At 59.7% G+C, this 57,671-nt stretch carries 52 protein-coding genes (1 of these 52 cut by a window edge); 27 read left to right on the top strand and 25 right to left on the bottom strand.

Annotated features, from left to right (window positions below; translation table 11 throughout):
* From KVG85_RS20055 to KVG85_RS20085, 7 genes are all read right to left on the bottom strand, one after another.
* A protein-coding gene (locus KVG85_RS20055; RefSeq protein WP_217864760.1) for an ABC transporter permease crosses the window boundary here: on the bottom strand, positions 1–1,027 show its 5' portion. The gene continues 122 nt to the left of window position 1, outside the view; only the first 1,027 of its 1,149 coding nucleotides appear in the window; its start codon is at positions 1,025–1,027; the stop codon falls past the left edge of the window.
* A gap of 54 nt (positions 1,028–1,081) precedes the next feature.
* Positions 1,082–2,110 (bottom strand): DUF5924 family protein, encoded by a 1,029-nt coding sequence (locus tag KVG85_RS20060; protein ID WP_024014974.1) that lies wholly within the window; start codon positions 2,108–2,110, stop codon positions 1,082–1,084.
* Between the two features lie 212 nt (positions 2,111–2,322).
* Positions 2,323–3,717 (bottom strand): M16 family metallopeptidase, encoded by a 1,395-nt coding sequence (locus KVG85_RS20065; protein WP_217864761.1) that lies wholly within the window; start codon positions 3,715–3,717, stop codon positions 2,323–2,325.
* Positions 3,718–3,892: 175 nt separating this feature from the next.
* Positions 3,893–5,551: a Na/Pi cotransporter family protein gene (locus KVG85_RS20070; protein ID WP_217864762.1), complete on the bottom strand. Its 1,659-nt coding sequence runs from the start codon at positions 5,549–5,551 to the stop codon at positions 3,893–3,895.
* Positions 5,552–5,877: 326 nt separating this feature from the next.
* Positions 5,878–6,645, bottom strand: a complete 768-nt coding sequence (locus KVG85_RS20075; protein ID WP_071173939.1) for a TerC family protein — start codon at positions 6,643–6,645, stop codon at positions 5,878–5,880.
* Positions 6,646–6,729: 84 nt separating this feature from the next.
* Positions 6,730–8,037, bottom strand: a complete 1,308-nt coding sequence (locus KVG85_RS20080) for a CitMHS family transporter (RefSeq protein ID WP_016772365.1) — start codon at positions 8,035–8,037, stop codon at positions 6,730–6,732.
* Positions 8,038–8,440: 403 nt separating this feature from the next.
* Positions 8,441–8,767: a DOPA 4,5-dioxygenase family protein gene (locus KVG85_RS20085; RefSeq protein WP_217864763.1), complete on the bottom strand. Its 327-nt coding sequence runs from the start codon at positions 8,765–8,767 to the stop codon at positions 8,441–8,443.
* 81 nt (positions 8,768–8,848) lie between these two features.
* Between KVG85_RS20085 and KVG85_RS20090 the strand changes: the two genes are divergently transcribed.
* Complete coding sequence (locus KVG85_RS20090) at positions 8,849–9,514, top strand: NAD(P)-dependent oxidoreductase (RefSeq protein WP_217864764.1); 666 nt, start codon at positions 8,849–8,851, stop codon at positions 9,512–9,514.
* A gap of 45 nt (positions 9,515–9,559) precedes the next feature.
* Here KVG85_RS20090 and KVG85_RS20095 read toward each other — a convergent pair whose 3' ends face one another.
* The gene (locus KVG85_RS20095; RefSeq protein WP_122603554.1) at positions 9,560–10,510 is read right to left on the bottom strand and encodes a choline sulfate utilization transcriptional regulator; all 951 of its coding nucleotides are present in this window, start codon (positions 10,508–10,510) and stop codon (positions 9,560–9,562) included.
* 114 nt (positions 10,511–10,624) lie between these two features.
* Between KVG85_RS20095 and betC the strand changes: the two genes are divergently transcribed.
* The 3 genes from betC to KVG85_RS20110 all read left to right on the top strand — a co-directional run bounded on the left by betC (position 10,625) and on the right by KVG85_RS20110 (position 14,913).
* Positions 10,625–12,139: a choline-sulfatase gene (gene betC, locus KVG85_RS20100; protein WP_217864765.1), complete on the top strand. Its 1,515-nt coding sequence runs from the start codon at positions 10,625–10,627 to the stop codon at positions 12,137–12,139.
* 16 nt (positions 12,140–12,155) lie between these two features.
* Complete coding sequence (choX, locus tag KVG85_RS20105; protein WP_076564769.1) at positions 12,156–13,076, top strand: choline ABC transporter substrate-binding protein; 921 nt, start codon at positions 12,156–12,158, stop codon at positions 13,074–13,076.
* A 268-nt stretch (positions 13,077–13,344) separates the two neighbouring features.
* Positions 13,345–14,913 carry a SulP family inorganic anion transporter gene (locus KVG85_RS20110; protein WP_217864766.1) on the top strand — a complete coding sequence of 523 codons (1,569 nt, stop codon included), beginning with the start codon at positions 13,345–13,347 and terminating at the stop codon, positions 14,911–14,913.
* Between the two features lie 75 nt (positions 14,914–14,988).
* On the opposite strand, the gene aroE is transcribed toward KVG85_RS20110, so the two are convergent.
* Positions 14,989–15,810: a shikimate dehydrogenase gene (aroE, locus tag KVG85_RS20115; RefSeq protein ID WP_217864767.1), complete on the bottom strand. Its 822-nt coding sequence runs from the start codon at positions 15,808–15,810 to the stop codon at positions 14,989–14,991.
* Positions 15,811–15,819: 9 nt separating this feature from the next.
* A complete protein-coding gene (gene hemF, locus KVG85_RS20120; protein WP_217864768.1) occupies positions 15,820–16,734 on the bottom strand; it encodes an oxygen-dependent coproporphyrinogen oxidase in 915 nt (304 codons plus the stop codon).
* Between the two features lie 150 nt (positions 16,735–16,884).
* On the opposite strand from hemF, the gene KVG85_RS20125 reads away from it, so the two are divergent.
* A complete protein-coding gene (locus KVG85_RS20125) occupies positions 16,885–17,862 on the top strand; it encodes a quinone oxidoreductase family protein (protein WP_217864769.1) in 978 nt (325 codons plus the stop codon).
* 179 nt (positions 17,863–18,041) lie between these two features.
* Here the strand turns inward: KVG85_RS20125 and KVG85_RS20130 are convergent, their stop codons facing one another.
* From KVG85_RS20130 to KVG85_RS20145, 4 genes are all read right to left on the bottom strand, one after another.
* Positions 18,042–18,749 carry a GNAT family N-acetyltransferase gene (locus KVG85_RS20130; RefSeq protein ID WP_225926696.1) on the bottom strand — a complete coding sequence of 236 codons (708 nt, stop codon included), beginning with the start codon at positions 18,747–18,749 and terminating at the stop codon, positions 18,042–18,044.
* Between the two features lie 221 nt (positions 18,750–18,970).
* Positions 18,971–19,528, bottom strand: coding sequence for an L-threonylcarbamoyladenylate synthase type 1 TsaC (tsaC, locus tag KVG85_RS20135; RefSeq protein WP_039757175.1), 558 nt, complete (start codon positions 19,526–19,528; stop codon positions 18,971–18,973).
* Between the two features lie 55 nt (positions 19,529–19,583).
* On the bottom strand, positions 19,584–20,681 hold the full coding sequence (gene dprA, locus KVG85_RS20140) for a DNA-processing protein DprA (RefSeq protein ID WP_217864770.1): 1,098 nt from the start codon (positions 20,679–20,681) through the stop codon (positions 19,584–19,586).
* Positions 20,682–20,765: 84 nt separating this feature from the next.
* Entirely contained in the window at positions 20,766–21,791 is a 1,026-nt protein-coding gene (locus KVG85_RS20145) for a LysM peptidoglycan-binding domain-containing protein (RefSeq protein WP_217864771.1), read from the bottom strand.
* A gap of 159 nt (positions 21,792–21,950) precedes the next feature.
* On the opposite strand from KVG85_RS20145, the gene def reads away from it, so the two are divergent.
* The 5 genes from def (at position 21,951) to KVG85_RS20170 (ending at position 26,626) form a co-directional block, all read left to right on the top strand.
* Positions 21,951–22,457, top strand: a complete 507-nt coding sequence (gene def / locus KVG85_RS20150) for a peptide deformylase (RefSeq protein ID WP_016772378.1) — start codon at positions 21,951–21,953, stop codon at positions 22,455–22,457.
* A 57-nt stretch (positions 22,458–22,514) separates the two neighbouring features.
* Positions 22,515–23,474, top strand: a complete 960-nt coding sequence (fmt, locus tag KVG85_RS20155; RefSeq protein WP_217864772.1) for a methionyl-tRNA formyltransferase — start codon at positions 22,515–22,517, stop codon at positions 23,472–23,474.
* Complete coding sequence (rsmB, locus tag KVG85_RS20160; protein WP_217864773.1) at positions 23,471–24,781, top strand: 16S rRNA (cytosine(967)-C(5))-methyltransferase RsmB; 1,311 nt, start codon at positions 23,471–23,473, stop codon at positions 24,779–24,781. The genes fmt and rsmB overlap by 4 nt, the downstream gene beginning before the upstream one ends.
* A gap of 21 nt (positions 24,782–24,802) precedes the next feature.
* Positions 24,803–26,179, top strand: coding sequence for a Trk system potassium transporter TrkA (gene trkA / locus KVG85_RS20165; protein WP_016772381.1), 1,377 nt, complete (start codon positions 24,803–24,805; stop codon positions 26,177–26,179).
* A 132-nt stretch (positions 26,180–26,311) separates the two neighbouring features.
* Positions 26,312–26,626 carry a tetratricopeptide repeat protein gene (locus tag KVG85_RS20170; protein WP_217864774.1) on the top strand — a complete coding sequence of 105 codons (315 nt, stop codon included), beginning with the start codon at positions 26,312–26,314 and terminating at the stop codon, positions 26,624–26,626.
* 57 nt (positions 26,627–26,683) lie between these two features.
* Here the strand turns inward: KVG85_RS20170 and KVG85_RS20175 are convergent, their stop codons facing one another.
* Both KVG85_RS20175 and KVG85_RS20180 read right to left on the bottom strand, forming a co-directional pair.
* The gene (locus KVG85_RS20175) at positions 26,684–27,571 is read right to left on the bottom strand and encodes a lysophospholipid acyltransferase (RefSeq protein ID WP_024014955.1); all 888 of its coding nucleotides are present in this window, start codon (positions 27,569–27,571) and stop codon (positions 26,684–26,686) included.
* A 41-nt stretch (positions 27,572–27,612) separates the two neighbouring features.
* Positions 27,613–28,170: a DNA-3-methyladenine glycosylase I gene (locus tag KVG85_RS20180; protein WP_217864775.1), complete on the bottom strand. Its 558-nt coding sequence runs from the start codon at positions 28,168–28,170 to the stop codon at positions 27,613–27,615.
* An 81-nt stretch (positions 28,171–28,251) separates the two neighbouring features.
* On the opposite strand from KVG85_RS20180, the gene glyQ reads away from it, so the two are divergent.
* The 4 genes from glyQ (at position 28,252) to KVG85_RS20200 (ending at position 32,663) form a co-directional block, all read left to right on the top strand.
* Positions 28,252–29,205 (top strand): glycine--tRNA ligase subunit alpha, encoded by a 954-nt coding sequence (gene glyQ / locus KVG85_RS20185; RefSeq protein ID WP_003187265.1) that lies wholly within the window; start codon positions 28,252–28,254, stop codon positions 29,203–29,205.
* Positions 29,202–31,256, top strand: coding sequence for a glycine--tRNA ligase subunit beta (gene glyS / locus KVG85_RS20190; RefSeq protein ID WP_217864776.1), 2,055 nt, complete (start codon positions 29,202–29,204; stop codon positions 31,254–31,256). The genes glyQ and glyS overlap by 4 nt, the downstream gene beginning before the upstream one ends.
* 4 nt (positions 31,257–31,260) lie before the next feature.
* On the top strand, positions 31,261–31,800 hold the full coding sequence (gmhB, locus tag KVG85_RS20195; protein WP_164488352.1) for a D-glycero-beta-D-manno-heptose 1,7-bisphosphate 7-phosphatase: 540 nt from the start codon (positions 31,261–31,263) through the stop codon (positions 31,798–31,800).
* A gap of 83 nt (positions 31,801–31,883) precedes the next feature.
* Complete coding sequence (locus tag KVG85_RS20200; protein ID WP_217864777.1) at positions 31,884–32,663, top strand: lysophospholipid acyltransferase family protein; 780 nt, start codon at positions 31,884–31,886, stop codon at positions 32,661–32,663.
* A 165-nt stretch (positions 32,664–32,828) separates the two neighbouring features.
* Here the strand turns inward: KVG85_RS20200 and KVG85_RS20205 are convergent, their stop codons facing one another.
* Positions 32,829–34,364 carry a sensor histidine kinase gene (locus tag KVG85_RS20205; protein WP_217864778.1) on the bottom strand — a complete coding sequence of 512 codons (1,536 nt, stop codon included), beginning with the start codon at positions 34,362–34,364 and terminating at the stop codon, positions 32,829–32,831.
* 164 nt (positions 34,365–34,528) lie between these two features.
* Here KVG85_RS20205 and KVG85_RS20210 point away from each other — a divergent pair, with 164 nt between their 5' ends.
* Positions 34,529–35,248, top strand: coding sequence for a response regulator transcription factor (locus KVG85_RS20210; protein ID WP_064365207.1), 720 nt, complete (start codon positions 34,529–34,531; stop codon positions 35,246–35,248).
* Between the two features lie 46 nt (positions 35,249–35,294).
* Positions 35,295–36,485, top strand: coding sequence for a CgeB family protein (locus tag KVG85_RS20215; protein WP_225926697.1), 1,191 nt, complete (start codon positions 35,295–35,297; stop codon positions 36,483–36,485).
* 69 nt (positions 36,486–36,554) lie between these two features.
* Here KVG85_RS20215 and gyrB read toward each other — a convergent pair whose 3' ends face one another.
* The 4 genes from gyrB to dnaA are packed head-to-tail and all read right to left on the bottom strand — an operon-like array spanning position 36,555 to position 42,762.
* Positions 36,555–38,972 carry a DNA topoisomerase (ATP-hydrolyzing) subunit B gene (gyrB, locus tag KVG85_RS20220; RefSeq protein WP_024014948.1) on the bottom strand — a complete coding sequence of 806 codons (2,418 nt, stop codon included), beginning with the start codon at positions 38,970–38,972 and terminating at the stop codon, positions 36,555–36,557.
* Positions 38,973–38,977: 5 nt separating this feature from the next.
* The gene (recF, locus tag KVG85_RS20225; RefSeq protein ID WP_016772389.1) at positions 38,978–40,081 is read right to left on the bottom strand and encodes a DNA replication/repair protein RecF; all 1,104 of its coding nucleotides are present in this window, start codon (positions 40,079–40,081) and stop codon (positions 38,978–38,980) included.
* Positions 40,082–40,095: 14 nt separating this feature from the next.
* Positions 40,096–41,199: a DNA polymerase III subunit beta gene (gene dnaN, locus KVG85_RS20230; RefSeq protein WP_016772390.1), complete on the bottom strand. Its 1,104-nt coding sequence runs from the start codon at positions 41,197–41,199 to the stop codon at positions 40,096–40,098.
* Positions 41,200–41,238: 39 nt separating this feature from the next.
* Positions 41,239–42,762, bottom strand: a complete 1,524-nt coding sequence (gene dnaA / locus KVG85_RS20235) for a chromosomal replication initiator protein DnaA (RefSeq protein WP_217864779.1) — start codon at positions 42,760–42,762, stop codon at positions 41,239–41,241.
* 566 nt (positions 42,763–43,328) lie between these two features.
* On the opposite strand from dnaA, the gene rpmH reads away from it, so the two are divergent.
* The 5 genes from rpmH to mnmE all read left to right on the top strand — a co-directional run bounded on the left by rpmH (position 43,329) and on the right by mnmE (position 47,253).
* Positions 43,329–43,463, top strand: coding sequence for a 50S ribosomal protein L34 (rpmH, locus tag KVG85_RS20240; RefSeq protein ID WP_003213577.1), 135 nt, complete (start codon positions 43,329–43,331; stop codon positions 43,461–43,463).
* Between the two features lie 16 nt (positions 43,464–43,479).
* Positions 43,480–43,881: a ribonuclease P protein component gene (rnpA, locus tag KVG85_RS20245; RefSeq protein WP_024014946.1), complete on the top strand. Its 402-nt coding sequence runs from the start codon at positions 43,480–43,482 to the stop codon at positions 43,879–43,881.
* Complete coding sequence (yidD, locus tag KVG85_RS20250; protein WP_027901580.1) at positions 43,874–44,119, top strand: membrane protein insertion efficiency factor YidD; 246 nt, start codon at positions 43,874–43,876, stop codon at positions 44,117–44,119. The genes rnpA and yidD overlap by 8 nt, the downstream gene beginning before the upstream one ends.
* Before the next feature lie 2 nt (positions 44,120–44,121).
* Entirely contained in the window at positions 44,122–45,804 is a 1,683-nt protein-coding gene (yidC, locus tag KVG85_RS20255) for a membrane protein insertase YidC (protein WP_212617533.1), read from the top strand.
* An 81-nt stretch (positions 45,805–45,885) separates the two neighbouring features.
* Complete coding sequence (mnmE, locus tag KVG85_RS20260) at positions 45,886–47,253, top strand: tRNA uridine-5-carboxymethylaminomethyl(34) synthesis GTPase MnmE (RefSeq protein WP_186568696.1); 1,368 nt, start codon at positions 45,886–45,888, stop codon at positions 47,251–47,253.
* Positions 47,254–47,295: 42 nt separating this feature from the next.
* On the opposite strand, the gene KVG85_RS20265 is transcribed toward mnmE, so the two are convergent.
* From KVG85_RS20265 to KVG85_RS20280, 4 genes are all read right to left on the bottom strand, one after another.
* A complete protein-coding gene (locus KVG85_RS20265) occupies positions 47,296–49,731 on the bottom strand; it encodes a TonB-dependent siderophore receptor (RefSeq protein WP_217864780.1) in 2,436 nt (811 codons plus the stop codon).
* A 117-nt stretch (positions 49,732–49,848) separates the two neighbouring features.
* Positions 49,849–50,793 (bottom strand): FecR domain-containing protein, encoded by a 945-nt coding sequence (locus tag KVG85_RS20270; RefSeq protein ID WP_217865006.1) that lies wholly within the window; start codon positions 50,791–50,793, stop codon positions 49,849–49,851.
* Positions 50,793–51,299, bottom strand: a complete 507-nt coding sequence (locus KVG85_RS20275) for a sigma-70 family RNA polymerase sigma factor (protein WP_217864781.1) — start codon at positions 51,297–51,299, stop codon at positions 50,793–50,795. The genes KVG85_RS20270 and KVG85_RS20275 overlap by 1 nt, the downstream gene beginning before the upstream one ends.
* A 68-nt stretch (positions 51,300–51,367) precedes the next feature.
* Positions 51,368–51,544: a hypothetical protein gene (locus KVG85_RS20280; protein WP_217864782.1), complete on the bottom strand. Its 177-nt coding sequence runs from the start codon at positions 51,542–51,544 to the stop codon at positions 51,368–51,370.
* Between the two features lie 327 nt (positions 51,545–51,871).
* On the opposite strand from KVG85_RS20280, the gene mnmG reads away from it, so the two are divergent.
* The 6 genes from mnmG (at position 51,872) to atpB (ending at position 57,551) form a co-directional block, all read left to right on the top strand.
* The gene (gene mnmG / locus KVG85_RS20285) at positions 51,872–53,770 is read left to right on the top strand and encodes a tRNA uridine-5-carboxymethylaminomethyl(34) synthesis enzyme MnmG (RefSeq protein WP_217864783.1); all 1,899 of its coding nucleotides are present in this window, start codon (positions 51,872–51,874) and stop codon (positions 53,768–53,770) included.
* Positions 53,767–54,411, top strand: coding sequence for a 16S rRNA (guanine(527)-N(7))-methyltransferase RsmG (rsmG, locus tag KVG85_RS20290; RefSeq protein ID WP_217864784.1), 645 nt, complete (start codon positions 53,767–53,769; stop codon positions 54,409–54,411). The genes mnmG and rsmG overlap by 4 nt, the downstream gene beginning before the upstream one ends.
* 18 nt (positions 54,412–54,429) lie before the next feature.
* A complete protein-coding gene (locus tag KVG85_RS20295) occupies positions 54,430–55,227 on the top strand; it encodes a ParA family protein (RefSeq protein ID WP_016772400.1) in 798 nt (265 codons plus the stop codon).
* A 9-nt stretch (positions 55,228–55,236) separates the two neighbouring features.
* Positions 55,237–56,109, top strand: a complete 873-nt coding sequence (locus KVG85_RS20300; RefSeq protein WP_217864785.1) for a ParB/RepB/Spo0J family partition protein — start codon at positions 55,237–55,239, stop codon at positions 56,107–56,109.
* Positions 56,110–56,257: 148 nt separating this feature from the next.
* Positions 56,258–56,665, top strand: coding sequence for a F0F1 ATP synthase subunit I (locus tag KVG85_RS20305; protein ID WP_016772401.1), 408 nt, complete (start codon positions 56,258–56,260; stop codon positions 56,663–56,665).
* 16 nt (positions 56,666–56,681) lie between these two features.
* The gene (gene atpB / locus KVG85_RS20310) at positions 56,682–57,551 is read left to right on the top strand and encodes a F0F1 ATP synthase subunit A (RefSeq protein ID WP_016772402.1); all 870 of its coding nucleotides are present in this window, start codon (positions 56,682–56,684) and stop codon (positions 57,549–57,551) included.
* The last annotated feature ends 120 nt before the right edge of the window (positions 57,552–57,671 follow it).

A 57,671-nucleotide genomic window follows, 5' to 3' on the forward strand; every position in this document is an offset into this window, starting at 1 on the left:
TGAAGCCTTCCAGGCAACCGATCGCCGCGATCAGGAAAGCGAAGATTGGCGCCTTCACCAAGCCGACCAGAAAATGCTGAATGCCGATGTCCGATTGCAGCAGCGAGAGGAACATCGCCGGCGAGATGTCCAGCGACACCGCGCAGACCACACCGCCGCCGACAATCCCCGAAAGCATCGCCAGAAACGTCAGCATCGGCAGCGCCACCAGCAGCGCCAGCACGCGCGGCACCACCAGCAATTCGATCGGGTCGAGACCGAGAGTACGGATCGCGTCGATTTCTTCGTTGGCCTTCATCGAGCCGATCTGTGCGGTAAAAGCACTGGCGGTGCGCCCGGCCATCAGGATCGCCGTGAGCAGCACGCCGAATTCGCGCAGGAACGAGAAGCCGACCAGGTCCACGGTAAAAATCGTCGCGCCGAAACTGGCCAGCACTGTGGCGCCGAGAAACGCCACCACCGCGCCGACCAGAAACGTCAGCAGGGCCACGATCGGCGCGGCGTCGAGGCCGGTCTGCTCGATGTGCGCGATCATCGGCGTGATGCGCCAGCGCTTGGGCCGAAACAGACCACGGGCGATGACTTCGAGAATCAGGCCGACGAAGCCGAGCAGTTGCAGCGTGTCGGTCCAGACCTTGTCCACCGCGCGGCCAATGCGCGTCAGCAGTTGCACGCTGACGCTGATTTCCGGCTCCTTGATCGGTACGCAGAAATCACTCAGCGAGCAGTACACGGTTTGCAGCAAGGCGCGGTCGGCAGTTGAAAGGGTGCAATCGGGGTGTTCGGCGGTTTTGCCCAAGCGCTCGGAACCGAGCAGCTCGACCAGCAACGAGGCGCCGGCGGTGTCGAGGGCACCGAGGCCGTTCAGATCGATGGAAGTGTTGGCGTCATACTGGCCGCGGAGCTTTTCGCTCAGGTGCTTGAGCGCGGTGTAGTGGGCGAGCGTCCAGTCGCCGCTGACCCGCAGGCGGGCAGGGCTGAACGCGGTGTCCAGGTGGGCACTGCCGGGGGTTGGGCTGCTGGTCATAAGCTCCGTGCTTGTACGGCCGTTACGAGATCCTACGTAATAGCACGAACCGGATTACTTTTCTTTGGCCGGTGTGCTGTCGGTGATTGCGAAACGCAGCACGCCGATCAACTGCCCGTCCTCGGTCAACACCCGCACCTGCCATTTGCCCGCCGGGTTGCCGGGGAAGTTCTGCTTGTGCGTCCACGCCCGGTAGCCTTCCTTGCGCCCGCCATGGATGTCGAGGGCGATGCGGTCGACCTCTTTGCCGTTGAAGGTCCACACGTGATAAATCCGCTCGTCGAGACCGCGCGGCGCGTTGATCGCAGTGTAGGCGTAGAGCCCGCCGCTGCGGATCTGCTCGGCGCTGACGGTATCGAGGCTGGCGCCGGGGGTGCGATCCTGCAACTGCGTGCTGATCGCTACGTCGGTCATCCACAGCGTTGCCGGCGGCACCCACGAACGCAGCGCCCAACCGACGCCGCCGATGCCGACTGTGATGAACAGAATCGCCAGGGCATTGCGCACCGTGCGGATCGGGAAGATCGACGCCAGGCTCGGGAACGACAGCAGCACGGCAATCCCCAGCGCCCATTTGAAACTCTGCGCGGTGGTCAGGTGCATGATCACTGGCAGCGCGGTGAGCAGGGCGGCGAACAGGGTCAGGGTGTGCAGCGCGAGAAACGCCCAGCGCCGTGGCGCCAGCCATTTGTAGTACAGCGGATCGACGATAGAGATCAGTGCAGCAACGCTGAGCAACCCCGTGAAGACAAATTGGCCGCTGTTCCACGTGGTGGTGATGAAGAAGAATGGCAGAACGAAAAACAGGCTTTCCTGATGGATCATCTGCGTCGCGTAGCGCAGCAGCGGCTGGGGAATTTCGCGCTTGAAAATCCGTGTAAACAGCCCGGTCAGGGTGTTCTCTAGCATCAGCCAGATCCAGCTGAGCAGCATGATCACCGTGATCCAGCTGGCCAGCCCCTGTTGGCGATCGACGAGGATGAAACTGCCGACCCCGGAAATGAAACCACCCGCCGCGATCAACCCGGGGTAGCGCTTCATCAGCTCGAGAAGGCGCTGGATAAGGAGGGTCAGTTTTGGCATTTTGGCGGTTCACGACGATATGGGGAAAATCCCGGAAAGGTTAACGCCGCATGCCCCCTGTGGCGAGGGGATTTATCCCCCGATCGGCGGCGCAGCCGTCGTAGATCCTGCGAGCGAATTTTGTCTGGATCTACCGAGTTGCTCTTATTGGGGCTGCTGCGCAGCCCATCGGGGATAAATCCCCTCGCCACAAGTGCTCACTCACCACAGGATTAATGGCTTCCAGCAATTTTGTGGCGGCGATGCAGGCGCCAGCCGATCACGATCAGCAGCAACAACCCGATTCCACCAGCGACCAGCCACAACACCTGATCATCACTGATCAAAGGCTTCTCGATCCGGATATACCCCGGCTGCAGCAACAGCTCGCGCATCGCCTTGTTCGCCGCTTCCAGCGTCACCCCATGCAGCTCCCGCGCGGGATTGGCAAAGCGGCCATCCTGATAGTCGGCCAGCGCGCTCCAGTAATAGTCCGCCAGCGCGCTGTTGCCCTGCACGGCCCAGGCTTGGTGAGCAATGGCGGCTTGTTTGATGCGGGCGAAAGTGCTCGGGTCGAGGCCGTTTTTCAGCAGGTCGGCCTTGAGGTCTTCCAGCACTTGAATGGCTTCGTCGACGTCATCGCGATCCAGGTCCGCGTTGAGGCTCATGAAGCCGACACCGCCGAACACTTCGCGCTCGGCCCAGGGCCCGTACGACAAGCCATGGTTGAGACGAATCTGCCGGTACAGCGCCCAGTCGAGGTAATCCTTGAGAATGTCGAACGTCTGATCGTACTGATCGTCGAGCACCGGTTCCGGCACCAGCCAGTGCAGCTTGGCGCTGTCGCCAATGAAGCCACGGGTGAGGGTGCGCTCATGGGCGGCGCTGGTGCGGATGTCCGGCAGCGCCCGGTGTTCGGTGGGCTCGACCGGCTCCAGCTCGCCCCAGGTACGCTCGAGATAGGCCGGCAGCAGTTTGTCGAGTTCGCCGACGACGATCAGGGTCATGTTGTTCGGCGCGTACCAGGCCTTGCGCACCTTCTCCAATTGCTCTTGGGTCAGATGGCCGACTTCGGCACGCTGCGGGCATTTCAGTCCCAGCTCGACAGCCAGTTGATTGCTCGCGGTATGACCGAGGTCCTGACGGTCGAGGAAACGTTGCAGCCTGGTGTAATGCCCGCCGTCCTCACGCTCGACCACTCGTTTCGCCGCGTTGATTGCGTTGTCGTCGATGCGTGTCTGGGTCAGCAGCGCGAGCAGCAGGTCGAGCACCTTGCGCTGGTTTTTCGCCGGGGCCTCGATGACGAACGTGGTGTCGGCGTTGCTGGTGAACGCATTCCAGTCCCCGCCCAGCGCCTGCATGCGTTCTTCCAGACCGCCTTCGCCGGTGGCGTCGATACCGCTGAACAGCAGGTGTTCGAGCAAATGCGGCAGCTCTTTTTCGTCGCAGTCGAAGTCATCGAGGCCAACGCCGACCACCAGCCGGATCGCCACATGCCCGCGTTCGGTACCGGGCTTGAGCATCAGTTGCAAACCGTTGGGCAGCGCATAGCCTTCGACCTGAAAGCGATCCAGGGCAAAGGCGGGCAGGGAACCGAGCAACAGACAGGCGAACAACAGGCAACGCATAACAGGCTTCCATACGGCTGATTTGGAGATCCGTGTCGTCAGTCAGGGCCCCATCGCTGGCAAGCCCGCTCCCACAAGGATCTGCGGCGCTCACAAACCCTGTGGGAGCTGGCTTGCCAGCGATGGCGGTCTCAAGGCTGAACCACTGTAACTGACTGGCCCCAGCCCCAGACGTTCAAGGCGAATGCGTAATGTCGGCCATGTCATCCACCGCCAGCGCGCCGGTGTCCGCCGTTTCCAGCACGACATAGGCGCTGCTGCAGAACAGCGAATTGAGCCGTTTCATGTCGGCGATCAATTCCAGATGCAGCGAGCTGGTCTCCAGACTCTGCACGATCTTGCGCTGCAAACGGCTGACATGTGCGTGGGCCAGACGCCGTTCCTGGGCGCGAAAGCGGCGTTTCTCGCGCAGCAACTGCCTCGCGCTTTCGCGGTCGCCGCTGAGAAACACCGACAGACCCAGGCGCAGGTTGGCGATCAGTTGCTGTTGCAGCCCGGCAAGATCTTCCAGGCCTTCTTCGGAAAACGAACGGCGCTGCGAAGTCTTCTGCTGCTGGATCTTGCGCAGCATGCGCTCGATCAGGTCGGCGGCGAGTTTCAGGTTGATCGCCAGTTCGATGATCTCGGCCCAGCGCCGACTGTCGTGCTCGCCGAGATCCTCGCGGGGCATCTGCGCCAGATACAGCTTGATCGCGCTGTACAGGGCCTCGACGTCATCGGTCAGGCGGCGCATTTCCTGAGTGACGGCAGTCTGCTTGCCGCGCAGCACATCAAGGGAGGCATCGAGCATGTTGTCGAGCAGATCGCCCATGCGCAGGGTTTCCCGCGCGGCGTTGGCCAGCGCCAGGCTCGGCGTGACCAGCGCGGTCGGGTCGAGATGGCGCGGTTTGGCGGCGCCGTTGACCTCCGGCCGCTCCGGCAACAGCCAAGCACAGAGCCGCGCCATCGGCCCGACGCTGGGCAGCAGGATCAGGCAGCGCGCGGTGTTGTAGAGCAGGTGGAAGCCGATGACCATTTCCTGCGGGCTGAAATCAAGGCTGTCGATCCAGTGCACCAGCGGGTCGAGCACCGGGATGATCAGCAGCAAACCGATCAATTTGTACAACAGACTGCCCAGCGCAACCTGGCGGCCGGCGGCGTTCTGCATGGTGGTGCTCATGAAGGCAAGGATGCCGCTGCCGATGTTGGCGCCGATCACCAGACCGATCGCCACCGGCAGGCTGATCACCGCAGCCCCGGCCAGCGTGGCGGTGAGCAGCACGGCGGCGAGGCTGGAGTAGGAAATCATTGCAAACAGGGCGCCGACCAGGGCATCGAGGAGGATGTCGCCGGTCAGCGAGGCGAAAATCACTTTCACCCCTTGCGCGTGAGTGATCGGCGCAGCGGCCTCGACGATCAATTGCAGGGCGAGAATGATCAGCCCCAGCCCGATCGACACCCGCCCCATCTGCCCGAGCCGTGTCTGTTTGCGCGACAAAAAGAAAATCACCCCGAGGAAAATCAGCAGCGGCGACAGCCACGACAGATCGAGGGTCAGCACCCGCGCCATCAGTGCGGTGCCGACATCGGCGCCCAGCATGGTCGCCAGCGCCGGCGTCAGCGCCATCAGGCCCTGACCGACAAACGAAGTGACCAGCATCGCCGTGGCGTTGCTGCTCTGCACCATCGCCGTGACGAGAATACCGGCGATGAATGCCAGCCATTTCTTCGACATGTTCTGGCCGATGACATGTCGCAGATTGGTGCCATAAACCCGCAGGATGCCGGTTCGGACGATGTGCGTGCCCCAGATCAACAGGGCGACGGCGGACAACAGATTGAGCAGGGTGAGCATGCAGACCCCCTGTAGTAGCAGCGCCCCAGAGGGGCAAGTGGACGGCACCGCGCGGTTTCTACGTTCTTGATACTTAAGCTGTAGTCGGCGAACGGTCTCGGCGCCAGCATTGCACAGCTAAAGCGTGGATTGAAACAAAAGTGTCATGAGAACAGGTGCATCCACCCACCGAATCCGACACGTTTCCCCTCTGCTGCCCAAAACAACTGTGGGAGCGAGCCTGCTCGCGAAAGCGGTGGGCCAGCCAACATTGTTGTCGACTGGCGCTCCGTCTTCGCGAGCAGGCTCGCTCCCACAGGGGGTATCGCTTGCGATGGACTACCGGGTTACTGCCCCGGCACATCCTTGCGCAGTTTCACCGGATCCTGCTGCTGTCTCTTCTTGGCCATCGCGCCGCGCAGTTTGATGTTGATAGCCTCAACCGCCAGCGAGAACGCCATGGCGAAGTAGACGTAGCCTTTTGGCACGTGCACGTCGAACGATTCGGCGATCAGCACGGTACCGACCACCAGCAGGAAGGACAGCGCGAGCATTTTCAGCGACGGGTGCTTGTCGATGAATTCGCTGATCTTGCCCGACGCCAGCATCATCACCAGCACTGCCACGACGATCGCCGCGACCATGACCGGAACGTGGGAGACCATGCCGACGGCAGTGATCACCGAGTCCAGCGAGAAGACGATATCGATGATCGCGATCTGGATGATGGTGTAGAGGAAATTGCCGCCCTTGCCCGACGGCGCGTCGTCGCTTTCGTCTTCGCCTTCCAGCGCGTGGTACATCTCCTGCGAGCTTTTCCACAGCAGGAACAGGCCACCGAAGAACAGGATCAGGTCGCGACCGGAGATGCCCTGGCCGAACACTTCGAAAAGATCGGCAGTGAGGCGCATGACCCAGGTGATCGACAGCAGCAACAGGATCCGGGTGATCATGGCCAGGCCAAGACCGAAGATCCGCGTGCGCTGCTGCATGTGTTTCGGCATGCGGCTGACCAGGATCGAAATCATGATGATGTTATCGATACCGAGGACGATTTCCAGGGCGGTCAGGGTAAAGAAGGCAACCCAGATTTCGGGGTTGGTCAGCCAATCCATGTGTATTCCTTTGAGCAATTGTTGAACCGAAAAAGGTCCGGGCTTCAAACCGCGAAGCCGGACCCGTAACGGTGAGTCTTGGGCTTATAGAGTGCTGAACATCGGGAAAGTCCCCAACAGCAGTGCAGCAATCAGAATGCAGATGCACACCAGGATCGCCCATTTCAGGGTGAAACGCTGGTGATCACCGAAATCGATGCCGGCCAGCGCCACCAACAGATAGGTCGACGGCACCAACGGGCTCAGCAAGTGGACGGGCTGGCCGACGATCGAGGCACGGGCCATTTCCACCGCAGTGATCCCATAGTGGCTGGCCGCTTCGGTCAGCACCGGCAATACACCGTAATAGAACGCGTCGTTGGACATGAAGAAAGTGAACGGCATGCTCACCAGCGCCGTGATCACCGCCAGGTACGGGCCGAGGAAATCCGGAATCACCGCCAACAGGCTCTTCGACATCGCATCGACCATGCCGGTGCCCGACAGGATACCGGTGAAGATACCCGCCGCAAAGATCAGCCCGACCACTGCCAGCACGCTGCCGGAATGCGCGGCGACACGATCTTTCTGCATTTGCAGGCATGGGTAGTTGACGATCATGGCGATACTGAACGCCACCATGAACAGCACCGGCAGCGGCAACAGGCCGCCGATCAGCGTGCACATCAGGCCGAAAGTCAGTGCGGCGTTGAACCAGATCAGCTTCGGACGGCGTGCGTCGGGGAATTGCGAGACGCTGATTTCGCTGTGATCGATCTCGTCGCCGACCAAGTGCAGTTCACCGAGGCGGGCGCGTTCACGCTTGCCGTAGAAGTAGGCAATCACCAGGATCGCCAAGACACCGGCGGCCATGGCCGGGATCATCGGTACGAAAATGTCCGACGGGTCGACATGCAGGGCACTCGCCGCGCGGGCGGTCGGGCCGCCCCATGGGGTCATGTTCATCACGCCACCGGCGAGGATGATCAGACCGGCCATGATCCGCGGGCTCATGCCGATGCGGCTGTACAGCGGCAGCATCGCGGCCACACAGATCATGTAAGTGGTCGCGCCGTCACCATCGAGGGAAACGACGAGCGCCAGAACGGCGGTACCGACCGAAACTTTCAACGGGTCGCCCTTGACCAGTTTGAGGATCTTGCGCACGGCCGGGTCGAACAGGCCGGAGTCGATCATCAGGGCGAAATACAGAATGGCGAACATCAACATCACGCCGGTCGGCGCCAGTTTGGTGATGCCTTCAAGCATCATCGGGCCGATCTTCGGCGCGAAACCACCGAACAGGGCGAACAGGATCGGGATGATGATCAGGGCGATCAGCGCGGACAGGCGCTTGGTCATGATCAGGAACATGAACGTGATGACCATGGCGAAGCCAAGGAAAGTCAGCATGGGAATACTCCAGGCGTAGCGCGGCTAATGGAATGAGCGGATCGGGCGGGATCAGCGCAGAACGGCAGGCGCGAGGCGTACGGACGGAGTGACCAGCAGGAAAGGGGAGAAACGGCGGGTTGCAGAAGACATCAGAATCACCATTGTTGTTGTTAATTGGGCCGGGCCTGCGGAAAAAACACAGGGCTTGGGCCAACCGGTCTGTTGCCGGGAGTGGGGCGATCCTAATCGGGGAAGCTTTCAGCTACCTTTCGGGCGCGAAAGCGATGAATGAATGGTCAACCGGCGGTCGGATGCAACGACAGCCAATGAATACGGGGTTGGTAGCGATGCGGATAAACGGACAGTCAGCGCTGGCTGGCAGTCTGGACACATCCGCTATCAGTCCAGCGCAAGTAACTGGTTAAAAAATCGACAGATCCAGCGGTCGCACCGCGCCCATCCAGATCGCGTGTTCGGTGTGGTCGCGCAAGTCATCGCCCGTCTCCGGATGCAGGAACACCACCAGGCCTTTGCGGTTGAGCGCCAGCCATGGCAGCACCTCGCCAATCAGCTCGGGACCGAAAGCCAGTTGGCAGCTCCAGTCGGGATGGGGCCCCACCGGGCGTTCGTGCACGCGGCCCATTTTCAGCGCAAACAACTGCGCGGCCTGTTCGCACAAGGCCCGCGCCTGGTCGATGGTTTGCGCGTCGAAATAGACATGGGCGTGATAGCCCTTGATCCCTTGCATCGTGTCGTCTCTCAATCGGTTCGAACCCTTGGCTGTTTCCACCGTCACAGGTCATATAGGACAACTATAAGGAAAACAGCCATGAAAAATGCCGAGACCCCAGTGGTCAAAGTGGTGCTTTATGGTGCCATGGCCAGCCTGGGCGGTGCATTGATGGCTGAATTGCTGCGTCGCCAACATGAAGTCATCGCCATTCTCGACGATCTCACCGCACTCGCGCCGCGTCCGGGGTTGCGCACCAAGACCGGCGATCTGTTCGATGCCGAGCGGGTCAATCAGAGCGTCGCCGGCAGTTCAGCGGTGATCTGCCTGCTGGACGCTCCGGGGTTGCCGTTCAGCAGCGACCACGTTGAGCGCTCGGTGACGCTGGGGCCGGTGGAACAAGTGCTGGCAGTCGACGCGCTGGTCGAAGGTTTGCAACTGGCCAGCGTGCCGCGCCTGTTTCTGGTCTGCAACTTCGGTGTGCTCGACGAGCCTGACAATGACGAGCGTCTGCAACGTCACGCTGCCGAAGAAATCCTCGAGGCGGTACAAAGCAGCTCACTGCGCTGGACCTTGGTCAATGCGCCGCATGGCGTGGCCGGGTTGACCATCGAGCACTTCAGTCAGGTCGGCGGCAATCTCGAACCGGGACTGGCCGAACCGCTGGAGCGATTGAACCGCGTGGCGGTGGGCATCGCCGATGAGCTGCGGTTGAATCTGCATGTGGGGCAGCATGTGAATTTTGTGGCGGCTTCTGATTCGTAAAAGATCGTCCGAAGGCTCGGGCCGCGATCGACGACCTTTTGCTCTTCACACCGCAATCGAGGGCAGGGCCAGACCGTTAAGCGATTCGGCACTGCTCGCCTGTTCCGCCATTAACCAATCAACAAATTCCTGAATCAACGCACCCCGACGTTTGCGCTGCGGCAACACCACGTAATACCCCAGCCGCGACAGCGTGGTTTGCGCCAGCGGCCGGCACAGCAAACCCTGCACCAGCAAGTTATCCACAAGGTGCCGCCATCCGATCGCCACGCCTTGTCCGCCAATCGCCGCTTGAATCAGCAAGGTGTAATTATCAAAGCGCAATTGCCCCGGCGCTGGCGGTGTAGTCAGGCCCAACTGACGAAACAAGCCACTCCAGTCGAACCAGTTGCTGCTGTTTTCCCCACGCAGATGCAACAGCGGAAATTCCAGCAGTGCCTGCGCGGGCAACGGCAATGAACGCTCCTTGAGCAGCAGCGGACTGCACACTGGGAACACCTCTTCGCTGAACAGCCAGTGGCTCTCGCCCTGCTTGAATCGACCATCGCCAAACAGGATCGCCACGTCGATGTCGGTGCGCAGCATGTTGTGGTTGCGCTCGCTGGTGACCAGGCTGACATCGATATGCGGATTGGCCTCATGGAAGCGATGCAGGCGCGGCATCAGCCAATAAGCGGCGAAAGCGAAATCCGTGGCCACTTGCAGCACTTCATGTTGCTGCTGAGTGCTGATTGCGCTCAATCCTGCGTCGATATTCTGCAAACCGAGGGTAACTTGCTCGAACAGCAGGGCGCCAACCTCTGTCAACTCGATACCCCGGTAAATCCGATCGAACAGCCGCGTACCGAGCTGCTCTTCCAGACGTTTCATTTGCTGGCTGATCGCCGGCTGCGTGGTGCCAAGCTCCACCGCAGCAGCGGTAAAACTGCGATGGCGGGCCGCCGCTTCAAAAGCGCGCAGCAGATCGAGGGAGAGGTCACCGAGGGCGTCATACATAAGGTGTACTTATCCTAGTCATTGTCCGGCGCGGGCTTTACCGGAACAGGCATGGAATCCATGCTCAATCGCAGCACTCTCGCATAAATATTCAACATGGAATGCCGCGATCACATGAAGCGCAAGAACATTCTTTTCATCATGGCCGATCAAATGGCCGCGCCAATGTTGCCGTTCTACGGCCCATCGCCGATCAAACTGCCGAATCTGTCCCTCCTCGCCGCCCAGGGCGTGGTGTTCGATGCTGCTTACTGCAACAGCCCGCTGTGCGCGCCGTCGCGCTTCACCCTGGTCAGTGGCCAGTTGCCGAGCAAGATCGGCGCCTACGACAACGCCGCTGATTTCCCCGCCGACATTCCGACTTACGCGCATTACCTACGGCGTCTCGGCTACCGCACCGCGCTGTCGGGCAAGATGCATTTCTGCGGGCCGGACCAGTTGCACGGTTATGAAGAACGCCTGACCAGCGACATCTACCCGGCCGATTACGGTTGGGCGGTGAACTGGGACGAGCCGGACGTACGGCCGAGCTGGTATCACAATATGTCTTCGGTGCTGCAAGCCGGGCCGTGCGTACGCACCAATCAGCTGGATTTCGACGAAGAGGTGGTGTTCAAGGCGCAGCAATATCTGTTCGATCACATCCGCGAGGACGGCGACCAGCCATTCTGCCTGACTGTGTCGATGACCCACCCGCACGATCCGTACACGATTCCCAAGGCTTTCTGGGATCTGTATGACGATGCTGATATTCCCATGCCTACAGCCTTGAACCAGGACGAACTCGATCCGCACTCGCAACGTCTGCTCAAGGTTTACGACCTGTGGGACAAGCCGCTGCCTGTGGATAAAATCCGCGATGCCCGTCGCGCCTATTTCGGCGCTTGCAGCTATATCGACGCCAATGTCGGCAAACTGCTGCAAACCCTTGAAGAAACCGGGCTGATCGACAACACCGTCATCGTCTTCTCCGGTGACCATGGCGACATGCTCGGCGAGAAGGGCCTCTGGTACAAAATGCACTGGTTCGAGATGGCCGCGCGAGTGCCGCTGCTGATCAGCGCACCGGGACAATTCGAGGCGGGCCGGGTCAGCGCCGCAGTTTCCACCGCAGACTTGCTGCCGACGTTCGTGGATCTGGCCGGTGGCACGCTTGAGCCGGGCTTGCCACTGGACGGCCGTTCCTTGCTGCCGCACCTGCAAGGGCAGGGCGGGCATGACGAGGTGTTCGGCGAATACATGGCCGAAGGCACTGTCAGCCCGCTGATGATGATTCGCCGCGGCGCCTACAAATTTATCTACAGCGAAAGCGACCCGTGCCTACTCTTCGATGTGGATAACGATCCGCGCGAAGAAGAGGAACTGAGCCAATCGCCGCAACATCGTCAGCTGTTCGACGATTTTCTCGCTGAAGCGCGGGCCAAGTGGGACATTCCGGCGATCCACCGGGACGTACTGGCCAGCCAGCGCCGACGCCGTTTCGTCGCCGATGCGTTAACCATCGGCAAGCTGAAGAGCTGGGACCACCAGCCGCTGGTCGATGCCAGTCAGCAGTACATGCGCAACCACATCGACCTTGATGATCTGGAGCGCAAGGCCCGTTATCCACAACCCTGCCAAAACCAATAACGTTAAGGGGAAGTCCATGCGCAAGTTATCCACAGCTGTCACCGTTGGCCTGATCGCATTGAGCAGCACCTCGGCCTTCGCCGAGCAAAGTTGCGAAACCGTGAAGATGGCCGATCCGGGCTGGAGCGACATCGCCGCAACCAATGCCATCACCGGATTTCTGCTGGACGGCATGGGCTACAAGGCCAAGGTCGACACCCTCGCGGTGCCGATCACCTTCGGCGGCTTGAAGGATGGCCAGGTGGACGTGTTCCTCGGCAACTGGATGCCGGCGCAGCAGGGCTTCTATGACAAGTTCGTCGCCACCGGTGATGTGACGCAATTGGCCAAAAACCTCGAAGGCACCGAATTCACCCTCGCCGTCCCCGACTATGTCTGGGAGGCGGGTGTGCATGATTTTGCCGACCTGAACAAATTCGCCGACAAGTTCGACAAGAAGATCTACGGCATCGGATCAGGCGCGCCAGCGAACATTTCGTTGCAGGAGATCATCAAGAAGAATGACTTCAACATGGGCCAGTGGAAGCTGATCGAGTCCAGCGAACAGGCGATGCTCGCCGAAGTGTCGCGGGCGGTGAAGAAACAGAAATTCGTCACCTTCCTCGGCTGGACGCCACACCCGATGAACGTGCAGCTGAAAATGCGCTATCTGAAGGGCGGCGAAAAATACTTCGGCGACACTGGCAACGTCTTCACCCTGACCCGTAAGGGCTACGCCGAGGCCTGCCCGAATGTAGGCAAGTTGCTGACCAATCTTGCGTTTACCCAGGACATGGAGAACAGCATCATGGCCGAGGTGGTGAACAAGAAGATCAGCAATGCCGAAGCGGCGAAGGCGTGGATCAAGGCGAATCCGGCGGTGCTGGACAAGTGGCTGGATGGGGTGAAGACCGTGGATGGCAAGGATGCGTTGGTGGCGGTGAAAGCCAAACTTTGATCTCAGGGTTGCTGGAATAGCGTTCGGCTGGAGATTTTTGCCCCCTCACCCCAGCCCTCTCCCCCAAGGGGGCGAGGGGGAAAGGGAGCCGATCGCTGTTGGATCAAGACTTGCGTTCAACGCCGAAATCGCAGGTCGGTGAATCTTCAACAAACAGCTCGGTCAGTCCCCTCTCCCTCAGGGAGAGGGCCAGGCGGGCGGCGTTCCGATGAGGGCCCTTTCTCTGACACCCTGATAACCTTGAACAAAACCCCAACCGCGAGGACCCATGGCCTTACCCAGCCGCCATTCACTGTTTCCTTTCCTGAACTGGTTGCCACGGCAAACCCGTGCCAGCGTCGGGCGGGACCTGATCGTCGGCCTCAGCGGTGCAATTCTCGCCTTGCCCCAGTCGATTGCCTACGCACTGATTGCCGGGCTGCCACCGGAATACGGACTCTATGCGGCGATCATCCCGGTATTGATCGCGTGCCTGTGGGGTTCGTCATGGCATCTGATCTGCGGCCCGACGGCGGCGATTTCCATCGTGCTGTACGCCAGCGTCAGCCCGCTCGCGGTGCCGGCTTCCGAGGATTACATCACTCTGATCCTGCTGCTGACGTTTCTCGCCGGGATTTTCCAGTGGTTGCTCGGTTTGCTGCGCTTCGGCGCACTGGTGAATTTCGTTTCGCATTCGGTAGTGCTCGGCTTCACCCTCGGTGCCGCCGTGGTGATCGCCATCGGGCAATTGCCCAATCTGCTCGGGCTGGAGTTGCCGGCCAACACCACGGCGCTCGCCAGCCTGATGGACCTGCTGCGACATCTGGTGGCTGTGGATAAGCCTTCGCTGATGCTCGGCGTCGCCACAGTGATCGTCGGCGTGGCCCTGAAAAAACTTCTGCCGCGCTGGCCGACGCTGTTGATCACGCTGGTGCTGGCCAGCCTGCTGGTGTGGATCTGGCCGGCGATGTTCGGCCATGTGCATCTGGTCAGCGCTTTCGTCGGGCGCTTGCCGCCGCTAAGCGCCTTGCCGCTGGATCTGGAGTTGATCCTGCGCCTGCTGCCAAGCGCGGTGGCGGTGGGCATGCTCGGGCTGGTCACCAGTCTCTCGATCGCCCGTTCGATATCGGCGCGCTCGCAACAGTTGCTCGACGCCAATCAGGAAGTTCGCGCACAGGGTCTGTCGAATATCGTCGGTGCGTTCTTTTCCGGGTCGCTGTCCGCCGGATCGTTTACCCGCTCGGGATTGAGTTATGAAGCGGGTGCCTGCTCGCCACTGGCCGGAGTGTTCTCGGCAATCTGGGTGGCGCTGTTCGCGGTGTTCGGCGCGGGGCTGATCGCGCATATTCCGATCCCGGCCATGGCCGGCAGCATCCTGTTGATTGCCTGGGGTCTGGTCGATCACCGGGGCATTCGCGCTTTGCTGCGAGTCAGCCGCGCCGAGTTCGTGGTGATGGCCCTGACCTGCCTTGCGACTCTGCTGCTGGAATTGCAGACGGCGATCTACGCCGGGGTGCTGGCGTCGCTGTTTTTCTACCTCAAGCGCACCTCGCAACCACGGGTGCAGCATTGGCGCGACGGTGACGACGATGTGCTGCGTGTGGGCGGTTCGATCTTTTTCGGCGCCAGCCATTACCTGCAAGTGCGCCTGCAACGCCTGCATGGCGCGCGGGTGGTGATCGAGGCGCAGCAGATCAACTTCATCGATTATTCAGGGGTAGAGATGCTGCATCAGGAAGCGCGACGGCTGCTGGGGCAGGGTCGCAGCCTGACCTTGCGCCGGGCGCGGCCGCCAGTGGTGGAGGAACTGAGGAAGCTGGAGGGGGCGGAGAAGTGCCCGATCAGGTTTGAGGATTGAGCTGATATTGGTGGTGATGCGATTCGCGAACAGTCTCGCTCCCACATTGATCGTATTTCAATGTGGGAGCAAAGCTTAAAGGGCTAGCTGGCGGCGCAGCTCGGCGAGTACCGGCGCGGTATCCGGGCGTACGCCGCGCCACAGCAGGAACGCCTCGGCCGCCTGTTCGGCGAGCATGCCCAGACCGTCCATCGCCAGCGCCGCGCCGTGCTCAGTGGCCCAGCGGCAGAACGCGGTCGGTTCCTTGCCGTACATCATGTCGTAGCACAGGGTCTGGCCCGGCTCGATCAGGCTTGGCGCAATCGGCGGCACGTCACCGGTCAGGCTCGCGGAGGTGGCGTTGATGATCACGTCCACCGGCTCGCGCAGCCAGTCGAAACCACTGGCCGACACCGGCCCCAGATCGCCGAACAATTCCGCCAGCAGCTCAGCCTTGTCCACCGTGCGATTGGCGATGATCACCGAGGCCGGTTTCTCCGCCAGCAACGGCTCCAGCGCACCGCGCACTGCGCCGCCGGCGCCGAGCAAAAGGATGCGCTTGCCGGTCAGGCTGAACCCGGCATTCACCGTCAGATCGCGGACCAGGCCTGCGCCATCGGTGTTGTCGCCGAGCAGTGAACCGTCGTCCAGTTTGCTCAAGGTGTTCACCGCACCGGCGCGCTGCGCGCGGGCGGTCAGGCTGTTGGCCAGACGGTAGGCGTCTTCCTTGAACGGCACTGTCACGTTGGCGCCGCGGCCTTCGCGAAAGAACGCCGTGGCGCAGCCGGCAAAATCATCCAGCGGCGCGAGCAGCGTAGTGTAATCAAGACGCTGGCCGGTCTGTTCGGCGAACAACTGGTGAATCATCGGCGACTTGCTGTGGCCAATCGGATTACCGAAAACAACGTAACGATCCATCACCCGTCCTCAGGCCTCGGCCAGCCAGTCGCGATCCTGCAGGAAATACTCGGTCAGACGCGCTTCTGCGCTGCCAGGTTCGGCCTTCCAGTCATAACCCCAGCGCACTTGCGGCGGCAGCGACATCAGAATCGATTCGGTACGGCCACCCGATTGCAGACCGAACAGCGTGCCACGGTCGTAAACCAGGTTGAATTCGACGTAGCGGCCTCGGCGGAATTCCTGGAATTCGCGCTGCTGTGCAGTGAAGGCGTCGTTCTTGCGTCGCTGTACGATCGGCAAGTAGGCCTCGATGTAGGCATCGCCGATGGCGCGCATGAAGGCGAAACTGGTGTCGAAATCCCACTCGTTCAGATCATCGAAGAACAGACCGCCAATGCCGCGCGGCTCATGGCGATGCTTGATGTGGAAGTAGGTGTCGCACCAGGCCTTGTAGCGCGGATAGACGTCCGCACCAAACGGCGCACAGGCTTGCTCGGCGACGCGGTGCCAGTGAATGCAATCTTCCTCAACGCCGTAATACGGGGTCAGGTCGAAACCGCCGCCGAACCACCAGACCGGTTCTTCGCCTTCTTTTTCAGCGATGAAAAAGCGCACGTTGGCGTGGGAGGTCGGCACATGCGGGTTGTGCGGGTGAATGACCAGCGACACGCCGAGCGCCTCGAAACCGCGCCCGGCCAGTTCTGGCCGATGGGCACTGGCCGAGGGCGGCAGGCCGCTGCCGAACACGTGGGAAAAGTTGACCCCGCCCTTTTCGATCAGCATGCCGTTTTCCAGCACGCGGGTGCGCCCGCCACCGCCCGCCGGCCGGGTCCAGGCGTCTTCGACGAAGCATTTGCCGCCGTCTTCGGTTTCCAGTGCAGCGCAGATGCGGTCTTGCAGATCGAGCAGATAGGCCTTTACGGCGTCGGTGCGGGTCGTCATGGCTTCACCTTGAATCGGGCGGCGCCCCGGCAGGCGGGCGGCGCAAATGGGCGCGTAGCATACCATCGCAGACCGGCGCGCCGCAGTTGACGAAGATCAAGCAGGAGAGTTGGATAGAGGGCTTAGCAACGACCCAAGGAGAGCAGGCAGATGGCAAAGCGTATCCAGTTCCGCGCCCACGGCGGTCCCGAAGTGCTCGAATATGTTGACTACGAACCCGCTGCGCCCGGGCCGAATCAGGTGCGCGTGGCCAACCAGGCGATCGGCCTGAACTTCATCGACACCTATTACCGCAGCGGCCTCTATGCGCCACCCGCGTTGCCGTCCGGCCTGGGTTCGGAAGGCGCCGGCACGGTCGAAGCGGTGGGCAGCGAAGTCACCCGGTTCAAGGTCGGCGATCGCGTGGCATACGGCAGCGGCCCGCTCGGCGCCTACAGCCAGCTGCATGTGCTGCCGCAGGACAATCTGGTGCACCTGCCCGATGAAATCAGTTTCGAAACCGCCGCCGGGGTCATGCTCAAGGGCCTGACCGTGCAATACCTGCTGCGCCAGACCTACCAACTGCAGGGCGGCGAAACCATTCTGTTCCATGCCGCAGCCGGTGGCGTCGGCTCGCTGGCCTGCCAATGGGCCAAAGCGCTGGGCGTGAAGCTGATCGGCACCGTCAGCTCGAAGGAGAAAGCCGAGCTGGCGAAAGCCAACGGCGCCTGGGCGACCATTGACTACAGCCATGAAAACGTTGCCGAGCGCGTGATGGCACTGACTGACGGCAAGAAAGTCCCGGTGGTGTATGACGGCGTCGGCAAGGACACTTGGCTCACGTCTCTGGACAGCGTGGCACCACGTGGCCTGGTGGTGAGTTTCGGCAATGCTTCGGGCGCAGTCGACGGCGTCAATCTGGGCATTCTCGCCGCAAAGGGTTCGCTCTACGTCACCCGGCCTACGCTGGCGACCTACGCCAACAACGCCGAGAACCTGCAACGCATGGCCGACGAGCTGTTCGAGATGATCATCAGCGGCAAACTGAAGGTCGACATCAGCCAGCGCCATGCATTGGCGGATGCGGCGAAAGCACAAACCGAACTGTCGGCACGGCGCACGACCGGTTCCACCATTCTGCTGCCATAACGCCTCAAGTTGATACTCGGCGAACTCGTCCATGAGTTCGCCGAGTATCTTGCAGCTATATCAAGTACATCTTGCGGTGAAGTTTCTTCGCCGCTGGTCTACGACCGGCAAACTTCCTGCGCAACTTCTTCGACTCGTATACAAGCCATTTCTCTGCCCACTCTTCAATCACTGGCGGATCAATACTGACGGTTAAAAACATCACGATACTCCGGCTGATGCGCGTTCATGTTCACAGGCTGATCCAGGGCCATCAGGATTTGCCGCCATTCGGCAGACAACAGCCAATAATCGCCACGGGCACGTTGCTCGATATGCATTGCCTGTGAAGCGATCGGTGTCAGGCCGAAACGCTGATACAGTTGCCGCTGTGGCGATCTGCACAAGGCCGTCACACCCTGATATCCGCGATCAATCGCCCATTCCGCAGCGGTAGCAAGCAGACCATTGACCGACACCGGCCGGTGCTGCTGGGAATGGGTGATCAGACGGCTGAACTCGACATGGCGCGCCAATGCCACAGTGGGAGACACATGATGCTGGGCGAGTGAGGCCCATTCGAAGGGCGCCGGGGTTGCCCGCAGCACCGCAATGAGTTGGTCACGCTGGTAGAGCAAAAAGTGCGTACTGCGTGAGGTAATCGCCAATCGGGTCTCCAGTGCACGGGCTCTGGAGGTGAGCATGTAATGCTGCAATCGCAGGCGAAACTGCCGATTGATGAAGCGTTCAAATTCCCCGGCATCCGACCCCGCCTCAAGAATGGCCACACGATACTCGGCCTGTTGATTCTTGAGTGTTTCCTGAAAGCCCTGCAGATAATCCTTGAGGTGTAAATCCGTAATATCCATTACTTCTCCGCAGCCATTAACATTTCGAAGTTGCTTCAAGCACACTGAAGAATGGTTGCTTTTGAAAATCTCGCCACTACACGCGTTCTGATAATCACGTGGGAAAACTTACAGATATTTCAGACTCAAAGATTCGTCTGACGCATGAAAGAACAATGGCAACGGCCAAGTTTTAACAAATGCGGGAATAAACTGCGGGCATGCACAGAACTCCTCGTCGATGGCGCCGAGGAGTCCGCAAAAAAATAAAAAGAATGGCGTCAGTCAGGACGAACGACGTTACCGGTGGCGAGGTCGCGGATCACGCTGGGATTCTTGCGCCCGCCAAGGCTGCCGCCCAGCACGAGATCGACCTGACCACGGAAATACTGCTCGATGCGCAAACGCGTGCGCGCCGGCGGTCGCCCCTGGGGGTTGGCCGATGTGGAAATCAATGGCCCGACCAGCGAGCACAGGTCGCGCACCTGCGGGTGATCGCTGACCCGCAGCGCCACGGTGTCATGCACGCCTGTGACCCATTCCGGCAACAGGTTCTGGTGCGGCACCAGCCAGGTGTTCGGACCCGGCCAGGTACTGGCCATGCGGTCGATCCAGTCCTGCGGGAAGTCCTCGAACAGGAAATCGAACTGGCGGATGTTGTCGGCGACCAGGATCAGCCCTTTGCTCACCGAGCGATTCTTGATCGCCAGCAAGCGGTCCACCGCGTCTTCATTCCACGGGTCGCAACCCAGCCCCCAGACGGCTTCGGTTGGATAGGCAATCACCGCGCCGGCGCGAACTTCACGCGCGGCTTGTTGCACACGCCAACTGTTGACCATGAAAAAACTCTCCACAAACAGGTTTCGCGCAGTTTACCGATCTTCCTCGTAAAACCTAGCTCGACCGCGCCAGCCAGCGACCGTTTTCGCATACCGCACGGCCTTCGATTTCCAGCTCGGTCAACGTTGCCAGCACTTTCGGCAACGCCCAGCCACAACTCGCGGCCAAGGCCTCGCTGGTGTGCGGCGCCGCGTGCAGCAGCGCCAGCAACGGGTGTTCGGCCTTCGCCGCCGCCGTGGATAACAGTGGCTGCTGCCAGCCGCGCAGCGCTTCGAGGATATGTTCGATAGTCTCCACCAACACCGCCCCGTCGCGAATCAACTGGTGACAACCGCGCGCGCCGGGGTGATGGATCGAGCCCGGAATGGCATAAACCTCGCGGCCCTGTTCGGCTGCCAGCCGCGCGGTGATCAACGAACCGCTGGCAACGCTGGCCTCGACCACCAGCACGCCGAGGGACAACCCGCTGATGATGCGGTTGCGCCGGGGGAAGTTGCTCGGGCTCGGCCCGGCGTCCAGCGGAAACTCGGAAAGCACCGCGCTGCCCGAGGCAATCATCGCCTCGGCCAGGCGTTTATTGCGTTGTGGATAAAAATTTTCCAGCCCCGTGCCGAGCACACCCACGGTCAAGCCGCCAACATCGAGAGCAGCCTGGTGGGCAGCGGCATCGATGCCCAGCGCCAGACCACTGTTGATGACAAAACCGGCCCCGGCCAGACTGCGGGAAAACGCCGCCGCCGTGTCCATACCCGGACGCGAAGCGCGGCGGCTGCCAACCATTGCCAATTGCGGTTTTTCCAGAATCGACGGATCGCCCGCGACGAATAACAGCGGCGGCGGATCGGCAATTTGTGCCAGCAACGCTGGATAATCCGCTTGATCCCACATCAGCAAATGTTGATCGGGACGCTCTAGCCAGCGCATTGCGTGGCTGGCGCCGTCGCGCACCGTCGGACAACGCCGTGCCTCGGCACACGCCGCCGGCAACCCCAGCGAGCGCCAGGCACTGGCCGGCGCACTGATGGCTTTCGATGCCGAGCCGAAGGCTTCGAGCAGTTTGGCAAAACGCTTGGGGCCGATATCCGGCATGCGGTGCAGACGCAGACGCGCCTCCAGTTCCGCCGGGGAAATGGCCGTACTGACAGACAACATGAATGGATCATCCTTGATCGTTCGATGCTCCGAACCATTCGGAACAAGCTGTGGATAACTCTGTTGGTAACTTGTTAAGCAAGCTTACGGATTTCGCACCTTGTCGAGCACCGCCAGCGAGCGAGACGCGTTGAGCACCAAGCCGTAACTGAGCTTGTCGTAGGTGCGGAACACCATCAGCAGGCCGGCACGTTCGTCGGGAATCTTCAGCGGCTGGCCGGTGATCCGGTCACGCACGGTTTCGCCGGTTTTCATCACCGCAAGTACGTTCCCCTCGGCCAGACCGTCGCGTTTGCCCTTGTTCAGGGTGACCACATCCATCACACCGATCTGCGTTACGCCGCGCGGCACGTCGATGATCACGCCGTCGATGGAACGCTTCGGCGCGCTGGGCATGAACGTCGAATTGATCGAACGTTCTTCACCGCCGAACAACCGGTCACCGAGCCGTACCTCCTGAGTGGTGCGCTGCAGGGCCAGGGTGGCGACGTCGCCCTCGGTGGCAACAATCTCGCCGCCGCCGATATCGTCGGCGTTGATGCCGAGAAACTCCTTGGTCTGCGGGTCGGTGTAGACCTTGCCCTGGCGGAAGATGCCGTAGACCGGTTGCTCCGGATCGAAATGGCCGCGGGCGAAAATGCGATCACCGGTACCGCTGAGCACCCGTTCGGCATCGCCGGCGACGATGTACGGCGCCTTGTCGAAGTCTTCGGCCTTGTCGACGATGCGGTTGCTCAGCAGAAAGCTGTTGATCGATTTCAGCGGAATGCTCGGAATCGCCTCGGCCACCGGGCTGGTGCGAATTCGTGGCGAAAGTTTGATGGTGCCGCGCGACTCGCCACGCTGGACGGTCAGTTGCGGCTGGCCGTTGACGTAGCTGAGGGTCAGCGTGTCGCCGGGATAGATCAGGTTGGGGTTTTCGATATGCGGGTTGGCCCGCCACAGTTGTGGCCACTGCCAGGGCTCGCGCAGGTATTTGCCGGAGATATCCCAGAGCGTGTCCCCGGAAACCACCGTGTATTGCTGTGGAAAACCATCCCTGAGTTGCACTTGCCCTTGCGCGGCGCCGGCCGAAGCCAGAAGCAGCAGGGCGAGTAGTGTTTTCCTCATGCAGTGAATCCCTTTATCATGTGCATTCGCGTGAATCGTCAGAGCCCCCGTGGCTCGCTTCTGTTTTTCAGAAGCTACGCTTCACAACGGTAGCCTGCATCTTCGGACCCGCCAGGCCATCGACCCGACTTTACTCAACGTGTGCAGTAATCGAAGCCTATGGCCATTTTAAACATCCTCGAATTTCCGGACCCGCGTCTGCGCACTATCGCCAAACCAGTGGCTGTAGTGGACGACGAAGTGCGTCAGTTGGTCGACGACATGTTTGAAACAATGTATGAAGCGCCGGGCATCGGCCTCGCCGCGACCCAGGTCAACGTGCACAAACGTATCGTCGTGATGGACCTGTCCGAAGACCGTACCGAGCCACGGGTGTTCATCAACCCCGAGTTCGAACCGCTGACCGACGAGATGGACCAGTACCAGGAAGGCTGCCTCTCGGTACCGGGCTTCTACGAAAACGTCGACCGCCCGCAGAAGGTCAAAATCAAGGCGCTGGACCGCGACGGCAAGCCTTATGAGCTGATCGCCGAAGGTCTGCTCGCGGTGTGCATCCAGCACGAATGCGACCACCTCAACGGCAAATTGTTCGTCGATTACCTGTCCACGCTCAAACGCGACCGGATCAAGAAGAAGCTGGAAAAGCTGCACCGCCAGAACGCTTGATGCCCCTCTTCAAAGGCTTGCTGCGGCAAGCCTTTTTCTTTTTATGAGACGCCTTTCATGACTGAGCCACTGCGCATTGTTTTTGCCGGTACCCCGGAATTCGCCGCCGAACACCTCAAGGCCCTGCTGAGCAGCCCGTACGAGATCGTCGCGGTCTACACCCAGCCGGATCGCCCGGCCGGCCGTGGGCAAAAACTGATGCCGAGCCCGGTCAAACAACTGGCCCTGGAAAATAATATCCAGGTATTGCAGCCGCCGACCTTGCGCAATGCCGACGCTCAGGCGGAGCTGGCCGCGCTGAAGCCGGATTTGATGGTGGTGGTCGCCTACGGTTTGATCCTGCCGCAAGCGGTGCTGGATATTCCGCGTCTGGGTTGCATCAACAGCCATGCATCGCTGCTGCCACGCTGGCGCGGTGCGGCGCCGATCCAGCGCGCGGTCGAACACGGCGATGCCGAAAGCGGTGTGACCGTGATGCGCATGGAAGCCGGCCTCGACACCGGGCCGATGCTGCTCAAAGTCGTCACCCCGATCAGCGCTGAAGACACTGGCGGCACCCTGCATGATCGCCTCGCCGAGATGGGTCCGCCCGCTGTGGTGCAGGCGATTGCCGGTCTGGCTGCCGGCACCCTGCAAGGTGAGGTGCAGAATGACGAACTCGCCACCTACGCACACAAACTGAACAAAGACGAAGCACGCATCGACTGGAGCCGTCCGGCGGTGGAGCTGGAACGTCTGGTCCGCGCCTTCAACCCATGGCCCATTACCCACAGCACGCTCAATGGCGAAGCGTTGAAAGTGCTGGCCGCGACCGTGGCCGAAGGCACTGGCGCTCCGGGTGAAATCCTCAGCGCCAGCAAGGACGGCCTGATTGTCGCCTGCGGTGCACAAGCGCTGTGCCTGACCCGCCTGCAATTGCCCGGCGGCAAGGCGCTGAACTTCAGCGACCTGTTCAACAGCCGCCGCGAGAAATTCGCCGTCGGCAGCATGCTCAGCGCTGCGGTGGAAGCGCAATGAATCCGCGTCTGGCCGCCGCCAAGGCCCTCGCTGCCGTACTCAGCGGCAAGGCTTCGCTGAACAGCTCCCTGCCGACGCAACTGGACAAGGTCGAGGATCGCGATCGCGGTTTCACTCAGGACCTGGCCTTCGGCACCGCACGCTGGCAGCCACGCCTGGCGGCATTGGCGGAAAAACTGCTGCAGAAACCGTTTAAATCCGCCGACGCTGATGTCGAGGCGTTGCTGCTGGTTGGTCTGTATCAACTGCTCTACACCCGCGTACCGGCCCATGCCGCGATCGGCGAAACCGTCGGCTGCGCAGACAAGCTGAAAAAGCCTTGGGCCAAAGGTCTGCTCAACGCCGTGCTGCGCAATGCCCAGCGCGAAAGCGAGACGATCTTCGCCGAACTGGAACGCGACCCGGTGGTGCGCACGGCTCACCCGCGCTGGCTGCAAAAATCCCTGAAGGCATTTTGGCCCGAGCAGTGGGAAGCCATCTGCGCAGCGAATAACGCGCATCCGCCGATGATCCTGCGGGTCAACCGTCGCCATCACAGTCGCGATGCTTATCTCGCGCTGCTGGGCGAAGCCGGGATCGCCGCGACGCCGTGCGTTTACAGCCGCGACGGCATCGTCCTCGAAGCCGCTGCCGACGTGCGCAGCCTGCCGGGTTTCGCCGAAGGCTGGATCAGCGTGCAGGACGAAGCCGCGCAACTGGCTGCCGACCTGCTTGATCTGGCGCCGGGGCAGCGGGTGCTCGACGCCTGCTGCGCCCCCGGCGGCAAGACCTGCCACATCCTCGAAGCCGAGCCGGCGCTGGCCGGCGTGGTGGCGGTGGATCTGGAAGCCAAGCGTCTGGTGCGGGTGAAGGAAAACCTCGAGCGCCTCGGCCTCGACGCTGAACTGATCGCTGCCGACGGTCGCGATATCGACAAATGGTGGGACGGCAAACCGTTCCAGCGCATCCTCCTCGATGCGCCATGCTCGGCCACCGGCGTGATCCGCCGCCATCCGGACATCAAGCTGACCCGCCAGCCCGACGACATCGTCGCGCTCGCGCAACTGCAAGGCGAACTGCTTGATGCGATGTGGAAAGCCCTCGAGGTCGGCGGCATCCTGCTCTACGCCACCTGCTCGACGCTGCCGACCGAGAACACCGAAGTCATCGCTGCGTTTCTCGAACGCACGCCCGGCGCGCGGGAACTCGATCTGGCCACCGCGGCCGGCATCAAGCAGCCCCATGGTCGCCAGTTGCTGGCCCAGCAGGGCGGGCATGACGGCTTCTACTACGCCAAGCTGATCAAGATCGCCGCCGCGCGCGGCTAAACGGATTCATGGAGTGACTGGATGAAAATCATCATCCTCGGTGCGGGACAGGTCGGCGGTTCGCTGGCCGAACATCTGGCCAGCGAGGCCAACGACATCACTGTGGTCGACACCGATGGCGAGCGCCTGCGCGACCTCGGCGACCGCCTCGACATCCGCACCGTGCAGGGCCGGGGCTCGCTGCCGTCGGTGCTGCGTCAGGCCGGTGCCGACGACGCCGACATGCTGGTCGCCGTGACCAACAGCGACGAAACCAACATGGTCGCCTGCCAGGTCGCCCACACGCTGTTCCACACGCCGACCAAAATCGCCCGGGTGCGCGAAGCGTCGTACCTCAATCGCGAGGAACAGCTGTTCCAGAACGAAGCGATTCCGGTCGACGTGCTGATCAGTCCCGAGCAGGTCGTGACCAATTACATCAAGCGCCTGATCCAGCACCCCGGCGCGTTGCAGGTGATCGACTTCGCCGAAGGCGCGGCGCAACTGGTAGCGGTGCGCGCCTACTACGGCGGGCCGCTGGTGGGCCAGCAACTGCGCCAGTTGCGCGAGCACATGCCGAACGTCGAAACCCGCGTGGCGGCGATCTTCCGCCGTGACCGGCCGATCCTGCCCCAGGGCGACACGGTGATCGAGGCCGATGACGAGGTGTTTTTCATCGCCGCTCGCGAGGACATTCGCGCGGTGATGAGCGAAATGCGCCGCCTCGACGAAACCTACAAACGCATTGTCATCGCCGGCGGCGGGCAGATCGGCGAGCGTCTGGCCGAGGCCATCGAAAGCCGTTATCAGGTGAAGATCATCGAGATGAGCCCGGCGCGTTGCCGCTACCTCTCCGACACCCTCGACAGCACCGTAGTGTTGCAGGGCAGCGCCTCGGACCGCGATCTGCTGCTGGAAGAGAACATCGCCGACGCCGATATCTTCCTCGCCCTGACCAACGATGACGAAGCCAACATCATGTCGTCGCTGCTGGCCAAACGGCTGGGGGCGAAGAAGGTCATGACGATCATCAACAACCCGGCCTACGTCGATCTGATCCAGGGCGGCGACATCGATATCGCCATCAGCCCGCAACTGGCGACCATCGGCACCTTGCTCGCCCATGTGCGCCGCGGCGATATCGTCAGCGTGCACTCACTGCGGCGCGGCGCGGCGGAAGCGATCGAGGCGATTGCCCACGGTGATGCGAAATCGAGCAAGGTCATCGGCAAGCCGATCGAGAAGATCGGCCTGCCGCCCGGCACCACCATCGGCGCGGTGATCCGCAACGAGAAAGTGATCATCGCCCACGACGACACGGTGATCGAAGCGGGCGACCACGTGATTCTGTTCCTTGTGGATAAAAAGCATATTCGCGATGTGGAGAAGCTGTTCCATGTGGGGTTGAGCTTTTTCTGAGGTTGATCGTTCCCACGCTCCGCGTGGGAACGCAGCCCGGGACGCTCTGCGTCCCATAAGCGGACGCAAAGCGTCCATTGAGGCATTCCCACGCAGAGCGTGGGAACGATCACTCAAACGAGGTTGAATAAAATGCTCGAATCCCTGGAAAAAATGCTCGCCAAGGGTGTGGATAACGCTCTGTTGCGCTTCGGTCTGGGCAAGGGTTATCTGGACTTGGGTGAAAACGCCAAGGCTGCCGAGCATTTTCAGCGTTGTGTCGCTTTCGATCCGAAATACTCGGCAGCGTGGAAACTGCTGGGCAAGGCGCAGCTGGCGCTAGGCGATCACGCCGCTGCGCGTCAGGCCTGGGAACAAGGCCTGGAAGCGGCCCGCGCCCACGGTGACAAACAGGCCGAAAAGGAGATGACGGTGTTCCTGAAGAAGCTCGAGCGGCAGGCGTCTTGAGCTATCGATAGCGCAAGGCGAGGCCGTCTGCACTGACCGTCCCCCAAGCGATGTTGTTCAGTACCAGCGCGCCTCGCCCGGCGGACGCTTCTTGAAGCGTTTCATGCTCCACATGTACTGGCTCGGATACGCCGCGACGTAACGCTCGACCACTTTGCTCATCGCCGCGCAGGACTCGGCGGTATCGGTGCTGTACATGGCTTCTGGCGCGGCTTCGAGGATCACTTTGTAGCCCGAGCCGTCAGGCAGGCGCAGGGCATGCAGGAACACACCGACCGCTTTGCCGCCGGCCAGCATGTTCGGCACGAATTTGCTGGTCAGTGCCTGAGTGGCAAAGAACGGCACGAAAATCCCGGCGGATTCGGCCGGTTCCGGGTCGGCGGGGATGCCCACGGCACCGCCCTTGCGCACTTCCTTGATGACGCTGAGAATGCCTTCCTTGGTCGACGCCGCGACCTTGTTGCCCAGCTGCACACGCTGTTTGCGCAGCAATTCATCCACTGCCTTGAGCTTCGGCGGACGGTAGAAAATGATCGGTTTGCACTGGCTGCAATAGAAGTGGTTGAGCACTTCCCAGTTGCCGAGGTGGCTGGTGATGCCGACCACGCCTTTGCCCGAGGCCAGCGCGTCTTTCAACACATCGAGGCCTTCGACTTCGCGAACCAGATCGATCGAGCGCTGCGCCGGCCAGATCCACGCGCAGGCGCTTTCGGTCAGCGACTTGCCGATGTCTTTCAGACTCTGCCCGACCAGACGCTCACGTTCGGCCGCATCCATCTGGGGAAAACACTTGGCGAGGTTGATCCGCACCACGTCGCGGGAACGGTTTGGGGTTTTCCACATGATCCAGCCGATCGCCGAACCCACGGCCTGCACGGCCCGCCATGGCAGCAGGGCAAACAGCCGCAGAGCGCCTACCAGCAAGGCGCCTTTAAACTTTTCCACAGGTCACTCCTGATCTTTGTGCTGTGCGCGAGCCGGGCATTCTAACCGGCGTTGGCGAGCTGCGCGTAGCGGTCGCAATCCTGGGTGTGGTCCATGACCATGCCCGAGGCCTGCATCAGCGCGTAGCAAATGGTCGGACCGACGAAGGTGAAGCCGGCTTTCTTTAGCGCCTTGCTCATCGCCAGCGCTTCGGGGGTGATCGCCGGAACTTCGCTGCGATCCTTGAAATGATTGATGATCGGTTGCTCGCCAACAAACGACCATAGAAATGCCACCGGATCCTCCAGCGCCAGCCACGCCTGGGCGTTGCGCCGGGCGGCGTTGAGTTTCAGGCGATTGCGGATGATGCCCGGGTCGAGCATGAGTTCGTCGATTTCGGCATCGCTCATCTGCGCCACGCGCTGCACGTCAAAGCCGAACAGCACCTCGCGATAGCGCTCACGTTTGCGCAACACGGTGATCCACGACAGTCCGGCCTGGAACCCTTCGAGCAAAAGCAACTCGAACAAACCCTGCGCATCGCGCAGCGGCGTGCCCCACTCCTGATCGTGATAAGCCATGTACAGCGGATCTTCGGTACACCAAAAGCAGCGTGGCATAAGGCTCCAGGGGGCGTGCGCAGCAACGAATCGGGTATACTCCCGCTCTTTAAATCGCAGCCCAAGAAACAGGTGAATTTCGTGAGCCAGCCTACGCCAGCCGTGCGTACCTTCCAAGACTTGATCCTCGCGCTCCAGCAATACTGGGCCGAGCAAGGTTGTGTGGTACTTCAGCCCTACGATATGGAAGTAGGCGCCGGCACTTTCCACACCGCGACCTTCCTGCGCGCCATCGGCCCGGAAACCTGGAACGCCGCGTACGTTCAGCCAAGCCGCCGTCCGACTGACGGCCGTTACGGCGAAAACCCGAACCGTCTGCAGCACTACTATCAGTTCCAGGTAGTCCTGAAGCCGAACCCGGACAACTTCCAGGAGCTGTACCTGGGCTCGCTCAAGCATGTCGGCCTCGACCCGCTGGTGCACGACATCCGCTTCGTCGAAGACAACTGGGAATCGCCGACCCTCGGCGCCTGGGGTCTGGGCTGGGAAGTCTGGCTCAACGGCATGGAAGTCACCCAGTTCACCTACTTCCAGCAAGCGGGCGGCATCGAGTGCTACCCGGTGACCGGCGAGATCACCTACGGTCTCGAGCGTCTGGCGATGTACCTGCAAGGCGTCGATTCGGTCTACGACCTGGTCTGGGCTGACGGCCCGTTCGGCAAAGTCACCTACGGCGATGTGTTCCACCAGAACGAAGTGGAGCAGTCCACCTACAACTTCGAACACGCCAACGTCGACAAACTGTTCGAGCTGTTCGACTTCTATGAAAGCGAAGCCAAGCGCCTGATCGAACTCGACCAGCCGCTGCCGTTGCCAAGCTACGAAATGGTGCTGAAGGCGTCGCACACCTTCAACCTGCTGGATGCGCGCCGGGCGATCTCGGTGACCGCGCGTCAGCAATACATTCTGCGCGTACGCACCCTGGCGCGTTCCGTTGCGCAAGCCTACCTGCTGGCACGCGCCAAGCTGGGCTTCCCGATGGCGACCCCGGACCTGCGTGACGAAGTACTGGCCAAGCTGGAGGCTGCACAATGAGTGCGCAAGATTTTCTGGTTGAACTGGGCACCGAAGAACTGCCACCCAAAGCCCTGAACACTTTGGCTGACGCGTTCCTCGCCGGTATCGACAAGGGCCTGCAAGCCGCCGGCCTGAACTACGAAAGCAAAACCGTGTATGCCGCGCCGCGTCGTCTGGCTGTGCTGATCACAGCGCTGGCCACTCAGCAGCCGGATCGCAGCATCAACCTCGATGGCCCGCCACGTCAGGCCGCGTTCGACGCTGACGGCAATCCGACTCAGGCCGCCCTCGGTTTCGCCAAGAAGTGCGGCGTCGAGCTGAGCGAAATCGACCAGAGCGGTCCGAAACTGCGCTACAGCCAGAACATCGCCGGCAAGCCGACTGCGAGCCTGCTGCCGACCATCGTCGAAGATTCGCTGAACGACCTGCCGATTCCGAAACGCATGCGTTGGGGTGCGCGCAAGGAAGAATTCGTGCGTCCGACCCAGTGGCTGGTGATGCTGCTCGGTGATCAGGTCATCGACTGCACGATCCTCGCGCAGAAGGCTGGCCGTGAATCCCGTGGTCACCGTTTCCACCATCCGCAAGCCGTACGCATCGGTTCGCCGTCGAGCTACCTCGCCGACCTGCGTGCCGCTTACGTATTGGCCGATGCCAACGAGCGTCGCGAGATCATCAGCAAGCGCACCGAAGAGTTGGCTACCCGTCAGGAAGGCACGGCGATCGTACCGCCGGCGCTGCTCGACGAAGTGACCGCGCTGGTCGAATGGCCGGTGCCGCTGGTGTGCTCGTTCGAGGAACGCTTCCTCGACGTGCCGCAGGAAGCGCTGATCACCACCATGCAGGACAACCAGAAGTACTTCTGCCTGCTGGATGCCGACGGCAAGTTGCTGCCACGTTTCATTACCGTGGCCAACATCGAAAGCAAAGACCCGCAGCAGATCATCGCCGGTAACGAGAAAGTGGTGCGCCCACGCCTGACCGACGCCGAGTTCTTCTTCAAGCAGGACAAGAAGCAGAAACTCGAAGACTTCAACCTGCGCCTGCAGAACGTGGTATTCCAGGAAAAACTCGGCAGCGTCTACGACAAGGCCGAGCGCGTATCGAAACTGGCCGCGTACATCGCCGCACGCATCGGCGGCAACGCCTCGTGGGCTGCCCGTGCGGGCCTGCTGTCGAAGTGCGACCTGGCCACCGAAATGGTTGGCGAGTTCCCGGAGATGCAAGGCGTCGCCGGTTACTACTACGCCCTCAATGACGGCGAGCCGCAGGACGTCGCGCTGGCCTTGAACGAGCAGTACATGCCACGCGGTGCCGGTGCTGAATTGCCGGCGACCCTGACCGGTGCAGCCGTGGCGATCGCCGACAAGCTCGACACTCTGGTCGGCATCTTCGGTATCGGCATGCTGCCAACCGGCAGCAAAGACCCGTATGCCTTGCGCCGTGCGGCGCTGGGTGTGCTGCGTATCCTGATCGAGAAACAACTGGATCTGGACCTGAACGACGCCGTGGCTTTCGCGGTGAATGCATTCGGCGGCAAGGTCAAGGCTGCCGGCCTCAACGAAGCCGTGCTGGAATTCATCTTCGACCGTCTGCGTGCGCGTTATGAAGACGAAGGCGTCGACGTCGCCACTTACCTGTCGGTACGGGCGCTGAAGCCGGGTTCGGCGCTGGACTTCGACCAGCGTGTGCAGGCTGTGCAGGCCTTCCGCAAACTGCCGGAAGCGGCAGCACTGGCGGCGGTGAACAAGCGTGTGTCGAACCTGTTGAGCAAAGTCGAAGGCTCGGTACCGACCGTGGTCGAGGCCAAGTATTTCGACAACGCCAACGAGTTCTCGCTGTATTCGGCAATCCAGCAAGCGGATCAAGCGGTGCAGCCAATGGCCGCGGCGCGTCAGTACAACGAATCGCTGGCACGCCTGGCGGCACTGCGCGAGCCGGTCGACGCGTTCTTCGACGCGGTGATGGTCAATGCCGACGATGCCAATGTGCGGGCCAACCGTTATGCGCTGCTGGCGCGTCTGCGTGGCTTGTTCCTCGGTGTTGCCGACATTTCGCTGCTGGGTTGAGGGATTGCTGTTGAAACTGCTGATTCTCGATCGTGACGGCGTGATCAATTACGACTCCGATGCCTACATCAAGTCGGTGGAGGAGTGGATTCCGCTGCCCGGCTCGATCGAAGCGATCGCGCAGTTGAGCAAGGCCGGCTGGACGGTGGCGGTGGCCACCAACCAGTCGGGCATTGCTCGCGGCTACTACGACCTCGCCACCCTCGAGGCCATGCACGCGCGCCTGCGCGAGCTCGTCGCGGAGCAGGGCGGCGAAGTCGGTTTGATCGTGTATTGCCCGCATGGCCCGGACGAAGGCTGCGATTGCCGCAAACCGAAACCGGGAATGCTGAAAACCATTGCCGAGCATTACACGGTGCCGTTGACCAACGTCTGGTTCGTCGGCGACAGCCTTGGTGACCTGGAGGCCGCCAAAGCCGTCGATTCACAGCCAGTTTTGGTGAAGACCGGGAAAGGCGAAAAGACTCAGGGCAAAACCCTGCCGGTTGGCACTCTGATTTTTGACGATCTGGCGGCGATTGCCGCAGAACTTATCCACAACTAGAGTACTTCTGAATTTCCTGGCCAGGGATTGCTCGGGAGTGCGCTTGAACAGTCGGGCATTGCCCCGTAACGGTAACCGTCGCCATGTCGATACTGCGGGCCTTCAGAATCTTTCTTTTCTACCTGCTGCTGGGCACAACAGCGTTGCTGTGGTGCAGCCTGAGCTTTTTCATCGCGCCGTTTCTGTCCTTCAAGGCGCGCTATCGTTTCATCAACGTTTACTGGTGCCGTTGCGCCCTGTGGCTGACCAAGGTTTTCCTCGGCATCCGCTACGAAATCAAGGGCGCGGAAAACGTGCCGGACCGGCCCTGCGTGATTCAATCGAACCACCAGAGCACATGGGAGACGTTCTTTCTCTCCGCTTATTTCTCGCCATTGAGCCAAGTGCTCAAGCGCGAATTACTTTACGTGCCGTTCTTCGGCTGGGCCATGGCCATGCTGCGCCCGATCGCCATCGATCGCGACAACCCGAAAGCCGCGCTCAAACAGGTCGCGGCCAAAGGGGACGAGCTGCTCAAGGACAACGTCTGGGTGCTGATCTTTCCAGAAGGGACACGAGTCCCGTACGGCACCGTTGGGAAGTTCTCCCGCAGTGGCAGCGCATTGGCTGTGAATGCGGCGCTTCCGGTGCTGCCGATTGCACACAATGCCGGCAAATTCTGGCCAAAAATCGGCTGGGGCAAACAGGCCGGAGTGATCACCGTGGTCATCGGCGAACCGATGTATGCCGAAGGCAGTGGGCCGCGCGCCATCGCTGATCTGAATGACCGTGTGCAGGCGTGGAACGAGCAGACCCAGCGGGAAATGGGTTCGCTGCCACCGGCGCCACAGGCACCGGCCGCGAGTGACCAAATGGCTGTCTGAATTTTGTGGATAACCTGTGTACGCTTTCCCTTCAAAAGACCGTAATCGTTCTCTAACTTGTTGATTAACATGGATATTTCTAAATAGCTAAATTGAACAAAATCCGTGCATAAGTTTTATCGGATGTAAAAAAACCGGCTGTTATAGCCGGTTTTTTTGTGCCGTTCATTCAGCAATCAGCGGTAACTCGATGCGGAATGTGGTTCCCGCATTGACCACGCTGTGACATTCGATCGTACCGCCATGATGATCGATAACGGCTTTTACCATCGACAGACCCAAACCCACGCCGTCGATACCTTGGGCCGAGGAGAAACGCCGATACTGGCTGAACAGGTCAGGCAATTCATCGGCGGCAATGCCCTTGCCCTGATCGGACAATTCGCAGCGCAGCCACTGCCCATCACAGCTGACCGTCAGTTGCACCGTGCTGTCTGCCGGGCTGTACTTGATCGCGTTTTCCAGCAGGTTGAACAGGGCGCGCGTCAGCAATCCCTGATCGGCCAGAATCAGCCGCTCCTGACATTCCTCATCAACTTCGTTGAGTAGCTCGATACGTTTCTGCTGCGCGATGGGCAGGGCCTGATCGAGGACGTCCAATACCAGCATCGCGAACAATGTCGGGCGGAACTGATAGGTCTCGGACTCAGCCCGCGCCAACAAGACGAAACCATCGGTCAGATCCAGCGCGCGGCGCACCTGACGCTCAATCTGCTCGAACAGCGGCGCATCAGCACCCTCTCGATGACGATGTACATCCAGCAGGGCGAGGATCGCCGAATGCGGCGCGCGCAAGTCATGGGAAAGAAAACGCAGCAGGACGCCGCGCTGCTCCTCGGCCGCACGCTCGGCACTCAAATCCGTCAGGCTAAGCAGCCAACCGATCGGTGTATCGCCATCGACCGGCAGCAGCGCCGCTCTTTCCAGGCGCAGACTGCGTTCCTTGTGATCGCGAAATTCCAGCAACGGCAGGGTGGCCAGCGTCGGTCGCGGCGCTGTGGATAATTCCGGATAGCCGAGCCGCGCGAGTTGCTCGAGTACGTCATCGCCCACCAACGGATCTTCGAACAGTTCGCGCGCCTTGCGATTGCCCAGCAGAATCTTGCCCTGCGGATCACTGATCAGCGTCGCCACCGGCAGGTATTCCAGGCCATCGGCAATGAACCGCCGGGTGTCGCGGGTACGGCTCATGGCTTGTTCGAGCGCCATGATCTGGCCCTGCAAACGGTCGGCACCGGTGAAGCGGGTCCGGCGTCGCTCCGGGAAAACTTTCGGCTCGCTGTCCAGACGTGCCAGCTCCCAGCCGAAGTAGGTCAGCACCACGCTCAGGCGTCGCCAGTTCCAGATCAGGTAACCGAACAACACGCCCAGGGCTGCTGGCGTTGGCGACCACCAGTAGCGGACTTCGGCCAGCAGGGCGCTGGCTATCAGCGCACAGGCCATGCCGATCAAAGTGACCCACAGCGCCCAACGCGGCCGCCACAGCAATAATCCCAGCACACCGGCGACCATCGCCACGGACAAAAGCGCGCCGGGCGCTGGTGACGGATTGTGCAGATTGATCTGGGCGCGATAAGACAACAAGGCAGTCAGCGGCAACAGCACTAGACTTATCCACAACCACTCGCGCACCAGCCGCCGGAACAGACGCTGCACCTGGCTCGGCTCACGACTTTCACGTCGACGTTGAGTGTTATGCATGAGGCACAGGGCAGGGCAGTGGGAATGGTTTCATAGGTCTCAGGTCTGAGGCGTAGACCCGAAGAATCATAGCGGACGTCGACATCCGGCGGGCTGCTTCTTTCATCGCGGCCGGGGAGTCGTTATTGTCGACATCCCAGCCCCAGCGACAAGGAACACCGCCGATGCGCGTTGCCATTCTGGACGACGAACCCGCCGAACTGCGCCGGGTCGAGCAAACCCTGGAGCAGATGGCCGAAGCTGGCGAACAGCCGTGGTCACTGCACAGCTTCGAGCGCGGCGAAGACTTGTTGCGCCAGTTGCGCCGGGAGACTTTTGACCTGCTGATCCTCGATTGGCAACTGCCGGACCTCACAGGCCTGGCACTCCTGCGCTGGACCCGCGAACACATGGACGCGCCACCCGCTGCAATTATGCTCACCAGCCGCGACGGCGAGAGCGATATCGTTCAAGCCTTGAATGCCGGCGCCGATGACTATGTCAGCAAGCCGTTTCGCCCGAATGAGTTGAAGGCGCGGGTGGCAGCGGTATTGCGAAGGCATAGCCAGCCGCGCAGCGCGGCGGGTGAAGTGCAGACGTTCCACGATCTGACTTTCGACGATGCGGAACTGACCGTCACCCGTGAAGGCAAACCGATCCTCATGACCGAACGCGAATACCGCTTGGCGCGGTGTCTGTTCAGTAACCTGGGCCGGCCGCTGTCACGAGACTATCTGTACGAGCGCTTCTGGCCGAACGAGGAGACAACGTCCTCGCGGCCGCTGGATACGCACATCTACCGGCTGCGCAACAAGCTCGGGCTAACGGCAGATCGGGGTTGGCAGTTGCTGACGATCTATGGGTATGGATATCGGTTAGAGAGTGTGGCGACTGGGAATGAGTGAGCCACAACGTCTGATAATTAATAAAAAATGAAAAGGTCTGAGGGAATTGACTGGGTATCACGAACAAGCGAAAGCACCTGCCTCCATTGTGGTGTTCGAGGCCAGCGTTATCTCGGGTGACTGTGCCGAGGCCTTGCAGACCCTGGGTTTCAGCGTGATTACTCTGGCGCTGAATGAAGACAATGTCATGGGGTTGATGAGCGCACGGCCCGACTACGTGCTCACGATCAACTTCAATCAGTTCATCAGTGAAGTCTGCGAGCTGCTGAAAATCCCCTACCTCGCTTGGGTGATCGACACCCCGTGTTACCCGATCTACGACAAGGCCATCAACCATTCGCACAGTTTTACCTTCATCTACGACGCGGCAGTGGCGCGGCGGTTGAGGCAGAGCGGGGTCCGTCAGGTCTACCATTTGCCGGTCGCGGCGAACCTGGAGCGCATCGGTCAGATCGATTTTCACAAGCAGGATTCACTAGCAGACACTGACATCAGTTTCGTTGCCAACCTGACCCGCACTGAATATCGAACCTCAATATTGCCGCACCTGTCGGTGCAGACTCGCGAAGGTTGCAGTCGACTGATCGACTCGCTGGATCGGCCCGACGGTTTCTTGAATTTGTCGGCGCAATTGGGTGGTGAGTTGATCAGCGCCATCAAGCAGGAGTCTGGCTACCTACTGGCGGGAGATCGATATCTTTCGGTAGCGGAAAAACTGGCTTACCTGCTCGGTCGCGAGCATTCATGGCAGGAGCGCATTGACGTTGTCCAGCGCCTGGAACAACGCTTCAGGGTTGCCGTGTATGGCAATAATGAGTGGCAAGCCCAGATAGGCAGCTATGTCGGTCATGCCAACCACTTCACTGAGATGCCGAGGATTTTCCAGCGCTCGAAAATCAACCTCAACATCATTCGCTCGTTCGTCGAAACCGGCCTGCCGATGCGTGTTTTCGATGTGCTCAGCTGTGGCGGCTTTCTTGTCAGCAACGACAAGCACGACCTGCACAAACTATTCAACGATGGCCAAGATCTGGTGATTTACCGCGACACCCAAGACTTGCTGGATATCTGCGCTTATTACCTGGAGCATGATGAAGAGCGCCGGGACATTGCGCAGCAGGGGCGGGTGACGCTGGCGCAAAATCATACCTTCATGCAGCGCATGACCGACATGTTGAGCACGGTGCAGAGTGAGCTGCGCGGAGAGCCAGGGGCGTTCAGCCGCTGGTATCGCTGATCTCGTTTTTCCATCCATAAAAAACCCCGGCGCTGGCCGGGGTTTTTCATGCGCGGGTAACAATCTGGATCAGAAATCCAGGTTGGAAACCGCCAACGCATTGCTTTCGATGAAGTCTCGGCGAGGTTCGACCGCATCACCCATCAGGGTGTTGAAGATCTGGTCTGCCCCGATGGCGTCTTCGATGGTGACTTTCAGCATGCGCCGCACGCTTGGGTCCATGGTGGTTTCCCACAGCTGATCCGGGTTCATTTCGCCCAGACCTTTGTAGCGCTGGATGGTGTGGCGCTTGGTGCTTTCGGCCATCAGCCAGTCGAGGGCTTCCTTGAACTCGGTAACGGCTTTCTTGCGTTCGCCACGCTGGATGTACGCGCCTTCGTCGAGCAGGGTGCTCAGCTGCGCGCCCAGGGTGACCACGGTTTTGTAGTCGTTGCTGCCGAAGAAGTCGCGGTTGAAGGTGACGTAGTTCGACAAGCCGTGGGAGATCAGTTCGACCTCTGGCAGCCAGACGCCACGTTCGCGATCCTCACGCAGGCTGGCCTTGTAGACCAGGCCCGACTTCTCGTTGGTACGCAGACGGACTTCGTACTGCGCCAGCCACTCTTGCATCGCCGCGTGGTCGCCCAGGGTTTCAAGGCTGACGGCCGGCAGATAGATGAAGTGCTCGGTCAGCTCCTGAGGGTACAGACGCGACAGGCGCTTGAGGGTCTTCATCACCATGCGGAAGTCGTTGACCAAACGTTCCAGCGCTTCACCGGAAATGCCCGGGGCTTCTTCGTTCAGGTGCAGGCTTGCATCTTCCAGGGCCGACTGCGTCATGTACTCTTCCATGGCGTCGTCGTCTTTGATGTATTGCTCTTGCTTGCCTTTCTTGACCTTGTACAGCGGCGGCTGGGCAATGTAGATGTAGCCGCGCTCGATCAGCTCCGGCAGCTGACGGAAAAAGAAGGTCAGCAGCAGGGTGCGGATGTGCGAACCGTCGACGTCAGCATCGGTCATGATGATGATGTTGTGATAACGCAACTTGTCGATGTTGTACTCTTCGCGACCGATGCCGCAGCCCAGCGCGGTGATCAGCGTTCCCACTTCCTGGGACGAAATCATCTTGTCGAAGCGTGCCTTCTCGACGTTGAGGATTTTGCCCTTCAACGGCAGGATCGCCTGGGTCTTGCGGTTACGTCCCTGCTTGGCAGAACCGCCCGCGGAGTCACCCTCCACCAGGTACAGTTCGGACAGCGCCGGGTCTTTTTCCTGGCAATCAGCGAGTTTGCCCGGCAGGCCGGCGATGTCCAGCGCGCCTTTGCGGCGGGTCATCTCACGTGCCTTGCGCGCGGCTTCACGGGCGCGGGCGGCGTCGATCATCTTGCCGACCACCAGCTTGGCTTCGTTCGGATTTTCCAGAAGGAAGTCGGAGAAGTATTTGCCCATCTCCTGCTCGACCGCAGTCTTCACTTCGGAAGACACCAGCTTGTCTTTGGTCTGCGAGCTGAACTTCGGATCCGGCACCTTCACCGAGATGATTGCGGTCAGGCCTTCACGGGCATCGTCACCGGTGGTGGCGACTTTGTGCTTCTTCGCCAGACCTTCCTGCTCGATGTAGTTGTTCAGGTTACGCGTCAGTGCCGAGCGGAAGCCCACCAGGTGGGTGCCGCCGTCGCGCTGCGGAATGTTGTTGGTGAAGCACAACAGGTTCTCGTTGAAGCTGTCGTTCCACTGCAGGGCGATTTCCACGCCGATGCCATCTTCACGCTGGATGTTGAAGTGGAACACCTGGTTGACCGCAGTCTTGTTGGTGTTCAGGTATTCAACGAACGCACGCAGGCCACCTTCGTACTTGAACAGCTCTTCCTTGCCGCTGCGCTCGTCCTTGAGGACGATGCCGACACCGGAGTTGAGGAAGGACAGTTCACGAATGCGCTTGGCGAGGATGTCCCAGCTGAAGTGAATGTTCTTGAAGGTTTCGCTGGAAGCCTTGAAGTGGATCTGGGTACCGGTGGTTTCGCTGTCGCCAACGATGGCCATCGGTGCCTGAGGCACACCGTGAACGTAAGTCTGTTCCCAGATCTTGCCACTGCGGCGAACGGTCAGGACCAGCTCTTCGGACAGTGCGTTCACTACCGACACACCTACACCGTGCAGACCGCCGGAAACCTTGTAGGAGTTGTCGTCGAACTTACCGCCAGCGTGGAGGACGGTCATGATGACCTCGGCGGCGGAAACGCCTTCTTCTTTATGCACGTCTACCGGGATGCCACGACCGTTGTCTTTAACGGTGATGGACTCGTCCGGGTGGATGATGATGCTGATGTCGTCGCAATGGCCGGCGAGGGCTTCGTCGATCGAGTTGTCGACCACCTCGAACACCATGTGGTGCAGACCGCTGCCATCGTCGGTGTCACCAATGTACATACCGGGACGTTTGCGTACGGCATCCAGGCCTTTCAGCACTTTAATGCTCGTTGAGTCGTACGTATTTTCTTCGCTCAATGCCTTCACTCCCGATGGTCGTGGGTCTGGGTGATACGGCCCTGTTCCACGTGGAACAAAGCGACTGGCGTTTCCGTCTGCCAGCCTTCCCTCAGTAATTCGTGATCTACACAGGTGATGAACACCTGGCAGCGTAAGTCTTCCAGCAAGCGGCACAGCGCGCGACGGTGGCTCTCGTCCAGCTCGGACGGCAAGTCATCCACCAGATAAATACACTGTCCGCGGCGGGCCTGGCTGACCAGGTGCCCTTGGGCAATCCGTAGTGCACAGACGACAAGCTTCTGCTGACCCCGGGACAGGATGTCCGCGGCATTGTGTGCGCCCAATCTGAGACGCAAATCAGCTCGTTGCGGTCCGGCCTGGGTGTGCCCCATCTGCTGGTCCCGTTGCACGGAACCGGCGAGTACGGCGCTCAATTCGCGGTCCTTGTCCCAGCCTCGGTAATAGCTAAGCGTCAAACCCTCAAGCTCAACCAGTTCGCTCAAGGTCTGTTCGAAGACCGGTTTCAAGGCTGTGATGTAAGCGCGGCGGTATTCATCGATTTCAGCGCTGGCCTGGCACAGTTCCCTGTCCCAAACCGCTTGCGAAACGGCGTCAAGTGTACCATGCCGCAGCCAGGAGTTTCTCTGGCGCAGCGCCTTCTGCAAACGCTGCCAAGTGGCCATGAAACGCGGTTCAACGTGGAACACACCCCAGTCGAGAAACTGTCGGCGAATCTTCGGCGCGCCTTCGAGTAGACGGAAGCTGTCCGGGTTGATCAACTGCAACGGCAGGATCTCCGCCAGCTGCGCAGCGCTACGGGCGTTCTGGCCATCGATGCGAATCTGGAACTCGCCCTGACGGTCGCGAGAAATCCCCAGCGCACTGTGTCCGCCTTCAGCCAGTTCAACCTGACCGAATACGGTACAGGCGAGCTGTTCGTACTGAATGACGGGTAACAGCCGCGTGCTGCGAAACGAACGGGCAAGCCCCAGCAGATGGATGGCTTCCAGAACACTGGTTTTGCCGCTGCCGTTGGCGCCGTAAAGAATGTTGATGCGGGGGGAGGGGGAGAAGGTCACCGGGTGCAGATTACGCACCGCGGTGACCGAAACACGACTTAACGACATTCAGGATCAGCTGATTACAGACGCATCGGCATGACAACGTAAGCCGAATCGTCATTGTCGGACTCTTGCACCAGCGCACTGCTGTTGGAGTCGGACAGGATCAGGCGAACCTGCTCGGTGGTCATCACGCCCAGCACGTCGAGCAGGTAGCTGACGTTGAAACCGATCTCCAGCGAGCCGCCGTTGTACTCAACGCCCACTTCTTCTTCAGCTTCTTCCTGCTCCGGGTTGTTGGCCTGGATCTTCAACTGACCGCTGGCCAGCTGCAGACGGATACCGCGGTACTTCTCGTTGGACAGAATCGCCGTACGGCTGAAGGCTTCACGCAACGCCTGACGATCGCCGAGTACCAGTTTGTCGCCACCTTTGGGCAGTACGCGCTCGTAATCCGGGAATTTACCGTCGACCAGTTTCGAGGTGAAAGTGAACTCGCCGGTGGTGGCGCGGATATGGTGCTGGCCGAGGACGATGCTGACATTGCCATCCGGCTCAGTGAGCAGACGCGCCAGTTCGAGGATACCTTTACGCGGCACGATCACCTGATGGCGATCCGGCTGACCGATATCGGCCTGCATCGAGCACATCGCCAGGCGATGGCCATCGGTGGCCACGGCGCGGATCACACCAGCGGAAACTTCCAGCAGCATGCCGTTGAGGTAGTAACGCACGTCCTGCTGGGCCATGGCGAAGCTGGTGCGTTCGATCAAGCGACGCAGCTTGCTCTGCTCCAGGCTGCACGTCAGCGAGCCCGGGCCTTCTTCAACAGTCGGGAAGTCGTTGGCCGGCAGGGTCGACAGGGTGAAGCGGCTGCGGCCGGCCTTCACCACCAGTTTCTGCTCGTCGACCTTGATATCGATCAGCGCGTCGTTGGGCAGGCTTTTGCAGATGTCCATCAGCTTGCGCGCCGGCACGGTGATAGAGCCCGTTTCGGCCGGCTCTTCGAGTTGCACACGACCGACCAGCTCGACTTCCAGGTCGGTACCGGTCAGAGACAGCTGCTGGCCTTCGACGACCAACAGCACGTTGGACAGTACCGGCAAGGTCTGTCGGCGCTCGACGACGCCTGCGACCAGTTGCAGGGGTTTCAACAGGGCTTCGCGTTGAATGGTGAAATGCATGGTCTAGTCCCTTGCCTTAATAAGCTGCGCTGGTGTTCATCAAGTGGTCAGTGTACGCAGCAGGTTCTTGTAGTCCTCGCGGATGTCCGCGTCGGATTCCTTAAGTTCGTTGATCTTGCGGCAGGCGTGCAGCACGGTGGTGTGGTCGCGGCCGCCAAACACATCGCCGATTTCCGGCAGGCTGTGGTTGGTCAGTTCCTTGGACAACGCCATGGCCACCTGACGCGGACGAGCCACCGAGCGCGAACGGCGCTTGGACAGCAGGTCGGAAATCTTGATCTTGTAATACTCGGCGACGGTGCGCTGAATGTTATCCACAGAGACCAGTTTGTCCTGCAACGCCAGCAAGTCTTTCAGGGATTCGCGGATCAGCTCGATGGTGATGTCGCGGCCCATGAAGTGCGAGTGGGCGATTACGCGTTTCAGCGCACCTTCCAGCTCACGGACGTTGGAGCGAATGCGCTGGGCAATGAAGAACGCGGCATCGTGAGGCAACTCGACTTTGGCCTGATCGGCCTTCTTCATCAGGATCGCCACGCGGGTTTCCAGTTCCGGCGGCTCGACGGCAACCGTCAGGCCCCAACCGAAGCGGGATTTGAGGCGTTCTTCAAGGCCTTCGATTTCTTTCGGGTAGCGGTCACTGGTGAGAATGACCTGCTGACCACCTTCAAGCAACGCGTTGAAGGTGTGGAAAAACTCTTCCTGGGAACGCTCCTTGCGAGCGAAGAACTGAATATCGTCGATCAGCAAGGCGTCCACCGACCGGTAGAAACGCTTGAATTCGTTGATGGCGTTCAGTTGCAACGCCTTGACCATGTCGGCCACAAAGCGCTCGGAATGCAGGTACACGACCTTGGCATTCGGATTCTTCTTTAATAAATGGTTGCCCACCGCGTGCATCAAGTGGGTCTTACCCAGGCCGACGCCACCATAAAGGAAGAGCGGGTTGTAACCGTGCTTGGGATTGTCCGCCACCTGCCAGGCCGCCGCACGGGCGAGCTGGTTGGATTTACCTTCAACAAAATTCTCGAAGGTGAACGTGCGGTTCAGGTAACTGGTGTGCTTGAGCGCACCTTCTACCTGCACGGTGCGCTGCTCCGCGCGAACCGGGGCCTGCTGCGAAGCGGCGCCGGCCATCGGGTCGAAGCTGTCGCGGGAAGGTTCTTCGCTGACTTCAGCGGCCTTCTGTGTGAAACGTTTGGCCGGAGCAGGGGCTGGCGTCGGTGCCGGATTGCTCGCTGGCACATTATTGGCCTGCGCCTGAGCAACCTGCGCGGCCGCCAGTGGCGCATTGGGTGCGGCACGAGGTGCCGAGCTGCGTTTGCTGCCTATTAACAAGGACAGCGCCGGCGTCGAGCCATTGCCGTGCTCATCCAGCAGTTCAAGGACGCGGCCCAGGTACTTTTCGTTGACCCAGTCCAACACGAAACGATTCGGTGCGTAAACGCGCAACTCGTCGCCTTCGGCTTCGACTTGTAGTGGACGGATCCAGGTGTTGAATTGTTGGGCAGGCAGCTCTTCGCGCAAAAGCTCCACGCACTGCTGCCAAAGTTCCACTGACACGGATATCCCCTAAGTTGAAAGCCGGTGAGGCAAAAACAAGCGGCCATTGTAGCGGCGAGCGATTCACTTATCCACATGCAGGTAGGTTCGTCACCATCATTTATCAACGCGTTAACGCATTAAAAGGCGACCAACGGCATGTGAATAAGCCCTGTGGATAAACGCCTCTGAGGGCACTGGACAACTGGGGGCTAAACCCGATGGATAACCAGCCTGTGGATAACAGGCCATTCCACGCACAGCTTATCCGATAGCGCAGCACAGGCTGAACACGGTTTTCCACTGTAGTTGTCATTCTCTGTACACCCCGTGAAATAAGGCTTCATGGCAGTTATCCACAGAAGATGGCGTGTCTAGCTTTTACAAGCTTTACAGAAAAGCTTTAAATAATTCCCTTCTTTATTTCTATATCTGGCTGACAGGCGTTCAAGCTAAAAACCTGCCCGGATCTATTTATAGGGAAACGCTGGTTGGAAATTGACCTGAAGGCTTGCTTTCTCTAGAATCCCCGGTCTCTTAAAACGGGGGCCATTCCGGCCCGTTGTGGACGAACCAGGTAACACGACATGAAACGTACTTTCCAACCAAGCACTATCAAACGCGCTCGTACCCACGGTTTCCGTGCTCGCATGGCTACCAAGAACGGCCGCGCAGTCCTGTCGCGTCGTCGCGCCAAAGGTCGTGCGCGTCTGGCAGTTTGATAATCCGGTACTGGAGGTGAGTCAGGACTTCAGTCGGGAAAAGCGTCTGCTTACCCCCCGGCATTTCAAGGCAGTCTTTGACTCCCCTACCGGCAAGGTTCCGGGGAAAAATCTCCTGCTCCTTGCACGCAACAACGATCTTGATCACCCCCGTCTCGGGCTGGTTATCGGGAAAAAGAGCGTAAAGCTCTCCGTTGAGCGCAATCGCCTCAAACGTCTGATGCGCGAATCGTTCCGTCTGCACCAGGATTCACTGGTCGGCTGGGACATCGTTATCGTCGCGCGCAAAGGTTTGGGTGATGTAGAAAACCCCGAATTGATTCAGCATTTCGGCAAACTCTGGAAGCGTCTGGCCCGTAACAAGCCCGTTCCGGCAGTCAAAACCGAAACTGTAGGGGTAGACAGTACCGATGCGTAAACTGGCCCTCGTTCCGATCCAGTTTTATCGCTATGCCATTAGTCCTTTAATGGCCAGTCACTGTCGCTTCTACCCCAGCTGTTCCTGCTACGCGTATGAAGCCATTGAAAATCATGGCCTTCTGCGCGGTGGCTGGCTGACCTTTCGTCGTTTAGGTCGCTGTCATCCGTGGAATCCCGGTGGTTATGACCCGGTTCCACCTGTCCCTACCTCCCGTTCTTCTTCGATGGCCGAGTAATCATGGATATCAAACGCACGATCCTGATCGTCGCCCTGGCAATCGTGTCCTACGTCATGGTTCTTAAATGGAACCAGGATTATGGCCAGGCTGCCCTGCCGACTCAGAATGTTGCTTCCAGTACGACTACATCCGGTTTGCCGGACACCGCCACTGGCACCAATGCTGCCGCCAGTGACGATATTCCGCGCGCCGCCAGCGATACCAGTGCACCTGCCGAAACGCCGGTCGCCGCCAGCAAGGATCTGATTCAGGTCAAGACCGATGTGCTCGATCTGGCGATCGATCCACAGGGTGGTGACGTTGCGCAACTGACTCTGCCTTTGTATCCACGTCGTCAGGATCGTCCTGACGTTCCGTTCCAGCTGTTCGATAACGGCGGCGAACGTGTATATCTGGCGCAAAGCGGCCTGATCGGTACCAACGGCCCGGATGCTAACCCGGCCGGTCGTCCGGTTTATTCCTCGGAGAAGAAGGTTTACCAACTGGCTGACGGTCAGGATCAACTCGTCGTTGACCTGAAATTCAGCAAGGACGGCGTCAACTACATCAAGCGTTTCACCCTGAAACGTGGCCTGTACGACGTTGCTGTCTCCTACATTGTGGATAACCAGAGCGCTCAGCCCTGGAACGGCGCAATGTTTGCCCAGTTGAAGCGCGATGCCAGCGCTGATCCTTCGTCGACCACTGCTACTGGCACCGCGACTTACCTGGGCGCTGCCCTGTGGACAAGTTCCGAGCCGTACAAAAAAGTGTCGATGAAGGACATGGACAAGGCGCAGCTCAAGGAAACCGTCACCGGTGGTTGGGTAGCCTGGCTGCAGCACTACTTCGTGACCGCGTGGATTCCGGCCAAGGGCGAAAACAATATCGTCCAGACCCGTAAAGACAGCAAAGGCAACTACATCATCGGTTACACCGGTCCTACTCTGACCGCTGCTCCAGGTGCGAAAGTTGAAACCAGCGCTGTGCTGTACGCCGGTCCGAAAAGCCAGGCTGTGCTGAAAGAGTTGTCCCCAGGTCTGGAACTGACCGTCGATTACGGCATTCTGTGGTTCATTGCCCAGCCGATCTTCTGGCTGCTGCAACACATCCACGCCATTGTCGGTAACTGGGGCTGGTCGATCATCTTCCTGACCATGCTGATCAAAGGGATTTTCTTCCCGCTGTCGGCCGCCAGCTACAAATCGATGGCGCGCATGCGTGCCGTGGCTCCGAAACTGGCTGCGCTGAAAGAGCAACATGGCGATGACCGGCAGAAAATGTCGCAAGCCATGATGGAGCTGTACAAGAAAGAGAAGATCAATCCACTGGGCGGCTGCTTGCCGATCCTCGTGCAGATGCCGGTCTTCCTGTCGCTGTACTGGGTTCTGCTGGAAAGCGTGGAAATGCGTCAGGCGCCGTTCATGCTGTGGATCACTGACCTGTCGATCAAGGATCCGTTCTTCATTCTGCCGATCATCATGGGCGCAACCATGTTCATCCAGCAGCAGCTGAACCCGACGCCTCCGGATCCGATGCAGGCGAAGGTCATGAAAATGATGCCAATCATCTTCACCTTCTTCTTCCTGTGGTTCCCTGCTGGTCTGGTGCTGTACTGGGTTGTGAACAACTGCCTGTCGATTGCCCAACAGTGGTACATCACGCGTAAGATCGAAGCGGCGACGAAAAAAGCCGAGGCGTAACTTGCACTGTGGATAACACCACTCAAAACGCCCCCTAGTGGGGCGTTTTGCTATCTGCCACTTTTGTCTGGATGCCGCTTTATGAGCACACCCCGTGAAACCATCGCTGCTGTCGCCACTGCTCAAGGGCGCGGCGGTGTGGGCATCGTCCGTATTTCCGGGCCGTTGGCCAGCATGGCGGCAAAAGCCATCAGCGGCCGAGAACTGAAACCGCGTTACGCCCATTACGGGCCGTTTTTCAGTGACGACCGGCAAGTGCTGGATGAAGGTCTGGCTTTGTATTTCCCGGGGCCGAACTCGTTCACCGGCGAAGACGTGCTGGAACTCCAAGGTCACGGCGGCCCGATCGTGCTGGACATGTTGCTCAAGCGCTGCCTGGAACTGGGTTGTCGTCTGGCTCGTCCGGGGGAATTCAGCGAGCGCGCCTTCCTCAATGACAAACTCGATCTGGCCCAGGCCGAGGCAATTGCTGATTTGATCGAAGCCAGTTCTGCCCAGGCTGCGCGCAATGCACTGCGTTCATTACAGGGTGCGTTTTCCCAGCGTGTGCATAACCTGACCGAGCAACTGATCGGCCTGCGTATCTACGTCGAAGCCGCCATCGACTTCCCGGAAGAGGAAATCGACTTTCTTGCCGACGGCCATGTATTGAGCATGCTCGACAAAGTACGCGATGAGTTATCCACAGTGCTGCGCGAAGCAGGGCAGGGCGCGTTATTGCGCGATGGCATGACAGTCGTCATCGCTGGGCGGCCGAATGCCGGTAAATCCAGCCTGTTGAATGCATTGGCCGGTCGCGAGGCTGCCATCGTCACCGAGATTGCCGGCACCACGCGGGATATCCTGCGCGAACATATCCACATCGACGGCATGCCATTGCACGTTGTCGATACCGCAGGACTGCGGGATACGGACGATCATGTGGAAAAGATTGGTGTGGAACGGGCCTTGAAAGCCATTGGTGAAGCGGATCGGGTTTTACTGGTGGTCGATGCGACCGCACCAGAGGCACTGGATCCTTTTGCCTTGTGGCCAGAATTTCTCGAGTCTCGACCGGACCCGGCGAAAGTCACCCTGATCCGGAACAAAGCCGATCTGACCGGTGAAGCGGTTTCTCTGGAAACCAGTGACGACGGCCACGTGACCATCAGTCTCAGCGCCAAGTCCGCCGAAGGCCTCGATCTGCTGCGTGATCACCTCAAGGCGTGCATGGGTTACGAGCAGACTTCGGAAAGCAGCTTCAGCGCACGTCGCCGGCATCTGGAAGCACTGCGTCACGCCAGCGCGGCACTGGAACATGGCCGCGCGCAACTGACCCTGGCCGGGGCAGGCGAATTGCTCGCCGAAGATCTGCGCCAGGCTCAGCATTCCCTGGGTGAAATCACCGGGGCGTTCAGCTCTGATGATTTGCTCGGAAGGATTTTCTCCAGCTTCTGCATCGGCAAATAAAAGAAGGGGCTGTGGATAATTCATCCGCAGCCCCTTTTTTGTTCACCAGTTATAGGACACCGTACCGAGCAAAGTACGATCCTCGCCCCAGTAACAGCGGCCTGCGTCGTTGCATCCCGACACATATTCCTTGTCGAACAGGTTCTTCGCATTCAGATCGACACTCCAGTGTGTATCGATCTGATATCCAACAGCCGCGTCGACCAATGTCACGTCGCCAGCATCCAGTTTTCCGTAGAGAGAAGGCGAAGTATAGGCAAACGCACTGTCGAAATAACGCACGCCCCCCGCCACATACATGCCTTTCAAATCACCGTCGAGGAAGCGATATTTCGCCCAGGCCGACGCTTGATTACGCGGCACGCCGGTCATTTGATGGCCCTTGACCAGCGATGTCGCTGCATCCTTGGTGATCTTTGCATCGGTGTAGGTATAAGCCGCCGTGACATTGAGGTTCTGCGTCAGGTTACTGTTGAGTTCCAGCTCTACCCCTTTGGCGCGGCTTTCACCCACTTGGCGATAGGTCGAAGTCGTTGCATCGAAATAGGTGTCGTCCTTCTTGCGCAGGTCATACACCGAAGCGGTGAAAGCGGTGTCCCAGCCAATCGGTTCGTACTTCAAACCCACTTCGTACTGGCTGCTGGTGATCGGATCAAGCGGCGCTCCGGCGTTGGAAATCTGCTGCACCGGCACGAACGCCGTGGAGTAGCTGACATACGGCGTCATGCCGTTGTCAAACTGATACATCACGCCGCCCTGATAGGTGAACTTCTTGTCCTCGGAGCTGATGTTGCTGCCTCGGGCCACCTTATCGCGGAAGTCACTGTCGACCCAGTCCTGGCGCCCGCCGAGCAGGAACAGCCAGTGGTCGTACTTGCTCTGAATCTGTGCATAAACGCCCTTCATCTGCTGCTCGAGCAAAGTGTTCTGCACGGCAATCGGCGTGGTCGGATCGCGCAGGTAAACCGGGTTGTAGATGTCGATCGGCCCGACAATGCCGGCATTCCAGTCCTGGTTGAACGAGGTGCGATCGTAGCTGGCGCCAAACAGCACGGTGTTTTCCAGATCCCCCGCCTGGAATTTGCCTTCCAGCTGGTTATCCAGCGAATACACCATGGATTTGTTGAAGCGATCATAGGCGGTCATGTTCAACCGCGTGCCGAAGCCGGCGTTGTTCAGATTGCCCGGCCAGGTTTCGTGGCGGGTGATGCGCGACTGCATGTAGCGCGAGTTCTGGCGGAACTGCCAGTCATCGTTGAACGAGTGGCTGAACTCGTAACCGGTGCTCCAGGTTTCCCGTTCGAAGGTATTCCAGTCCGGGTCGCCGAGCATGGTGTCTTTGGACAATTTCCCGTTGGGATTGCTCAGCAACGTGCCGGCGGCCGGCAGGCCAAGCTCCATGTTGGTGTGATCTTTCTGGTAGTTGGCCAGCAGCGTCAGCGTATTGAAATCGTCGAAATTCAGGGTCAGCGAAGGGGCGATATAAATCCGGTCGTCAGGCACGTGCTCGGTCTGGGTATCGGATTTGCGCCCCAGCATCACCACGCGTCCGAGAACGTTGCCGCTGTCATTGAGCGGGCCGGAGACATCCACGCCGATTTGCCGGCGATTGTTCGAGCCATAACCCAATTGCACTTCACCTTGCGGCGCGACAGTCGGGCGTTTGCTGACCAGATTGACCAGACCGCCTGGCGCATTTTCGCCATACAGCAGCGAAGACGGGCCACGGAACACCTCGACCCGCTCAAGTCCGTACGGCTCGGTGCTGGTGTCATAGCGATTGCCCTGCACGCGCAGTCCATCGCGCAGCAAACCGTAGCCGTAATCGGTGGCGTTGAAACCACGGATGTAAAACAAGTCTCCCGCCAGACTGTCACCGGCGGCGAACGGCGGGGCGAAGATTCCCGGTACGTAGCCGAGGACGTCGGTGAGTGTCTGGGATTTCTGATCCTTGATCCGCTGCCCGGTCACCACTGACACCGAACGCGGTGTTTCCGACAGCGGCGTACTGGTTTTCGTACCGATCCGGCTGTTTTGCGCCTTGTAGCCGACGTCGGCGGCGTAATCGAGATTCATTGGATTGCCCAACTGCGCATTGATGTTGGTCGGCGCCAGTTCCAGGGAGTCACCGTTGGGCACGTTCTGCAGAATGAAACTGCCGGGTGCTTGTGGCACTGCCTGTAAACCCGAGCCTTGCAGCAGTTGAGCGAAACCTTGTTCGACGCTGAAGTCGCCGTTCAGCCCGGCACTGCGCAAGCGGCTGGTCTGCTGCGGCGAGAACGACAGAATTACATTGGCGGCAGCGGCGAACTGGCTCAAGGCACTATCCAGCGGGCCGGCGGCAATGGCGTAGCGCTGGGATGCCGACGCCGCGAAAGTGCTGTTGCTGATCACCAGACAGGACGCAGCGCTGGCCATCAATAAGCTGTAAGCAATGCAGTGGGGAGAAAAGCGCTGACGGAAGGTGGGAAGACGCATGTGTGGATTAGCCCTGAAGGTGGCGAAGAGCCGCGTTGATCGCGATTACCTGTAGGGCCGGGTCAGGGCGAAAAAAGATAGCCCTGTTTGCGATTATTTTTCCCAGGCGTTTTTTGATCAAACGCTGTGGCTGATCGAGACCCAGTAACGACTGAAATAGCGGACGTTGATCGGCAACGAAGCCTTGAGATTGGCCAGCACTGCGTCGGTGGAATCGAGCCGGAAAGTCCCGGAGACCCGCAGATCCCGAGCGCGGCGATCACAGTGCAATACACCGCTGCGATAGCGCCCCAACTCTGCGATGACATCGCCCAGACGCGCGTCGAGAACGATCAACTGACCGTTGATCCAGGCCACTTCTGATGCCTGGAAGGGCCTGAGGCCGATGTGCCGACTGTCGAAATCCGCGCCTTCGCCTGCGTTCAGGATGAGCGCAGCAGTGGATGCCTGCGCAGGTTGAACGCTGACTCGATCCTCCATCACGCCGACCCGGGTTGAGTTCGGCATCTGATGCACCGAGAACCGGGTGCCCAATGCTTGAATCCGCCCGTCACGGGTTTGCACATAGAACGGCCGCTGATCGCCAAGCTTGCCGGTTTGGACAAGGATTTCACCGGCGCGCAGTTGGATCAGGCGTTGCGCTGCGTCGAAAGAGACATCAATGGCCGAGTCAGTGTTGAGCTGGATCCGGCTGCCATCGGCCAGGCTGATGGTGCGACGCTGACCTACAGCGGTTTTATAGTCGGCCCAGACGTTGCCGAGGGAGGTGTGTCGTTGAACGTTCCAGCCAACGAAACCTGTTCCCGCTGCAAGCAGCAGCAGTTTGAGTACCTGGCGTCTTTGTTGGCCGCTATTGAGCGCACGTCGTTTCAGATCCTGCGGCAGCGTACCGAGGTGGCGCTGTAATTGTTCCATCTGGTTCCACGCCGCCAGATGCGCCGGATCGCTGTCTATCCACAACTGCCAGGCTTTTTGTTCGGCAGGGCTCGGTGGCTGGGATTGAAACTGGACATACCAGCTGGCGGCAGTTTCGAACACCTGACGATCTGCAGCGGCGGCCATCATGGTTGCGCCATGATGAGGGCGCATTCAGTCAGGGCGCGGATCATGTGTTTTTTTACTGTGGTCAGCGAGACCCTCAATTGCAGGGCGATCTGTTGATATGTCAGTCCGTCGACTTGCGACAGCATGAAAATCTGCCGTGTTCGCGTGCCCAGGCCGGTCAATGCTTTATCCACAGCAACCAGGGTTTCAATGATCAGCGCTCTGTCTTCTTCGCTGACGATCGTCGCTTCCGGCCGAGCTGCGAGGGCCTGCAGATAAGCGCTTTCAATGGCCCTGCGTCTATAACGATCAATGACCAGCCCGCGTGCAATGGTCGTCAGGTAATCCCTCGGCTCACGAATATGAGCTGCATTGCGCGCGGCCAGAACTCGCAAAAACGTGTCATGCGCCACATCGGCTGCATCGCAGGCGTTGTGCAGTCTGCCCTTGAGCCAACCATATAGCCACGAATGATGTTGCTCGTAGATTCGCTCGATCGCAGCGGTGTGGGCGGGTAGGGACATGGGAAAACTGACGAGTTAATGATAATGGCTATTATTAGCCTCTGTTACGTCCTCTCACAATAGCCTTTTCATTTTCCTGCCCTTGGCTTGCCAAGCGTCACCGATCCTTCGCTGGCGCCTTTTTTACGTCCGGAAAAAGCCTTGTTGGCGATTTTCTGTGGATTAAGCCCTGTGAATAACTGCCACTGAGGGCAGTTGATAAAGGGGGTTGAAAACTGGATATAACCCACGCTGTGGATAACCATCCGATTAATCCACAGGCTTAAACCGTTTATCCAATGGCCTCACTGCCACATGAGCACAGAGTTTTGAACCTCTGTACACATTGAAAAATAAGGCTTGTGGCGATCTATCCACAGAAAGGCGGTCCAGTAAGAATAAACATAAAAACAAAGGTTTTATAAATTTCTCTCTTTTTTATTCTTTTAACCTCGAGTTCTCCACAGCTGGTTAAATTTTGTGCAAAGGGTTCTTTAGAAAGGGCGAAGTCCCTATACTTGCCGACCAGGTCCAGAAACCTGGTTTCAATATTTCCTGAATGACCTACTTATTAAGCAGGCACGAGGTGCGTGGTGGATTTCCCTTCCCGTTTTGAAGTGATCGTCATCGGCGGCGGTCATGCCGGTACCGAGGCAGCACTGGCGTCAGCACGCATGGGGGCAAAAACCCTGCTACTGACGCATAACGTGGAAACCCTCGGTGCCATGAGTTGCAACCCGGCCATCGGTGGCATCGGCAAAAGCCATCTGGTCAAGGAAATCGATGCCCTCGGCGGCGCGATGGCCATGGCTACCGACAAGGGCGGCATCCAGTTTCGCGTGTTGAACAGCCGCAAAGGCCCGGCCGTACGGGCGACCCGTGCGCAAGCCGACCGGATTCTCTACAAGGCAGCTGTTCGCGAAATTCTCGAAAACCAGCCGAACCTGTGGATATTTCAACAGGCTGCTGACGACCTGATCGTTGAGCAGGAGCAAGTCCGTGGTGTGGTTACACAGATGGGTCTGCGTTTCTTAGCCGATTCCGTGGTGTTGACCACTGGTACATTCCTCGGCGGACTTATCCACATCGGTTTGCAGAATTTCTCCGGCGGTCGCGCCGGTGATCCACCGTCGATTGCTCTGGCCCACCGTCTGCGTGAGTTGCCACTGCGTGTCGGTCGCCTGAAAACCGGCACACCGCCGCGTATCGACGGCAAGTCTGTGGATTTCTCGGTGATGACCGAGCAACCGGGTGACACACCTATCCCGGTGATGTCGTTCATGGGCAACAAGGAACAGCACCCCCGTCAGGTCAGTTGCTGGATCACCCATACCAATGCCCGCACCCACGAAATCATCGCGGCGAACCTCGATCGTTCGCCGATGTACTCCGCTGCCGGGGAGATCGAGGGCGTCGGCCCGCGCTATTGCCCGTCGATCGAAGACAAGATTCATCGCTTTGCCGACAAGGAAAGCCATCAGGTGTTCATCGAACCGGAAGGTCTGACCACCCATGAGCTGTACCCGAACGGGATATCCACAAGCCTGCCGTTCGACGTGCAATTGCAGATCGTGCAATCGATCCGCGGTATGGAAAACGCGCACATTGTGCGTCCGGGTTATGCGATCGAGTACGACTACTTCGATCCGCGCGACCTGAAGTACAGCCTGGAAACCAAAGTCATCGGTGGTCTGTTCTTCGCCGGGCAGATCAACGGCACCACCGGTTACGAAGAAGCTGGCGCTCAAGGTCTGCTCGCCGGGGCCAACGCTGCACTGCGTGCCAAGGGCAAAGAAGCCTGGTGCCCGCGCCGCGATGAAGCGTACATCGGCGTTCTGGTCGACGACCTGATCACCCTCGGTACCCAAGAGCCGTACCGCATGTTCACGTCGCGAGCCGAGTACCGCCTGATTCTGCGCGAAGACAACGCCGACCTGCGTCTGACCGAAAAAGGCCGAGAGCTGGGTCTGGTCGATGACGCGCGCTGGGCGGCCTTCTGCAAGAAGCGCGAAAGCATCGAACTGGAAGAGCAGCGTCTGAAAAGCACCTGGGTACGGCCGAACACCCCGCAGGGTGATGCGATTGCCGAGAAATTCGGCACGCCGCTGACCCACGAATACAATTTGCTCAACCTGTTGAGCCGTCCGGAGATCGATTACGCCGGTCTGGTCGAAGTGACCGGGCAGGGCGCCGAAGATCCACAGGTCGCCGAGCAGGTCGAGATCAAGACCAAATACGCCGGTTACATCGACCGCCAACAGGACGAAATCGCCCGTCTGCGCGCTAGCGAAGACACCAAATTGCCTGTGGATATCGATTACACCAACATCTCCGGTCTGTCCAAGGAGATTCAGAGCAAGCTCGGCGCCACACGCCCCGAGACTCTGGGCCAGGCTTCGCGGATCCCGGGCGTGACCCCGGCAGCGATTTCGCTGTTGATGATTCATTTGAAAAAACGCGGCGCGGGCCGTCAGTTGGAGCAAAGCGCTTGAGTGCCAAGGTCACTTCGCAACACGCCGGAGAGTTATCCACAGGAGCCCGCGAGCTCGGCATCGATCTCACAGAAACCCAGCACGAATTGTTGTTGGGTTATCTGGCCCTGTTGATCAAATGGAACCAGGCCTACAACCTGACCGCCGTGCGAGATCCGGACGAAATGGTTTCGCGGCACTTGCTCGATAGTCTCAGCGTGATGTCGTTTATCGAAAACGGTCGCTGGCTCGACGTTGGCAGTGGCGGTGGCATGCCTGGTATTCCGCTGGCAATCCTGTATCCGGACTCGCAAGTGACCTGTCTGGACAGCAACGGCAAGAAAACCCGCTTCCTGACTCAGGTCAAACTGGAGCTGAAGCTGGATAACCTGCAAGTTATCCACAGTCGCGTCGAAGCGTTCCAGCCTGCGCAGCCGTTCAACGGGATCATTTCCCGGGCATTCAGCAGCATGGAAAACTTCACCAACTGGACTCGCCACCTCGGCGATGCCGACACACGCTGGCTGGCAATGAAGGGCGTTCATCCGGCCGATGAGCTGGTAGCATTGCCGGCAGATTTCAAACTCGATAGCGAACACGCCCTGGCCGTCCCCGGTTGCCAAGGCCAACGCCATCTGCTGATACTGCGCCGCACGGCATGATTGGGAACACAAGCAAGAATGGCTAAGGTATTCGCGATAGCGAACCAGAAGGGTGGTGTGGGCAAAACCACCACCTGCATCAACCTCGCAGCATCCCTGGTCGCGACCAAGCGCCGGGTGCTGTTGATCGATCTCGATCCACAGGGCAACGCCACCATGGGTAGCGGTGTGGATAAACATGGTCTGGAAAACTCGGTCTACGATCTGCTGATCGGTGAATGCGACCTGGGCCAGGCCATGCACTTCTCCGAGCACGGCGGTTATCAACTGCTGCCGGCCAACCGTGATCTGACCGCAGCAGAAGTGGTGCTGCTGGAAATGCAGATGAAGGAAAGCCGTCTGCGCAGCGCGCTGGCGCCGATCCGTGACAACTACGATTACATTCTGATCGACTGCCCACCGTCGCTGTCGATGCTCACGCTCAACGCACTGGTCGCCGCTGACGGGGTGATTATCCCCATGCAGTGCGAATACTTTGCGCTGGAAGGTTTGAGCGACCTTGTGGATAACATCAAGCGCATCGCTGAACTGCTCAATCCGAACCTGAAAGTCGAAGGCCTGCTGCGCACCATGTACGACCCGCGCCTGAGCCTGATGAACGATGTTTCGGCGCAGCTCAAGGAACACTTCGGCGATCAGCTGTACGACACGGTGATCCCGCGCAACATTCGCCTGGCCGAAGCACCGAGCTACGGCATGCCGGCGCTGGCTTACGACAAGCAATCGCGTGGCGCGCTGGCCTATCTGGCTCTGGCAGGCGAGATGGTTCGTCGTCAGCGCAAAAATTCACGCATTGCTGCTGCTCAGCCAACTTAAGGAATCCCCATGGCCGTCAAGAAACGAGGTCTCGGACGTGGACTGGATGCACTGCTGAGTGGTCCGACGGTCAGCGCGCTGGAAGAACAAGCCGCGCAGGCTGACACCCGCGAACTGCAACACCTGCCGCTGGACCTGCTGCAGCGCGGCAAATACCAGCCGCGCCGCGACATGGACCCGCAGGCCCTGGAAGAACTGGCGCAGTCGATCAAGGCCCAGGGCGTGATGCAGCCGATCGTGGTACGCCCGGTCGGCGGCGGTCGCTTCGAGATCATTGCCGGTGAACGCCGCTGGCGCGCGAGTCAGCAGGCCGGGCAGGAAACCATTCCGGCGATGGTCCGCGATGTGCCGGATGAAACCGCCATTGCGATTGCGCTGATCGAGAACATCCAGCGTGAAGACCTCAACCCGATCGAAGAAGCCGTCGCCTTGCAGCGCTTGCAGCAGGAATTCCAGCTGACTCAGCAGCAGGTTGCCGAGGCTGTGGGTAAGTCGCGGGTGACTGTGGCTAACCTGTTGCGACTTATTGCACTGCCTGAAGTGATCAAGACCATGCTGTCGCACGGTGACCTGGAAATGGGGCACGCACGTGCCTTGCTCGGTCTGCCGGACAATCAGCAGGTCGAAGGGGCGCGACATGTTGTCGCACGAGGGCTGACTGTGCGCCAAACCGAGGCACTGGTTCGCCAGTGGTTGAGTGGCAAACCGGAGCCTGTGGAAGCTGCAAAACCCGACCCGGACATCGCTCGCCTCGAGCAGCGTCTGGCCGAGCGCCTAGGCTCTGCGGTGCAGATTCGCCATGGCAAGAAGGGCAAAGGCCAATTGGTGATTGGTTATAACTCGCTCGACGAGCTTCAAGGTGTGCTCGCACACATCCGCTGAAACATTTCCTCATGTAGCGCGCAGTCGGAAATCACTACCTGACAGTTGAATAGGGGCAGAACCGCCCCTATACTCTGCGCGCATTTTGTCGGCACAAATTATGCCAAGTTATTGAATTTCGGCAGCCGACCATTGGAGAGCAACTGTGATGGAAACCCGCACGCCAAACCGCTTGCCTTTCCATCGCCTGGCGGTTTTTCCGGTGTTGATGGCTCAATTTGTCATTCTGCTCATTGCCGCTTTGGCGCTCTGGCAATGGCATGGAGTCGTTGCCGGATACTCGGGACTTTGCGGAGGCCTGATAGCCTTGCTGCCCAATGTTTATTTCGCTCACAGGGCATTTCGGTTTTCCGGCGCCCGAGCAGCCCAGTCCATCGTCCGGTCATTTTATGCCGGCGAGGCAGGCAAACTTATTTTGACGGCAGTGCTGTTTGCACTGGTGTTCGCAGGTGTGAAGCCACTGGCGCCGATCGCAGTATTCGGCGTGTTCGTGCTGACGCAGTCGGTCAGCTGGTTCGCTCCCCTGCTGATGAGAACAAGACTTTCGAGACCTTAGGGCGTTTGAGGCAACCATGGCAGAGACAACCGCTTCGGGCTATATCCAGCACCACTTGCAGAACCTGACTTTCGGTCAGCTACCCAACGGCGGCTGGGGCTTTGCCCACACCGCAGCAGAGGCCAAGGAAATGGGCTTCTGGGCTTTCCACGTCGATACCCTCGGCTGGTCGGTCGCGCTGGGTCTGATCTTCGTTCTTCTTTTCCGCATGGCGGCGAAGAAAGCGACGTCGGGTCAGCCGGGTGCCTTGCAGAACTTCGTTGAAGTATTGGTCGAATTCGTCGATGGCAGCGTGAAAGACAGCTTCCATGGCCGTAGCCCGGTGATTGCACCGCTGGCGCTGACCATCTTCGTCTGGGTGTTCCTGATGAACGCCGTCGACCTGGTACCGGTCGACTGGATTCCTCAGCTGGCCATCCTGATCTCCGGCGATGCCCACATCCCGTTCCGCGCCGTGTCGACTACCGACCCGAACGCGACTCTGGGCATGGCGTTCTCGGTGTTCGCACTGATCATTTTCTACAGCATCAAGGTCAAGGGCATCGGCGGCTTCATCGGCGAACTGACCCTGCACCCGTTCGGCAGCAAGAACATCTTCGTTCAGGCCCTGCTGATCCCGGTGAACTTCCTGCTGGAATTCGTCACCCTGATCGCCAAGCCGATCTCTCTGGCTCTGCGTCTGTTCGGCAACATGTATGCCGGCGAGCTGGTGTTCATTCTGATCGCTGTGATGTTCGGCAGCGGCCTGCTCTGGCTCAGCGGCCTGGGCGTTGTTCTGCAGTGGGCGTGGGCTGTATTCCACATCCTGATCATCACCCTGCAGGCGTTCATCTTCATGATGCTGACCATCGTCTACCTGTCGATGGCGCACGAAGAAAACCATTAAGACCAGTCTCGACTAGTCTGATGTTCCTCCCGGTCAAACGGGAGGGAGCTCCTTGCGGGGCAGCTGAAACGATTTGTTTTACCGCTTTAATCTAAAAAACCTAAACCATACGACGTAAAA

The organism is Pseudomonas triticicola (genome assembly GCF_019145375.1).
Taxonomy (GTDB): Bacteria; Pseudomonadota; Gammaproteobacteria; order Pseudomonadales; family Pseudomonadaceae; genus Aquipseudomonas; species Aquipseudomonas triticicola.

Bases quoted from the DNA above. Each gene is read 5' to 3' on its own strand.
- KVG85_RS20060 (WP_024014974.1), bottom strand. From the start codon at position 2,110: ATGCCAAAACTGACCCTCCTTATCCAGCGCCTTCTCGAGCTGATGAAG.
- KVG85_RS20065 (WP_217864761.1), bottom strand. From the start codon at position 3,717: ATGCGTTGCCTGTTGTTCGCCTGTCTGTTGCTCGGTTCCCTGCCCGCC.
- KVG85_RS20070 (WP_217864762.1), bottom strand. From the start codon at position 5,551: ATGCTCACCCTGCTCAATCTGTTGTCCGCCGTCGCCCTGTTGATCTGG.
- KVG85_RS20075 (WP_071173939.1), bottom strand. From the start codon at position 6,645: ATGGATTGGCTGACCAACCCCGAAATCTGGGTTGCCTTCTTTACCCTG.
- KVG85_RS20080 (WP_016772365.1), bottom strand. From the start codon at position 8,037: ATGCTGACTTTCCTTGGCTTCGCCATGGTCATCACGTTCATGTTCCTG.
- KVG85_RS20085 (WP_217864763.1), bottom strand. From the start codon at position 8,767: ATGCAAGGGATCAAGGGCTATCACGCCCATGTCTATTTCGACGCGCAA.
- KVG85_RS20090 (WP_217864764.1), top strand. From the start codon at position 8,849: ATGAAAAATGCCGAGACCCCAGTGGTCAAAGTGGTGCTTTATGGTGCC.
- KVG85_RS20095 (WP_122603554.1), bottom strand. From the start codon at position 10,510: ATGTATGACGCCCTCGGTGACCTCTCCCTCGATCTGCTGCGCGCTTTT.
- betC (WP_217864765.1), top strand. From the start codon at position 10,625: ATGAAGCGCAAGAACATTCTTTTCATCATGGCCGATCAAATGGCCGCG.
- choX (WP_076564769.1), top strand. From the start codon at position 12,156: ATGCGCAAGTTATCCACAGCTGTCACCGTTGGCCTGATCGCATTGAGC.
- KVG85_RS20110 (WP_217864766.1), top strand. From the start codon at position 13,345: ATGGCCTTACCCAGCCGCCATTCACTGTTTCCTTTCCTGAACTGGTTG.
- aroE (WP_217864767.1), bottom strand. From the start codon at position 15,810: ATGGATCGTTACGTTGTTTTCGGTAATCCGATTGGCCACAGCAAGTCG.
- hemF (WP_217864768.1), bottom strand. From the start codon at position 16,734: ATGACGACCCGCACCGACGCCGTAAAGGCCTATCTGCTCGATCTGCAA.
- KVG85_RS20125 (WP_217864769.1), top strand. From the start codon at position 16,885: ATGGCAAAGCGTATCCAGTTCCGCGCCCACGGCGGTCCCGAAGTGCTC.
- tsaC (WP_039757175.1), bottom strand. From the start codon at position 19,528: ATGGTCAACAGTTGGCGTGTGCAACAAGCCGCGCGTGAAGTTCGCGCC.
- dprA (WP_217864770.1), bottom strand. From the start codon at position 20,681: ATGTTGTCTGTCAGTACGGCCATTTCCCCGGCGGAACTGGAGGCGCGT.
- KVG85_RS20145 (WP_217864771.1), bottom strand. From the start codon at position 21,791: ATGAGGAAAACACTACTCGCCCTGCTGCTTCTGGCTTCGGCCGGCGCC.
- def (WP_016772378.1), top strand. From the start codon at position 21,951: ATGGCCATTTTAAACATCCTCGAATTTCCGGACCCGCGTCTGCGCACT.
- fmt (WP_217864772.1), top strand. From the start codon at position 22,515: ATGACTGAGCCACTGCGCATTGTTTTTGCCGGTACCCCGGAATTCGCC.
- rsmB (WP_217864773.1), top strand. From the start codon at position 23,471: ATGAATCCGCGTCTGGCCGCCGCCAAGGCCCTCGCTGCCGTACTCAGC.
- trkA (WP_016772381.1), top strand. From the start codon at position 24,803: ATGAAAATCATCATCCTCGGTGCGGGACAGGTCGGCGGTTCGCTGGCC.
- KVG85_RS20170 (WP_217864774.1), top strand. From the start codon at position 26,312: ATGCTCGAATCCCTGGAAAAAATGCTCGCCAAGGGTGTGGATAACGCT.
- KVG85_RS20180 (WP_217864775.1), bottom strand. From the start codon at position 28,170: ATGCCACGCTGCTTTTGGTGTACCGAAGATCCGCTGTACATGGCTTAT.
- glyS (WP_217864776.1), top strand. From the start codon at position 29,202: ATGAGTGCGCAAGATTTTCTGGTTGAACTGGGCACCGAAGAACTGCCA.
- KVG85_RS20200 (WP_217864777.1), top strand. From the start codon at position 31,884: ATGTCGATACTGCGGGCCTTCAGAATCTTTCTTTTCTACCTGCTGCTG.
- KVG85_RS20205 (WP_217864778.1), bottom strand. From the start codon at position 34,364: ATGCATAACACTCAACGTCGACGTGAAAGTCGTGAGCCGAGCCAGGTG.
- KVG85_RS20210 (WP_064365207.1), top strand. From the start codon at position 34,529: ATGCGCGTTGCCATTCTGGACGACGAACCCGCCGAACTGCGCCGGGTC.
- recF (WP_016772389.1), bottom strand. From the start codon at position 40,081: ATGTCGTTAAGTCGTGTTTCGGTCACCGCGGTGCGTAATCTGCACCCG.
- dnaN (WP_016772390.1), bottom strand. From the start codon at position 41,199: ATGCATTTCACCATTCAACGCGAAGCCCTGTTGAAACCCCTGCAACTG.
- rpmH (WP_003213577.1), top strand. From the start codon at position 43,329: ATGAAACGTACTTTCCAACCAAGCACTATCAAACGCGCTCGTACCCAC.
- yidD (WP_027901580.1), top strand. From the start codon at position 43,874: ATGCGTAAACTGGCCCTCGTTCCGATCCAGTTTTATCGCTATGCCATT.
- yidC (WP_212617533.1), top strand. From the start codon at position 44,122: ATGGATATCAAACGCACGATCCTGATCGTCGCCCTGGCAATCGTGTCC.
- mnmE (WP_186568696.1), top strand. From the start codon at position 45,886: ATGAGCACACCCCGTGAAACCATCGCTGCTGTCGCCACTGCTCAAGGG.
- KVG85_RS20265 (WP_217864780.1), bottom strand. From the start codon at position 49,731: ATGCGTCTTCCCACCTTCCGTCAGCGCTTTTCTCCCCACTGCATTGCT.
- KVG85_RS20270 (WP_217865006.1), bottom strand. From the start codon at position 50,793: ATGGCCGCCGCTGCAGATCGTCAGGTGTTCGAAACTGCCGCCAGCTGG.
- KVG85_RS20275 (WP_217864781.1), bottom strand. From the start codon at position 51,299: ATGTCCCTACCCGCCCACACCGCTGCGATCGAGCGAATCTACGAGCAA.
- KVG85_RS20280 (WP_217864782.1), bottom strand. From the start codon at position 51,544: ATGGTTATCCACAGCGTGGGTTATATCCAGTTTTCAACCCCCTTTATC.
- KVG85_RS20295 (WP_016772400.1), top strand. From the start codon at position 54,430: ATGGCTAAGGTATTCGCGATAGCGAACCAGAAGGGTGGTGTGGGCAAA.
- KVG85_RS20300 (WP_217864785.1), top strand. From the start codon at position 55,237: ATGGCCGTCAAGAAACGAGGTCTCGGACGTGGACTGGATGCACTGCTG.
- KVG85_RS20305 (WP_016772401.1), top strand. From the start codon at position 56,258: ATGGAAACCCGCACGCCAAACCGCTTGCCTTTCCATCGCCTGGCGGTT.
- atpB (WP_016772402.1), top strand. From the start codon at position 56,682: ATGGCAGAGACAACCGCTTCGGGCTATATCCAGCACCACTTGCAGAAC.